Raw genomic sequence first — 56853 nt, 5'->3', positions numbered from 1 at the left:
GAACTCCCGCTTCACGGTCCGCGACAGTGCGCCCGACAGTCCGACGAGCAGGAATGACATGGCGTTCGCCATTTGGAAGGCCTGCAGGTCGAAGGTGGCCGCGCCCACCAGAGGCACGACCAGGCACGCGGCAAGGCTCAGCCCCAGGTCTCGTACCGACCGATCGGCGACACGCCATCTCGCCCGCAGCGACGCCCAGATGCCGGTGGAGAACATCAGCACGAGGGCGAGCAGGCCGATGATCCCCGCCTCGACGGTGGTGAGCAGATACTGGTTGTCGAAGACGATGAACTCGGGCGCGTACCAGGTGCCGATGCCACGCCCGAGCAGAGGGTGCCGGGATATCTCGGCCAGGGCCGTGGTGTAGTCGTTCGTCCGGTACATCAGGCTCGTGTCGTTGTCGAGATTGGTGAACAGAGCGGTGATGGCCCCGAGCAGCCCGGGGGCGGTCACCTTCACCAGCAGGGTGAACCCGGCGAGCGCGAGCAGCGCCCGGACTCGCCGGGCCGCCGACCAGCCGAAGAACAGCACCAGGCCCGACACGACCAGTCCCAGCATCGGCGACCTGGACGCGGAGAACACCATCCCGGAAGCGACCAGCGCACAGCACAGCCACCAGCGCAACACCCGGTTCCCGGACTCGGCGGCCTCGAAGGCGTAATGCAGTGCGAGCGGAAGGATCATGGCGCAGAGGACGCCGAACTCGATGGGGTGGCTGGCGGTGGAGGCCGCCCTGTTGACGCCGGCCCGTTCGTGGATCCCCTCGGCCAGGACCCGGGACTGGGTCCCCGGAATGTCCATGTACTGCGTCGGGTCGAAAGTCATCAGGTACTGCACGGCGCCGATGAGCCCGACGACCGCCCCTGCGACGACGACCGTCCTCAGCACCAGATCGAGCCGATCCCGTCCGTGCACGCCATCGCACGCGAGCAGCGCTATACCGATCATCGCGGCCGAGATGACGGCCGAGTGGTCGCTCAGTGACAGCGCCCGCGCCGGCAGATAGGACGCGGAGGAATAGGCGTAGGTCGCCAACTGCGAAACGGCGTAGATGAAGATCGCGGTGCGCACCCCGTTGTGGCCCTTGGCCGCGCCGAGCGTGTCGGTGAGATGCGCGCAGAGCCACCACATGCCCGCGAAGAGCCCGATGACCTCCGCGGGAGTGAGCGCGAACGGCAGCCCACGGAGGATCAGCCGCGCCGGGACGAGCAGCACGACCACGGCGAACACCGCCCCCAGCGTGGCGCCGTCGAATCCGCGCCGCCCCGACAGGTCCACGATCGGCGGACGTCGCCGGGTGGTCGCGGCCGGAGGGAGGGGCTTACGCACTCTCACCGCCGCGGTGCCGTACGCTCCCGGCAGCTCGATCGGGCGGCCGCTCCTCGGCACCCGGCGCACTGCGGCGTCGCAGACCGGCCGAGACGCTCTCCGCCGCGAACCCGGCCATGAGGCCGGCACACAATCCGAGCAGCGAAGCCGCGGCCACGGGACGCAACTTGCCGCGATTCTGGATGACCGCGGGCGTCGGCGGAACCACCTCGGAGATGGTGATGTACGTCGCGGGCGGAGCGTTCAGCAGCCGCTGCCGCATGGCCAGCTCGACCTTCGCCCGCTCGGCCACTTTTCGCACGATCTCCTGAGCGTCCGCCGGGTCCGTGCTCACCCCCTCGATCATCAGGAAGGGCGTGTTGACGAGCAGCTCCGGGTTGGGATGACCGTTGTTGACGGTGTATCCGGTATCACCGCCCGGCCGCACCCCCAACTCCTCGGCGGTTCTGGCCGTGGCGAGCACCCGAACCAGGATGGACGCGGTCATGTTCAATCCGCCGTCGAAGTTCAGCAGCGGGTTGAACAGCGTCTCGGGCTTCCCTGGCCTGGTCGACTGGGTGGAACCGGTCGTCGGCACGGTGAGCACCAGCGCCGCGGACGACTCGTACTGCGGCGGAATCCCGATGTAGACGAAATACGCTCCGGCGACGGTGAGCAGAAAAGCCGGGAAGGTCACATACCAGCGCCGCAGCAGAACGGCGACCGCCGCCCAGAAGTCCACGGCACCCCCTTCGCGGCCCGGCGGCCATTGGTCTCCCGAAAAGAATCGGCGGACGACCACGCGGCGTTACTCACGCGGCGGTAACATACGGTGCCGAAGTACCGAAAACGATTCGTTTCCCGGAATCATAGCGCGTCACCTGCGGAGGAATCGGAGTATGTCGGCGTGAGCGAGCTTGCGGTCATCACGCCGAGTTATGCGCCGGATCTGGAACTCTTCGCCGACCTGCACCGTTCGGTGTTGAGACACACTCCGGAAGACACCGTTCACCATGTGATCGTCCCGCCTCGAGATCGTGGCCTGTTCGCCCGATTCGAGGGCCCGCGATGCCGCGTGTGGATAGAGCCCGATTTATTGCCCCGCACATATATTCCGATACCGCTGTCCCGATTGTGGTTGAACGTCGCCAGACCGTGGCCTCCGGTAAGGGGTTGGGTCCTCCAGCAGTCCCTCAAGCTCGCCGCCGCGGCGCGGGTGGAGGCCGACGCGGTCCTCGTCGCGGATTCCGACATCGTGCTCGTCCGCCCGGTGCGCGTGCGGGACTTCATGGTCGGGGAGCGGCTCCGGCTGCATCGGATCGACCATGGAGTCCACTCCGGCATGCGACGGCACCTGCGGTGGCATGAGGCCGCCCGGCAACTGCTCGGGCGCCCGCACGTGCCCGCTCCCCCACTACACGACTACGTCAACTCGCTGACCCTGTGGGACCCGAAGGCCGTGCGAGCGCTGCAGGACCGAATCGAGACGGCGACGGGACGGCGCTGGCAGGATGCCTTCTCCTCGCACCTGCACATCTCGGAGTTCATCCTGTACGGGGTGTTCGTGGACGAACTGCTCGGCGCTCCGGCGGCTTCGGACACCGGCATCTGCCACAACTACTGGGATGCCACGCCGCTGAGCATGGCCGACGCCCTCGCCTTCGCCGACCGGCTCGGTTCGCGTGCCATCGGCATGATGATCTCCGCCAAGTCCGGCACCACGCTCGAGGTGCGACGGGCCGCGATAGCACGTTGCATGGATGTCGCCCGACGGGAATCCAGCCGCTAGGGCTAGGGCATCGGTCGGTCAGCGGACTGATCGGTTCCGGTCGCTGCGCCGGGAGGAAGCTCCGGTCCGCTACCGGACCCCGCCCAGCGGGGCCCGGCATGCGGTCCTCGCTCCCTCCCGCTCCGCTCCCTGCAACCCCCGCGACCACTACTCGACCGACGCACCCTCTGCATCGGTAACGGACACCACTGAGGAAGTCCCTGATCGGTTCCGGTCGCTGCGCCGGGAGAAAGCTCCGGTCCGCTACCGGACCCCGCCCAGCGGGGCCCGGCATGCGGTCCTCGCTCCCTCCCGCTCCGCTTCCTGCAACCCCCGCCGACCACTACTCGACCGACGCACCCTCTTCCTGACATTCCGGCACCGGGTCCGTCTGGGGGCCGGAGGCCTCGCCGGCCGCACGACGGGCCGCCCGGCGGACGGACAGCCCGTAGGCGCCGGCCAGGCCCAGGCCGATCCCCGCCATCAACACCGCGGCCGCGATCTTCCACCGTGCTCCGCTCTCGGCGTCCGGCCCGATGGAGGACACCTGACTGATCGCGATGAATGTGCTCGGCGGAGCACCGAGCGCCTTCTGGTAGTCGACCAACTGCTCGCGAATGCGTTTCTCCACCGCTACCTGGAGTTTTCGCGTCTCGGCCGCGGACGGGCCGTCGATCCCTATGCAGACGAATGGGCCGGTCGAGGTGATGCCGAGCAGATCGGGGTTGGAACGGCCATCGTCCACGGTCAGTTCCGTGGGGCTGTCCGGTCCGACTCCCAGTCGCTTCCGCTCGCCCTCGTTGCTCATCCTCAGGATGAGGATGCTGGCGACGATGCGCAGCCCGTCATTGGGCTGAAGCAGAGGATTGGAGAGTTGGACGGGTTTGGCACGATCCACTGGCGACATGCCACCCGTCGGCGGAGCGGTCAGCACCAGCGAGGTGGCGGATGTGTACCTCACCGGCACGAGAAAATAGGCCGCCAGGGCCAGGGCGAGGGACAGCAGCACGACAGGAGGACCGACGAACCGGCACCGCAGGAGTCGGAAAACGGTTCTCCAGAAATTCATGCTCACCCTTACCCAAACCCCGAACACCGCACCGACCCCGGCGAGGAGCGGCGCTCGTTCATCGAGGACTCGAACGAAGACGTTACGCCTTGACCAGGAGTTCCATCCGGATCCCAGCCAACATAGCCCCATAATCGGGCAAGGCGGACATTATATTAATAATACTAACATGAACTTAAATCGGGCGATGGTCTCGGAATCGTCAGGACCGAATGGATGATTGCGGCCGCCCCGAATCGCGGTCGATCGCCGTACGAACGACTCCCGAGCGAAAGCACATTCCAGTCGTTCAGGGATTGACGTTTTGATTTTCATCCGCTCCAATAACGACCCGTGCTCTCGCAACGATAATCCAGAGTGAATCGAACAGAGCGCTCCGTCGCCCAAGGACGGCTGGCGGGATTGGACGGCATCCGCGGGCTCGCGGCCTTGTTCGTCGTGCTGCATCACTGCCGGCTGACGTCGTTTCCCGGATTTCCGTACGACACCGGGCCGGGATGGCTGAGCTGGCTGCTCTACGGGCATTTCGCCGTCGTCATCTTCATCGTGTTGTCGGGCTTCTCCCTGGCCGTCTCCCCCGCACGCTCCGGCTGGCGGGTCGGCGGGCTGCGCCGGTTCGCGGTCCGCCGGGCGTGGCGCATCCTGCCGCCCTACTGGGGAGCGTTGGCGTTCAGCCTGGCCGTCGCGTGGACGCTGGTTCCGCAGCCGGGCGAGGGGGTGCCCACCCTCAGGTCGGTGGTGCTGTACGGCCTGCTGCTGCAGGACATCGCCGGGTCTCCCAGTCCGAACGGCGCGTTCTGGTCCATCGCGGTGGAGGCCCAGCTCTACCTGGTCTTCCCAATCATGATCTTGATGTTGCGGCGGCTGGGCGCGCCGGTGCTGCTCGGCATCGTGACGGCGCTGGTCGCGATGATCGGGCTGCTGTCGCCGACGGTGCCCGCCGTGGCCGCGCTGATGCGGCTGACGCCGCAGTTCGCCGTGCTGTTCGCCCTCGGTGTCGTCGCGGCCGGGGTGGTGACCCGGCCGGAGCGGTCCGCCCGGCCGTGGCCGGCGGTGCTCGCGGTGGCGGCGGCCGTCCCGGTGGTCGTGCTCATCGTCGTGAACGGATCGGTCTGGACCGTGGAGCACTTCTTCTGGATCGATCTGGCGATCGGGCCCGCAGCGGGTCTGGCCCTGGTCTCGGTGGCCACGCGCCGGCCGGCGGGCCTCGTCCGGATGCTCGACGCGGCCCCGATCCGCACGCTGGGGAGGTTCTCCTACAGCCTTTATCTGACCCACGCTCCGATCGTGGTCGTGCTGAGCACGATGGTGGTGGCCCCGCGGGTCGGCCCCGGCCTGGCCGGGTTCCTCGTCACGGCGGCCGTGGCCGTACCCGCGAGCCTGCTCTTCGCCTGGTTGTTCGCCGCCGTGCTTGAGCTGCCGTTCCAGCGACACCGGAGCTGGTCCGCGCTCCGCACGGCGGCGAAAGGCCGGGTGTCCCGGTGGACCGGCCGATCGGACGAGAGGGCTCCGGCCGACGCCCGGCCACCGGTCAGCGTCCGGCCACCGGCCGAGGACGGAGCACACCGGCCGTGAGCCGGACGACCTTACGGCCGCGATGTGCGATCGTCTGCCGCTGACGGCGGGCGTACCACCGGTACACCGCGCCACGGGCCCGGCGAAGCTGCGCCGCGGTGAGCCGCGCGGTGTCCAGCCAGCGCAGCATTTCGGCGCACTGGAGCGTGGTGGCGAAATGCGCCTGCCATGACGGGACGCCGAGGCGCCGGGCGATCACCGACAGCCTCTCGTGCTTCCAGTTGCGGTGACCGAGCACCTCGGGCACATGCGCCCACGGGCCGGCCAGCGCCAGCTTCGTCGCGAACACCTCGTCCTCCCGGAGCATGTTCCGCCGTGCGATGGCGGCCACCCGGTCGCGCCGGACCATGCCGTACAGGGGATCGATGAGCAGGTGACTCTCGTTGAGCAGCCGCAGCATCTCGGTGAACCGTTCCACCGGATCGTCGGAGGTCAGGCCGGTGCCGTCGTATTCGGCGGTCTCGGTCACCCCGTCCGGCCCGGTGTAGGCGATCTGGGAGGTCACGAGCACCAGCCGCTCGTCCGCCGCGAACGCCCGGACCGCCCGGGACACGCAGTGCGGGGCGAGCCGGTCGTCGTCTCCGACCCAGCGGAACAGCTCCCCGTTCGCGAGACGCATGGTGGTGATGAAGTTGGCGAGCAACCCAACGTTCTCCGCATGCCGGTGATAGCGGATCCGGCCGTCCGACCTCGCCAGTTCCCGGCACAGGTCCTCGGTGTCGTCGGTGGAGGCGTTGTCGGAGATGACGAGTTCGATGCGCTCGTAGTCCTGGGCGAGCACCGATTCGATCACATGCTCCAGCCGCCCGGCGCCGTTGCGCACCGGGAGCCCGATGGACACGAGGACGTCGCCACCCGGCATGTTCGTTCCTTTCAGATGAGCTGGACCACCCGGGCGCCCAGCTTCTTGAGCAGGCTCGCGGGCACGACGACGAGTGCGTAGACCAGCAGGCCGGCTCCGCCGGCCACCGACAACTCGACCACCGGGAGACCACCGGTCAGCGGTGCCATCGCGGTGGCGATCGCGACGACGACCAGGGTCGCGAGTACGGCACCGCCCAGTGGCCGCACCAGCCCGGGCAGCATCGGGCGCAGCCGGACACCGGACCTGTGCAGCGCCAACGCCGCGAGCGGGAGCGCGACGAGCAGCGCGACCACGGAGTGCCCGATCGCGGTGCCGCGGATTCCATCCAGATGAGTCCCCACGAGCAGCGCGGGCACCAGCACCGCGACCCAGCCCAGATTCACCCAGACCGTCCACTTGGTGGCGCCGACCGAGGTGAGGATGTCGAAGGCGAAGGACGTGAACATCCGGACCACCATCAGCACCGCGAGGAAGCGCAGCACGTCGGCCGCGGGGGCCCACTTCTGGCCGTACAGGAAGACCACCATCTGATGCGCGAGCGTGCACATGAGCACGGCCGCCGGCAGCACCGCCGCGAGCAGCAGCGGGACGGAGCGGCGCACGCCCAACTCCAGCGACTCCGGATCGTTCTCGGCCAGCCGGGAGAAACCTGCGACCGAAACGTAGCGGACGGCGGTGCCGACGAGACCGGGCACCCAACTCGACACGTTGAACGCGATCAGGTAGTAGCCGAGGGCGACCGGGCCGAGGGCGTCGCCCACGATGACGTAGTCCGCGTTGACCAGCACGGACTCGATGCCGAGGCTCCCCGCCAGGGGCAGGCCGAACCGCAGGAGCCTGCCCGCGATCTCACGGTCCATCGCGAGACGGACCGGCAACCTGGCCGACAGGAACACCAGCACCCCGGTGACCACCGAAGCGGCGACCTGCCCGACGGCGAAGCTGTACGCTCCGGCGCCGCCGGCGGCCAGCGGAATGGCCAGGGCGGCGTTCGCCACGAAGCCCACCACGATGGCCTTCGTCAGCCTGTCCTGCTCGAACCTGCGCAGCAGGGCCGCGCTGCGGACCGCGGTCACCCCGTCGACCAGGATGATCGCGGTGAGCAGGCGCACCACCGGGGTCGCCGCCTCGTTGCCCGCCAGGCGGGCGAAGGACGGCGCGATCACCCAGAAGACGCCGTAGACGGCGGCGCTGAACGAGACGGCCAGCACCGCCGCGGTCGGCGCCATGTCCTCCAGTTTCCCCCGCCACTGCACGGTCGCCGCGATGATGCCGGCGTCGTTGATGTGCATGACGAACTGGGTCGCGGCCAGCGCGATCGCGTACAGGCCGAAATCCTCCGGCGCGAGCAGGCGGGCGAGCACCAGGCCCATGGCGAATGACCCGATCTTGGTGGCCAGCGTGCCCAGCAGGCTCCACCCGAGACCCCGTCCGGCCTTACGGCCGATGGAGCCCACCATCTCCGCCTGCCCCGCCCCGCCCTCCCGCTCCGCGTCCGGCCGCTCCTGCTCCGGGGAACGATCCTGCTCCTGCTCGGGGGTACGGCTCATGCGGGCCGCGTCTCTTCGACGCGCTCAAGCCAGATCTCCCGCCAGAACGGCACGAACTCCCGAGGGCAGCTCACGTTGTAGACGCCCGCGCAGACGATGTCGTCGAGGATGATGCACGCGGTCTTCATCCGCAGCATCCGCCCGGTCTTCTCGTCGATGCATCGGTCGACTCTGGCCCGCACCCGGGCCGTCCTGCCGCAGTAGCGGCTCATCTCCTCCTCGAACCCCATCCCGCGGTTGAGCAGGTCGTCGTTGAGGGTCTTGAGGATCTCCTCCTTGGACTTGATCCGGACGAGTTCGCCCGGCCGCAGTCCGAGATCCGCGACCGGGGTCCTGGCGCCGGCGCGGCCCTTGAGCCACCCCCAGCGCGACCCGCCGCGGATCCACAGCCATCGCGGGAGGATCCGCTTGCTGGCGCTCTGGTAGCGGTTGAACACTCCGACGAGGAACGCACGCAGCACCGCGAAGACCCCGGCGTTGCCGCTGCGCACGTCCATGACGTACTGCCCCAGGTCCTTCAGCGGCAGGCAGACCGGCGCGGCGCGCAGGAGCTCCGTGGCCTGGCAGGAGAAGCGCTCCTCGCCGTCCGGGCCGGGTTCCCTCCTGCTGTTGACCTCGAGCAGGGGCAGGAGCGGCCGGGATGGCCGAGCCCCGCCGACCGCTGCGGCCTCGGCCTCCGGGGTTCCAGGCTCCACCCGTTTGAGCCAGGCCTCCTTCCAGTACAGCGAGCAGGCGGTCTGGCATCCGCCGTGTGCCGACCCGTCGCACCGCGCCCCGGCCAGATGGACGGCGCGGTCCATGCGCCGCATGCCGCTGCCGGTGATCGTGTCGCACAGCTTGTGCGCGACCTTGTGCACCCTGAACCGCTGCCCGCACATGCGCAGCATCTCCGGCATGAAGGGCAGGTTGTCCAACTCGCCCTTGTCGTCCAGGGTCGCGAGGATCTCCTCCTCGCTGCGGACCTCCACGAGCTCACCGACACGCAGGTTGAGCGCCGGGGCGGCTAATTGCGTCATCTATAGCTCCTTGAGCAGTTCCGCGTCCACGAGGGCATCCGCCGCGTCCGCCACGAGGTCGAACGGGAGCCCGGATCGTCCCGCTATCTCCAGCAAGTCGTGCTCTCCGTCGGAGAGGTTCAGCACCCAGAGCATCGCCATCTGGTCGTCTCTGGTGTCGCTGCGGCCGCCCAGCGAGCCGTACAGTCCGCGCCTGCCCAGCTGCGGCTCGCCGTAGGGGCTGAGGTTCAGGTATCGGCGGTCGCGTTCCAGCAGGTTCAGCGCCGCCCAGCAGGTTTCCAGCGTGTCCGCCATCGCCTCGGGCGACACGAAGCCGGGATCGTCGGCCGAGGTGTGATATTCGGGGTAGGCGCCGTACGGGGTCCGGGTGAGCGAGCCGACCCCCAGGTCGAATCCCGGCGAGCAGAACTGACGCTCGTCGTAGCCGTACGGCGAGAACTCCAGCACCCGATGCGGACGTCCTGACGAACGCAGCACGTACCGCATGGCCTGGTCGATCTTCGCGTCGCCGCGCCGGCTCTTCTTGTAGGTGAGCGCGCCCGCGTCCCCGGCGCAGGCGAGGGTGAACCCGTGGCTTATCCGTTCGACCCGGTCGCGGTTGCGGGCGAGCCAGGTGATCGCTCCGATGGTGCCCGGGGCGAACAGAAACCGATAGGTGTACCGCGGATTCGTCCGCGCCAGCTTCCGGACGAGCCCGATCGCGACCGCGATGCCGGCCAGGTTGTCGTTCGCCAGCGAGGGATGGCACACGTGGCAGGAGACGAGCACCTCGTCGGTCTCGCGTCCCGGCAGGACGCACTCGCCGTACGTCAGGTGACCGTCCTCGAGCGTCGAGTCGATGCGCACCTCGTACGGCCCGGGCCCGAGCGACTCCAGCGTCTCGTGCCGGAGGCAGAACCCCCAGGTCTCCGCGTAGTAGCCGGTCCGGTACGGGATCAGGCCGGGCTGCTCGGGCAGCGTGTGCAGGTGCGGGCGGAGCTCTTCGATGGTCATCGTGGCGGACACCGGCACGCTGTACCCGACCACGTGCAGGTTGGACTCGGCGAAGTCGACCACCCGCCTGCCCGTGGCGTCCTTGATGTAGGCGTCGCGGATGTTCCACTCCTTCGGCACGACCCAGTCGAGAACCCGGGTCCCCGTCGGCACCTCGTGGATCTCCAGCGGGATCAGCTCGCCGAGGATCTCCAGGGTGCGGCGCACACCGTCACCGGTGATGCTCCGGCACAGCGGGTAGAGCCGCTCCACCAGGGCGTGCATCTCCCACCCGGTCACGGCCGCAGGCTCTCGTCGAGGGTCCCCGCCGCGCGTCTGCCGGACAGCCGGGCCAGGCGGGTGAACCTCGTGTCGAAGTCCTCCCTGGTGAGCCCGTACCGGCGGTAGGCGGCCACCAGCTCGCTCGCGCCGTCCGCCACGGACCAGGCGCAGCCGTAACCGGGCAGCGCCGCCCGAATCCGGGAGAAGTCCACCCGGTAGGACCTCGGATCCGCCCCGGTCTCCCCGGTGATCAGCAGCTCGGCGCCCGGGACCGCCCTGACCACCTCGGCGGCGATCTGCGCGACGGTCACGTTGTTGCGCTCGGTCCCCACGTTGAACGCCCTGAGGTGCACGGCCCCGCGCGGGGCGATCAGCGCCAGCCGGAACGCGGCCGCGATGTCCCGGGCGTGCACGAGAGGCCGCCAGGGCGTGCCGTCGGACAGCACCTTCACCACGCCGCTGAGCACGGCGTGGCCGACCAGGTTGTTCAGCACGATGTCCGCACGCAGCCGCGGGGAGAACCCGAACGCGGTGGCGTTGCGCAGGAACACCGGGCTGAAGTCTTCGTCGGCCAGCTCGACCAGGTCCTCCTCGACCCGGACCTTCGAGACGGCGTACGGCGTCACCGGCCGCAGCGGGGCGTCCTCCGTCACCAGATCGTCGCCCCCGGCGGCGCCGTACACCGAGCAGGTCGACGCGTAGAGGAACCGGCCCACCCCGGCGTCCCTGGCCAGCCTGGCCAGCCGTACCGAGGCCCGGTGGTTGATGTCGTAGGTCAGCTCGGGGGCCAGCGAGCCCAGTGGGTCGTTGGACAGCGCGGCGAGGTGGATCACCGCGTCGAACCCGGCCAGGTGCTCGGGACGCACGTCCCGCAGGTCCAGCTCGTACGCCTTGGGATCGGCCGGAGCCGGACCGAGCACGCAGTCGGCGAAAAGCCCGGAATCGAGCCCGACGACGTCGTGGCCGGTCTCCGCCAGCGCCGAGGCCAGCACCGTACCCAGATAGCCCTGGTGCCCGGTCAGCAGAACGCGCAACGAAATCTCCCCTAGAACAGACTGTGGACACCGGCGCTGACGCCGATGGCGAGCTTGGCCGCGTGGAACGCCTCCGCGTAGCGGCTCTGACACTGCACTCCGCGTACCCTCGCCAGTCCGCGGAACGTCTCCTCGTCGAACCAGCCACGTGCGCGCTGCGAGGGGTAGTGCGCGTGCAGCAGGTCGGTCTTCTCCCGCACCGTCTCCTCCGTGAGCGGCACGAAGACGGCGGGCTGCGCCAGGTCGGACTCCCACTTGAGGATCTCGTAGCCCAGCGTCAGGTGATCGCGGAAGACCGTGGGCACCAGGCGGGCCAGGCCGCGATGGTCCTGATGCGCGTCGTGCGGCGCGGGGGCGAACACCAGGTCGGGGTCGCACCGCCGCCGCAGGTCCTCCAGGGCCGCCTTGGCCCGCTCCCAGTGGCCGGGCAGCCGGCCGTCCGGCAGGTCGAGCACGGTCAGATCGAGCTCCGCCTTGGGACAGAAGGCGGGCAGCGCCGCCCGCTCCTCGGCCTCCCGTCCGGTGCCGCCGCCGGACAGCACGAGCGCGGTGACCCGCAGCCCTGGGCGGGCCCGGCAGAGCTCGAGCAGCGTCCCGCCCGCCCCGATCGGCAGATCGTCGCAGTGCGCGGCGAGGAGCAGGATCTCCCGGCAGTGCTCCGGCACCAGCGTCAACATGACGCCGCCTCCCACAGCGCCCACGGCCGTTCGCCCCTGGCCCAGGCCTGATCCAGCTCCAGCCGCTGGTTGACCGTGTCGGTGGGACGCCAGTAGCCCCGGTAGGGGTAGGCCAGCAGCCTGCCGCGCTTGGCCAGTTCGGCGCAGCCGTGCGCGACCAGGTCGCCGCCCTCCGGAATGTGCTCGAAGATCTCCTGGCGGAGCACGAAGAAGCCGCCGTTCACCCACAGCGGCATCTGGCTGATCGGGGTGATCCCGCCGACCAGCCCGCCTTCCGCCAGGTCCACGCAGTGGAAGGTGTTGCCCGGCGGCACCACCAGCATCGAAGCTCCGGCGTCGGCCGCGGAGAACCGGTCGATGACGTCGGACAGCGGCACGTCGCACAGCACGTCGGCGTAGTGGGCCAGGAACATCTCCGCACCGTCGAGGTGCGGCCGCACCCGGCGCAGCCGTTCGCCTATGGGGGTGTCGAGCCCGGTGTCGGCGAACGTGATCGACCAGTCGGAGATGTCGGTGGACAGCGGCTCGACACGGCCGCCGTTCAGTACGAAGTCGTTGGAGTCGGTCTCCTGGTAGTTGAGGAAGAACTCCTTGATCGAGTTGGCTCCGTACCCCAGGCACAGCAGGAAGTCCTTGTGCCCGAAGTGCGCGTAGTAGCGCATGACGTGCCAGAGCAGCGGCCGGGGGCCGACGAGCTGCATCGGCTTCGGCAGGTCACCGCCGGGCAGCTCGCTGCGCATCCGCGTGCCGCGCCCCCCGCAGAACAGCACGACCTTCACACGACCTCCAGGTGGGGGATGGGGAAGACCAACCGGCCGCCCCACTCACGGACGTAGGAGAGCTGCTCGGTCAGCTCCTCGCGCAGGTTCCAGGGGAGGACCAGGACGTAGTCGGGCCGGTCGGCGGCCAGCCGCTCCGGCGGCAGGATCGGAATCCGGGTTCCGGGGGTGAACCTGCCGTGCTTGTAGGGGTTGCGGTCCACGGTGTACGGCAGCAGGTCGGGCCGGATGCCGCAGTGGTTGAGCAGCGTGTTCCCCTTGCCCGGCGCGCCGTACCCCGCGACGGTCCGGCCCGCTTCCGCCACCTCGATGAGGAACCGCAGCAGGTCACGCCGGACCCGGGCGACGCGCAGGGCGAAGTCCTCGTAGCCGGACGCCTCGTGCAGCCCCGCGGCCTTCTCCCTGGCCAGCACCTCCGAGACGCGCTCACCCGGTTCGCCGCCGGGGCTCGCCCACAGCCGGATCGAGCCGCCGTGTGTGGGCAGCAGCTCCACGTCCACCAGCGTGAGGCCGCCGCTCGCCAGCGCCCGCTGCGCCGAGGCGACCGTGTAGTACTGGAAATGCTCGTGGTAGATCGTGTCGTACTGGTTGAGCTCGATGAGCGAGAGCAGGTGCTGCACCTCGATGGAGACCAGGCCGTCGTCGGCGACCAGTGCGCGCAGGCCCTCGGTGAACCCGATCACGTCGGGGATGTGGGCGTAGACGTTGTTGGCCACGACGAGATCGGCGGGCCCGTGCTCGGCGCGTACGGCCGCGCCGACCTCCGGGGTGAGGAACTCGGTGATCGTGGGCACGCCCCGGTCCCTGGCGACCTGCCCGACGTTCGCCGACGGCTCGATGCCCAGGCAGCGCACCCCGCGGTCGACGACGTGCCGCAGCAGGTAGCCGTCGTTGCTGGCCACCTCCACCACGAAAGAGCCCGGTCGCAGATCCCGGTCGGCGACGAACCTCCGCGCGTGCTCCACCCAGGACGTCGAGTAGGAGGAGAAGTACGCGTACTCGGTGAAGGTCTCCTCCGGGGTGATCAACGGCGGGATCTGCGCCAGCCGGCAGTCGGTGCACACGCGCAGGTGCAGCGGGTAGGTGGGCTCCGGATCATCGAGCTGATCGGCCGTCAGGAAGCGCTCGCACGGGGGCGTGGCGCCGAGGTCGACGACCCCCATCAGGTCGGTCGAGCCGCACAGCCGGCAGGTTGCCATCATTTCGCTCCTTCGCCGCCGCCGGCGGCACAATCGTCAGGACCAGGAGAAACCCGCAAGATCGGGATCAGCCGTCTCGGCTGTGTCATGCTTCGGTCATGGATCGCCTGAGCATCGACGGAGCCTGGTGCCACACCCCTCGCATCCATGGCGACTCGCGGGGCGCGTTCCTCGAGGCGTACCGCGCGGCCGACCTGCGTGCCGCGGCCGGCCGCGGACTGGAGGTCGCCCAGGTCAACTGCTCGGTCTCCAGGCGGGGCACCCTGCGCGGCGTCCACTTCGCCGACGTCCCTCCCGGACAGGCCAAGTACGTCACCTGCGTCGCGGGGTCGATCCTCGACGTCGTGGTGGACATCCGGGTCGGCTCGCCGACGTTCGGCCGATGGGAGGCGGTCACCCTGGACGACGAGTCCAGGCGGGGCCTGTTCATCGCCGAGGGGCTCGGCCACGCCTTCCTCGCGCTCAGCGAGCAGGCGACCATCGTCTACCTGTGCTCGCAGCCGTACGCGCCCACCCGGGAGCACGGCGTCCACCCGCTCGACCCGGACATCGGCATCGACTGGCCGTCGCCGGTCGAGGAGCTGACCCTGTCGGACAAGGACGCCGCCGCCCCGACGTTGAAGGAGGCGCTGGCCGCCGGTCTGCTGCCCGACAACCGGGACTGCCTCGACTGGTACGCCGCCGCTCACCGAGCCCCCGCTCGCTGAACCGCCGCTCACCGAACCCCCGCTCACCGAGCCCCCGCCCGCTCCGCCGTGAGCACGGGCCAGGCGGCGTGCAGCGCGTCCCGCCAGTGCCGCATGGGGGCCAGCCCGGCCCGCGCCCAGCCGCCGTGTGCGAGAACGCTGTCGGCCGGGCGGGCGGCGGGCCGGGGGAACTCCGCCGAGGCGACCGGCCGCACCCGGTCGGGATCGGCGCCGAGCAGGGTGAAGATCTCCCGGGCCAGGCCGCACCAGGTGGTGCTCCCGGAGTTCGTGCCGTGATAGATCCCCGCGGGCGCGCCCGATTCGACCAGCGCGACGATCCGCCGGGCCAGGTCGGCCGCCCAGGTGGGCTGCCCGCGCTGGTCGTCGACCACGTCGACCGTCTCCCGTTCAGCGGCCAGCCGGATGATCGTACGGACGAAGTTCCGCCCGGCTGCGCCGTACAACCAGGCGGCGCGCACCACGTAGCCGTCCGCCGGAAGGATCTCGGTGACCATGCGCTCCCCGGCGAGCTTCGTACGGCCGTAGGCGTTGACCGGTTCCGTCGGCTCGGCGTCCTCCGCGTACGGCTCCCGGCTCCGGCCGTCGAACACGTAATCGGTGGACGGCTGCACCAGCCGCGCCCCGGCCGCCTCGCACTCCCGCGCGAGCACGCCAACGGCGTCGCCGTTGACGGCGCGGGCCTCCTCCTCGCGGGTCTCCGCGTCGTCCACCGCGGTCCAGGCTGCGCAGTTGACCACCACGCCGGGCCGGATGTCGCGCACCGCGGCGCGGACCGCCGCCGAGTCGCGCAGGTCGAGCCGGGCCCGGTCGAGCGGCACGACGTCGCGTCCATGCTCCCGCAGCACGGCCACGAGGTCGGTGCCGAGCATGCCGCCGGCCCCGGTGACCAGCCATCTCGTCATCACGCACCCGCCCTGAGCGGTCGCCACCAGTCGGCGTTGCCCGCGTACCAGGCGATGGTGTCGGCGAGGCCGTCGTCGAACGCGACCGCCGGGCGGTGGCCGAGCCGTCGCAGCCTCGTGTCGTCGAGCGAGTAGCGGCGGTCGTGGCCCCGGCGGTCGGCCACGTGCTCGACCATGTCCCAGTCAGCGCCGAGCGCGTCGAGCAGCCGCCGGGTCAGCTCCAGATTGGTCAGCTCCGCCGTGCCGGCGATGTGGTAGACCTCGCCGGGCTTTCCCGCCTCGGCGACGAGCCGGATCGCCCGGCAGTGATCGTCGACGTGGATCCAGTCTCTGACGTTGCCGCCGTCCCCATATAACGGGACCTTCCGGCCCTCCAGCAGGTTGGTGACGAACAGCGGGATCACCTTCTCCGGATGCTGGTAGGGCCCGTAGTTGTTGCCGCAGCGGGTGATCGACACCGGCAGCCCGTACGTGACCGCGTAGGCGAGGGCGATCATGTCCCCGCCCGCCTTGGCGGCCGAGTACGGCGACCGCGGCCGGAGCGAGGCGGACTCGTCCCAGGACCCGATGTCGATCGACCCGTAGACCTCGTCGGTGGAGACGTGGACGACCCTGGGCACGCCCGCGTCGAGACAGGCCTGCATGAGCGTCTGGGTGCCGAGCACGTTGGTGCGTACGAACGAGTCGGGGCCCTCGATCGACCTGTCGACGTGGGACTCGGCGGCGAAGTTGACGACCAGGTCGTGACCGGCCACCACGTTCGCCATCAGCGCGGCGTCGCAGATGTCGCCGTGGACGAAGTCGTACGCCCCGGAGACCGGTTCGAGGTTGGCGAGATTGCCGGCGTACGTCAGCGCGTCCAGCACCGTGATCTTGTCATCGGTCTCGGCGACGGCCGTACGCACATAGTGGGAGCCGATGAAACCGGCGCCACCGGTGACGAGCACTCTCATGAGGAGATCTGGACCTTACTGTGATCGCCGAGCACCAGCCGGTGTGCTCGCGGGGTGTTGGGGGCGGGGGTGACCTCGACGTCGTGACCGATCAGCGAGGCCTCGATCCTGCGGACGCCGTCGATGGAGGCACGGGCGAGGACGATCGAATACTCGATCTCGCTGCCGGTTATCCGGCAGTCTCCGGCGATCGAGGTGAACGGGCCGATGTAGGAGTCGCTGATCAGGGTCCCCGCGCCGACGACGACGGGACCGACGATGCGGGAGCGCCGCACCGTCGCGCCGGGCTCGACCGCGACCCGGCCGATCAGCTCGGAGTCGTGCACGTCGCCGTCCGACCGCGTCTCCAGGGACTCGAGCACCAGCCGGTTGACCTCCAGCATGTCGGCGACGTTGCCGGTGTCCTTCCAGTAGCCGGAGATCAGCGTGGGCTCGACGGCCCGGCCCGAGTCGATGAGCCACTGGATGGCATCGGTGATCTCCAATTCGCCGCGCCACGACGGTTTCAGCTCGGCCACGGCCTCGTGGATCTCGGGGCCGAAGAGGTAGACGCCGGCCAGCGCCAGATCGCTCTTGGGCGTGCGGGGCTTCTCCTCCAGGCCGACGACCCGCCCCCGGCCGTCCAGCTCGGCGACCCCGAACTGGCTCGGATCGGAGACCCTGGTCAGCAGGATCTGCGCGCTCGGCCGCCGCGATCGGAAGCGTTCGACCAGCCCGTCGATCCCGCCGACGATGAAGTTGTCGCCGAGATACATCACGAAGTCGTCGTCGCCCAGATAGTCGCGGGCGATCAGTACGGCGTGCGCCAGCCCGAGCGGCGCCTCCTGACGGAGGTAGGTGACCCGGAGCCCGAACGCGGAACCGTCGCCGACGGCGGCCTCGATCTCGGCGTGGGTGTCCCCCACGACGATGCCGACCTCGCTGACGCCCGCGGACGCGATCGACTCCAGCCCGTAGAACAGGACCGGTTTGTTGGCCACCGGGACGAGCTGCTTGGCCCGGGTGTGGGTGATGGGCCGCAGACGGGTGCCGGAGCCGCCCGCGAGCACGAGCGCCTTCATCTGGGCTGTGTTCGGCTGCGCCGCCTTCATCTGGGCTGCCTTGATCCTGGCGGCCGTCATCTCAGTAGGCCCCTTCCCCGCGGGTGACCGCCGACCAGGTCTTCCACAGCAGCTGCAGGTCCAACATGAGCGACCAGTTCTCCACGTAGCGCAGGTCCAGCCGGACCGACTCCTCCCACGTCAGGTCCGATCTCCCGCTCACCTGCCACAGCCCGGTCATCCCCGGTTTGACCACCAGGCGGCGGCGCACGTCGGCGCCGTACCGCTCGACCTCGACGGGCAGCGGCGGACGCGGGCCGACCAGCGACATCTCGCCGCGCAGCACGTTGAGCAGCTGTGGCAGCTCGTCCAGGGAGTAGCGGCGTAGCAGGACGCCCACCCGGGTGATCCTTGGATCGTTCCTAATCTTGAACAGCACGCCGTCGGACTCGTTTCTGTCGAAGAGCGTCTGCTTGAGCCGCTCGGCGTCCGTGACCATGGTGCGGAACTTCAGCATGTGGAACTCCCGGCCGTGGCGGCCGACCCGTCGCTGGCGGAACAGGGCCGGGCCCGGACTGGTGGTCCGGATGGCGACGGCGATGGCGAGCATCGGCACGGCCACGACCACCAGCACGAACGCCGCCACGATCTTGTCGAACGCGCTCTTGACGACCTGGCGGATGCCGTCGATGTCGGGGTGCTCGACATGCAGCAGCGGCATGCCGGCCACCAGGCGGACCCCGATCCGCGGCCCGGCGACGTCCATGAGCGCCGAGGCCACGAACAGATCGGTGCCCCTCGGCTCGATCCCCCAGGCGAGTCGCCGCAGGGCCGCACCGTCCAGCTCCGGGCAGGCGAGCACGGCGACGGCGTCGGCCTCGACCTTGTCGACGACGGCGGGGACATCGCCGAAGTCCCCCAGCACGGGCACCCCGCCCACCTCACTCCGCCGCATCCGGACGTCGCCGGACGGCAGACACGCGGCGACCACGCGCATGCCGTGGTACGGCTGCCGCTGGAACTGCGCGACCAGATCGAGAACGGATGCGCGGTGTCCCACGGCCACCACCCGGCGCAGGCGCTCGCCTCGGGCCCGCAGCCGGTGCAGCCGCCTGCGCATCCGGTGACGGAACACCAGGGTGATCAGGGTCGCGAGCGGCATCATGGCCATCACGTAACTTCTCGCCACGGTGGCCTGGGTCGCGTAGGCCCCGATCGCGGTCGCGGCGATCAGGCCCATTCCTCCCTGCGTGACGACGCGGAACTCCTCCGTGCCCTCGTCCCGGGTCCTACGGCCATATGCGCCCACGAGCGCCATGACCCCCGGCCACATGATGGTGAGGGCCAGCCCGAGCAGGAAGTCCTCGATCGGGATGAACAGCCCGAGGCCGACCCGGGTCAGCACGACGGTCGCCAGCGCGACGAAGGCGCAGGCCAGGTCGCCGGTCACCAGCAGCCGGGTGTGACGTGCCGCCGGCGCGCGCTGAGACCGGCGCGCGCGAATGGTGTCGGGGACGACAGCAGGATCGGGCGATCCCAGTCGCATTTCCATTTACCACGCCCCTCGCCGCCGGACCTTCCGCGAGATTGACGCCTCTATTGCCCCTCAGGTTGACCCAAGTCTCGTTCACATTGGAGCCGGCGCTTCAAGCAGATACTAAGGAACAACCCATGAGTATGGAATGTGGCCAAGCGTCCAGAATCGGCCGTGGGGTGATCGTCCGAAACTCGTGAAAGAGGTCCGATTCAAGAATTCCCCGACGACGGCAATCCGCGTGGGCCAATGGATTAGGGCCGTGGCGAGAAGAACCACCACGGCTCCCGAACACCGTCCATCTCCGCCTCGGACTCCCCTGCGACAGACGTACGGCCAGATGGCGGGCATGGCCCTCCAAGGCCGGCGGGCGGGAGAGGCGAGCGGAGCTTCCCGGACCACGGTCGCCGCCGACGTCCCGGTCAAGCGGACCGCGCTTCCCAGCGAAGCGAGCCACAAAGGCGACATAAAACCATCATGTCGGCTTCGTCGCTTTTATTACATGACTGGCTTTCGGACAGGCGGATACCGGGAAGCGAGCACACCGAATCGCAGCGAAAGCGAGTCTCATTCACATCTTGACAGAAACCTTGACAGCACTCGAATTATCGCCTCTGAATCGGAAGTACGGGCCGATCGGGGACGGTCAGTCGTATTCGAGATCGGGAAGCGGGGCGGGAGGCTCTGGACTACGCCATACCACGACATATCCGTCATGGGCGCTCTCGACGGCAGTGCTCAGCCGATCAAGGTCAAAATCCGGCAGATACCGCAACCGGGCCAGGAAGCTCGCATCGGTCGCCGACCTGGGGACGACACAGCCTTCGCCCTCGCCGTCCAGGAGGACTATGAAAACGTCGCCGTCGGCGGGCACGTGCCCGCCGACCCTGACCTCGACAACGTCTTCCCACGCGAGGGCCTCGACACTGCCGTCCGCGTAGTGGCGGGTCACACCTTCTTCGGTGACGTACACATAGGAATCCGGCACTGCGTTGCCGTGCATGGGCGCGATTGTGACGACTTGAAGCCGCCCCGCGCAAGCGAACCGACACAAGGTCGTGTCCCAAGGAGGCCCGAGATGCCATCGGTCCGGCCAGGACCGGCCACGGAGCGGCCGTACGGCCGCCGTACGGCGGTCGCCCGCCGGCACGCGGCGGTCAGGTCCGAATAAATGGACGTTAAGCCATAGACCACAGCAAACCGGGACGTTGCGCGAACCGTCCCCCAAATGTTAAGAAGCTTCCCTGGTAGTGCGACTCCCGGATTGCTAGTGTTTCGCCACTATTAACCGAGGGGTCACGGACGGACAGGGTTTATGGCTGGCCGGAAACGTTCCATTCGCTTCAAGATCACGGCAATCCTGCTCGTGCCGGCCATTGCTCTGGTGATGATGTGGGGGATCGGCGCCTCCTTCACGATCCGGCAGGGCGTCGAGCTGCTCCGGATCCAGACCGTTTTCACCAACGTCGTACAGCCCATGGGCGGCGTGCTGCTGCAGCTGCAGCGCGAGCGCCTGCTGACCGCCGCCTGCCTCAACTCTCCGGTCGCGCTCAAGAGCGAGCTCGACCGGGAACGCAAGGTGACAGACGAGGCGGTGGCGGAGCTCGCCCGCTCATCGGCGAGCGTCAAGGACGACACGCCTCCCGCGATGTGGAACCGGGTCCAGGACCTCATCAACCGGACGCGCAAGCTCGACGGGCTGCGCGACCGGGTCGACCGGCACACGATTCACAGCCTCGACGCCATCGAGGAGTACAGCGCGGTGGCCGAGGTCGGGTTCTCGGCCTACGACTACCTGATGATCTCCGCGGACATCGACATGATCGAGCAGACCAAGGCCGTCGTCCTGGTCGTACGCAGCCATGAGATGGTGAGCCAGCAGTCGGCGCTGCTCACCGGCGTCCAGGTGGCCAGCCGCATGACGCAGGACGACCGCGACGCCTTCGCCGCGATGGTCAGCAAACGGCGGATGCTCTACAACCTCGGCACCGGCCAGCTCGACGCCGAGCTGCTCCAGCCTTTCACGGAGCTGAACACCTCCTCCCTCTACACCTCGTTCGTGTCCATGGAGGATCAGATCCTGAGCCGGGTCAAGCCCGGCAAGCCGCTGCCGTCGAGTGCGCTCACCTGGCCGACGATCACCGAGGGGGTGTCCAAGAAGTTCGAGGATCTCACCCTCTCGGTCGGCATGACCCTCTCCGCCCGGGCGGCACCGCGTGCTCAGGGCATCCTCCTCAGCATCGCCCTCATCGGCATCGTGGGACTCATCGTGATCCTCGGCACCGCGTTCGCCTCCTTCCGGTTCGCCAGGAGGATCACCGGCGAGCTCACGGGGCTCCAGCGAGCCGCCGTCGAGCTCGCCGACCTGCGGCTTCCGCGCATCATCAACCGCCTCAGGCGCGGCGAGGACGTCGACGTGGCGGCCGAGACCCCGCCCATGCTCAAGACCGCCGAGACCATGGAGGTCGAGAACGTCGGCCAGGCGTTCACCTCGGTGCAGCTCACCGCGATCGAATCCGCGGTTCAGGAGGCCGCGCTGCGCCAGGGCGTCAACAAGGTGTTTCTCAACCTGGCACGCCGTAGCCAGTCGCTGCTGCAGCGCCAGCTCGGCATGCTCGACAGCCTGGAGCGGGAGGTCACCGACCACGAAGTCCTGGAGAAGCTGTTCGGGATCGACCACCTGACCACCCGCATGCGGCGGCACGCCGAGGGCCTGATCATCCTTTCGGGCGCGGCCCCCGGACGCGGCTGGCGTGACCCGGTCAACCTCTTCGACGTGGCCCGCGCCGCCGTGGAGGAGGTCGAGGACTACCTGCGGGTCGACGTCATCGTGCCGCACGGCCCCGCCCTGGTCGGCAGCGCGGTCACCGACGTCATCCACCTCCTGGCCGAGCTGATCGAGAACGCGGCGATCTTCTCGCCGCCGCACACGCGGGTCCAGGTACGCGGCGAGATGGTCGCCCGGGGCTTCGCGCTGGAGATCGAGGACCGCGGCCTCGGCATCGCGCCCGAGGAGATGGCCCGGATCAACGAGCTGCTCGCCAACGCGCCCGAGTTCGACCTCGCCGACAGCGACCGGCTCGGCCTGTTCGTCGTCGCGCGCCTTGCCCAGCGCCACAACGTGCGCGTCTCGCTGCGGCCCTCACCGTACGGCGGGACGAGCGCGGTCGTGCTCCTTCCGCAGGAGCTGGTCGTGACGGCCGAGGTCCCGGATCTGTCGGTCGAGGCGATCGCCGTATCGCATCCCGCCCCCGCGCTCGCGCTCACCCCGCCGGCCGTGGACGCGACCGTCGATCGGGCAGAGCGGGGCGAAGGCGGTGAACCGGGCAACAGGACCGGCAACAGGACCGGCGACAGGTCAAGCGACAGGACCGGCGACAGGTCCGGCGACCGGGACGAGTTGCCAAGGCGGGTGCGGCAGGCCAACCTTGCACCACAACTGCGTGAAGAGCGGGCGGACTTGTTCTCCTCATTCCAGGCGGGCTGGCAGCGCGCTCAGGAGGAGTCGTGACGGAACAGGAATTCGGTCCGCTGCTGCGGCCATACACCCTCACCCGGGGCCGGACCCGCCCGACGGGGCCCGACTTCGACATGATGATGATCATTCGGACCACCCCCTCGGCCTATGGCCGTACCGCCGGGCTGGCCCCCGAGCATCTACGGATCCTCAACCTGTGCCGGTCACCGTCCTCTGTCGCCGACATCGCCGGGGAGCTGAACCTGTCGCTGAACGTCGTCCGGATCCTCCTCAGCGACCTGCGCGACCAGGGTCTGATCACGGCCCGCCCGCAGGCGACCGTCGCGCAACTGCCGCAGGAGCACATCCTCCGCGAGGTGATCCAGGGCCTGCAGGCGCTGTGACGGCAGCCTCAACCGGCCGCGCCGCCGTGACGTACCGGGTGAGATCAGGACGGACACTCTTCGAGCAGCCGTCCGACCTGCGCGCGAGCCGGCGCGATGAGCTCGTCCGCGTATCGGTCCAGCATGGCGGTGCACGCCGTCACGTCGGCGGCCTCGGCCGGGGGCAGATCGAGGAACACGTCCTCGCCGTCCAGCACGATCTCACCCCGCACCGCGAATCCCCCATCGGTCCCGACCGCGACCGACAACTCGAAGACGATCTCGTGTCCCGGGAGCGTGAGCTCCAGGCCAAGCCGTACGGCCCGGCCCGCCAGGTCCGAGATCGGCGACCAGCGGACGTGGGGGAAGTTGGCATCGGAGAGCGACCGTCCGGTCTCGCTGAACCGCGCCGCCGTACGCATCAGCGCCCTCAGGAGATCGGCGGCACCCCTGCTGTTGGCGTCCACTCCGGCAGGTTAGATCATCCGAAGTTCGCGATCACCCGAAATTTGGTTGTTCAGCCTGATTTCTCCCCACCGAAGTCGGCGGCGCTCAGTTGAACGCGTAGCACTCCACCTCCGCGCGGCGTTGGGTCATCCCGTCCTGTACGGACTTGCGGACGCAGGCCTGCTCGCGCTCGCTCAGCTTCAGCTCCCCGCAGACGGTGACGCCGGAATAGGTTCGGCAGTCGAGTGTGGGATCGGGTCTGCCCACGCAGTATCGGTCCGCGACGTCCGCCCGGCACTGCTCGCGCGCCTCCTTCGTATCCGCGTAGCGGCACTGGTCGCGGAGGGTCTTGTACTGTGCCTCGCTCACCTGTCGCCGCGCCTTCGCCGGCCGCTGCGATTCCGTACCGACCTGCGCGCCCGGCCTCGGCTCCGGCGGCCCCCCGGCCCGCGATCCGGCTTGCGAATGAACGTGGCCCGTGGCGGCGGCGGTCGTGCCCAGCATGGCCAGCGTGGCGAACACGGCGACTGCGAAGATCTTCTTCATGGCATTCCCCCTCCTGGGAACGTACCCGCCGAAACGGAATACCGACCTCCGTACGGCCTCCGGCGGATCCGCCAGAACAACACGTGTGGCAAATCCTGATCACGCGTCCCGGCAGGACGTCAGCGGATGGTCAAAGGATCGTCAGCGCGGCGGACGACGCTTCGCCGCATGAAGCACATCAAGGTCCTCATCTCCGGCGCGAGCATCGCCGGCCCCGCGCTGGCCCTGTGGCTGCGGCGCTGCGGCCACGACGTCACGATCGTTGAGAAGGCGCCCGTGCTCAGGCCCGGCGGCCAGGCGGTCGACTTCAAAGGCGCGGCCCACCTCACCGTGCTCGAGCGCATGGGAATCCTCGAGGAGGTACGGCGCCGCCAGACCGGCGGGACCGACGTGGACATCGTCGACGCGAACGGCCGGCGAGTGGCGGTCATACCCGGCGAGTTCACCGGCGGCGACGTCGAGATCCGCCGCGGCGACCTGTCCGCACTGCTGTACGAAAGGACCGCGGCCGACTGCGAGTACGTCTTCGGCGACTCCATCACCTCGCTCACCGAGACGCCTGACGGCGTGCACGTCACCTTCGAGCGGGGCGCGCCGCGCGTCTTCGACCTCGTGGTGGGCGCGGACGGCATCCACTCCAACGTGCGGCGGCTGGCCTTCGGGCCCGAGTCCCGATATGTGCGCTATCTCGGCTACCACTACGCCCTCGCCGAACTCGACCTCGACCTTGGTTTCGGCGGCGGCGGTGTCATGTACAACGAGCCGGGCAGGGCGGTCTCGATCGGCGGACCCGCCGCATCGGCGTTCTTCGTCTTCGCCTCCGAACAGATCGACTACGACCGGTACGACATCGAGCAGCAGAAGCGCATCCTGGTCGACGCCTATCGGGACGCCCACTGGAAGCTCCCGGAGATCATCGCGCGGGTGCCGTACGCGCGCGACCTCTATCTCGACTCGATCAGCCGGGTCGAGATCGACCACTACGCGAAAGGCCGGGTGGTGCTGCTCGGCGATGCCGCCTGCGGCAACACGCTCGCCGGTTTCGGCACCGGCCTCGCCGTCGTGGGCGCGTACGTGCTGGCCGGGGAGTTGATGGCGGCCGGTGGCGACCACCGGGCGGCGTTCCGTAAGTACGAGGAGGCTTTCCGCGGCTACGCCGTCAAGGTGACCAAGAACGGCAACGCCGGCGCCTTCCTCGCCCCGATCACCCGGAGAAGGATCAGGATGCGGAACCGGATGTTCCAGCACAGGTTCCTGCTCCGGATGATGCTGAAGCTGACGGACAGGTTCGCCACGGACATCGAACTCGAGGACTATCCGTACCCGGTCCCGAGGTGAGGGCGGAGAGTTCCGTTCAGCCGACGGACGGAACACTCGTCGACCTCGTCCGTCGACCTCGTCCGTCGTCGCCCCACATGCCGGTACGGCGAGCCGTGCCCGGCGAAGACCGGTGACATCCTCGCGAAACACACGCCGACGGTGTGAATCAGGCGATCCGCGGCGCTCTGCGGCGATCCACGGCGATCCACGGCGATGCGCTGTCGAGCATTGCGGACATTCAGGGTAATTTGCATTTACTTCTCGTAATTCTATTGAATTAGTCGACGGAAAAGCTTGCCATTACCGGTGTCGTCGTGAGACTATTCAAATGGATTTTCGAATGCTCTGGGCTCGCCGGGAGGAGGGTTCTGTGGAGCAGTCCGTGGAGCAAGGGGGGCTCGTGGATCTCGTGACGCCGGGACAATTCAGGCGGATGAGGGCGCTGGGCCTGGCAGAGCTGAGGCCGATCGACCCGTCAGATCCGATCATGCTCCTGGAGCTGTCCATCTCTAATGCGACGTCTCCCCATGGTCATTCCTCTGTTGTGTCCCCTGTTCCCTCCCTGCTGAGCGAGGAGGAGTGGGCCTGGATACAGGAGGAGGCATCGGCCGAGACAGGGGCACAGGCAGAGGCAGGGGTGCAGTCTCGTGTGAAGGGCCGTGCGGAGGCCCGTGTGAAGGACCGCACGGAGGGCCGTGCGGAGGGCCGTACGGGGATTCGCTCCGCCGGTGGTCCACGTGCTCGCCGGCCCCGACCCCGGCCACACCGGCTGCACCGGCCCACCGGCTACGCCGACTGCCCCGCCGACCGTGCCGGCCGTGCCGGTCCGGCCTCCTTGCGCGGCGATCCCCGAACCGTCGACCCTGCGGCCGCCTGTACGTACGGTTTCCCGTACGGCTCGGCTACGGCGTGCAGAGAGACCGGGAGTGTGCATCGGCCGCCGAACCGTGCGAGCCCGGCGAGCCGGCTGAGCCAAGTGAGCCAGGTGATCCAGATAAGCCAGGTGAGCCAGGTGAGCCAGGTGAACCGGGCGGGCCGGGCACCCCCGGGAGGTCGAGCACGCTCGGCGAATCCGACGGGTTCCGTCCAACCGGGCAGGACCGCCGGGCCGCCTGTCCCCGCGTGTCAGATGTGACTCCCTGGCAGCGCGGGAGAGCCGCTCTTTCCGCTGAGGGGCGACCCCCACACGTCAGCGAAAACGGTGGAGGGCTCCCCCGGCCCGTGCGGAGTCTCGTTGTCTACGTCGCTACCTCGCTGGAAGGAGGGAAGGGGACTCTACGAGTGCGGCGCAGTTCGAGTACGAGCGAACGCAGCCACGGTTGGGCGAACGAGGGCTCCTCAACCATCTGCCGGGCGATCCTGGTCCGTACGGCGGACGTGCCACCCCGCTCGACGAGGGCGACGGCCTCCGCCAGCGCGTCAAGGGTCTTGTCGTCGTGCCGGGGCATGGTGACCGCCTCGTCGGCCCAGCGGGTGCGTCGGAACGACGGCGTGAGCTTGTGCTGGTGATCGCCAAGATAGCTCCAGGCGTACGGGTGGATCGAGACGTTTGTGATGTTCCTTCGGGGCAGGTCGGCCGTCCACGCCGCGTCCTGCCACCAGCGCCAGGTCTTCGGACTGGTCTTCCGGCGTGCGGTGATGCCGAGGAAGCGCAGCTTGAGCCGGATGACGTCCCAGGACTCGCGCTCTTCGTCGATCCACTCGCGGAGGAAGCCGTAAAGGTGGGTGAAGGTGTATCCGGCGTAGACGAGGTCGGCCAACACGAGCGGCCTCCTGCGGCGGGCCAGCCGCCGAGGGCTGAGGCCCATGGCCTCCAGGTTAGCTCGCATCTGCCGGACCTCATGAGCGAGCAGTGGCTGTTCGAGTCGGTAGGAGAACGGCAGCAGGCGCACCCGATCGGGTCGCGAGGTGGCCGACAACGCGCCCGACAACAGATCGAAGACGCTGTCGGCCGAGCGCCCGACGAAATGCACGTCGCCGTCGCCACTGCGGGCCAGCACCTTAGCGCCGCATTCGATCAGCATGTCCAGGTACGGCAGCGTGGGCTCGGCGCGCCCCTCCAGCAGAGTGCCGAGTTGGTCACGGCGGACCAGATCCCATCGGAACGGCAGGTTCGGTGTCGCCATCCCCAACATGATGGCGGTTCGCGGACCGTCGATGCCTCTCCTTTTGCGGGTTCTCAACAGTTGGCGGCACCGACGACACCGACGACGCCGACCGGTGATAGACGATCACGGCTTGGCGTCAGCACGCGGAGTGAAGGAGGGATCCATGTCGGCGGAGCGGGTCAACGCGGCCCGTGGCGGTGACGCCGAAGCATTCGCGCTCTTGGTCGAGCCGCTGCGCGGAGAGTTACACGCCCACTGTTATCGCATGCTGGGCTCGGTGCACGACGCTGAGGACGCACTGCAGGAGACGTTGGTGCGGGCCTGGCAGGGGTTGGGGCGGTTCGAAGACCGTGGCGGGTCGCTGCGCGCGTGGCTGTACATGATCGCCACCAACCGGTGCCTGACCATGCTGGAGCGGCGGCGCCGCCGGGAGCTGCCGACCGACCTGAGCCCGGGTTCGACGCCGGTGGCAGAGGCCGCCTGGGTCGAGCCGTACCCGGAGACCCGGCTGGGCTGGGTGCGGGATCTGGATCCCGAGACTCGGATCCTGGCGAGAGAGGGCGTGGAGCTGGCCTTCGTCGCGGCATTGCAACACCTGCCCGTCCGGCAGCGAGCCGTACTGCTGCTGCGGCAGGCGCTCGGGTTCACCGCGCAGGAGACGGCCGCGTTCCTGGACACCTCCGTCGCCGCGGTCAACAGCGCACTGCAGCGGGCGCGCGCGCTGCTCGACGGACTGCTGCCCGAAACCACGCAGCAGGCCACGCTGCATGCACTGGGTGACCGGGCCGTACGCGATCTCGCCCGACGCTACGCCGACGCGTGGGAGAGCGGGGATGTGGCGGCGATAGTGGCGATGCTCACCGAGGAGGTCCGATACTCCATGCCGCCGCTGACCGTCTGGTACCAGGGGCGGGCCGCGGTCCGCGCGTTCCTCCTCGACGGACCGCTGCGACAGCGGCGGTGGCGTTTCGTGCCGGCGACGGTGAACGGGCAGCCGGCGTTCGGCACCTACCTGTGGGACGACGAGCAGGGGGTTCACCGCCCGGCGGGCCTCGACGTTCTGCGCCTGTGCGGACCGCGGATCGCCGAGGTGGTGTCGTTCCTCACGGCGGACCTGCCCGCCTTCGGCCTGCCGTCGCAGGTTTCCTGAACGATGCGGTCAGCGCGATGAGTCGGCGTTCTGCGGCGGGTTATAGATGCGACCGCCAACGATCAGGAGGCATCCGATGTTCCCCGACCACACTCTCGCCGACCACGAGGAGACCACCCCGGCCGCCGGTGGCCGGACCCCGGCCGCGGCCGACGACGAAACCGCGATCAGGGAGCTGATCGAGCGCTGGGTGCGCGCCGTCGACGCCGGTGACCTGTCCGAGACCGTCGCCGACCACGCCGATGACGTCGTGATGTTCGACGTGCCGCCACCGGCCGAGGGCGTACGCGGCCTCGACGCCTATCGAGCCGCCTGGCCCGAGTTTCTGCAGTGGCAGGCGCAGGGCGCCCGCTTCGAGCTCACTTCGTTGGAGGTGACCGCCGGGGAGGACGTCGCCTTCGCCCATGCCCTGTTGCGCTGCGGCACGTCCGAGGAGTTGGCGCGCGACCCGCGAAACCGCCTCCGGCTCACCTTCGGGCTGCGCCGTCAGGACGGACGGTGGGTCATCGCCCACGAGCACCACTCCTTCCCCACCGTCGAGGGGGACTCCGACTCGGGGTCGGCGGAGGTGCGGGCACTGCACGGGCGCTGGTTCCTCGACACCGCTGCCGGAGACCTCGACGCCCTCATGGCACCCATCGCCGATGACGTCGTCTCCTACGAACACGAACAACCGCTGCAGTACGTCGGTGCCGACTCGGTACGACAGGTGTGCCGGCGTGGCCTGGAAGCCTCAAGCGAGAGGGTGACCTGGGACGTACCGGACCTGAAGATCGTCGCCCGGGGAGATCTCGCCGTCGGATGGGGCCTCAACCGAGTCCGCATCGAGCGGTCGGACGGCAGCGCCGTCGAGCACTGGTCCCGCGGCACCCGCGTGTTTCAGCGGATCGATGGCTCGTGGCAGATGATCCACCAGCACGTCTCCTACCCGTACGACCCGGAGAGCGGCATCGCCCGCACGGACCTGCGGCCATGACATCAGGGACCGTGCACGGGCAGTGGCGTCGACATCCGGCTCGGCCAGCTGAACTTCAGCGTGCTCACCGCCTGTGTCCTCACGCTGGTGCGGCTGGGCCGTACGGCCGGAAACTGCCCGTACGGACTGGTCCGGCCCGGCTCACCACGCGTTAGTGTCGGTGCCGTGATGAACCCTGGAGTCGCGGATGGTTGACGAGATCACCGTCCCTCCGGTCCTCGCCGGAGCCCGCTTCGAACGCGGTCAGCTCGTCGAGCGACCCGAGGGGGTCACGGCGTGAGCATCGCAGTCCAGGCCATCGGCACCGAGCGACTGGACCTGCTGCCGCTCCACCTCGACCACGCCGAGGAGATGGCCGTGGTGCTCTCCGATCCCGCTCTTCATACCTTCATCGGCGGCTCCCCGGACACCCCGCAAGCCCTGCGCTCGCGCTACCGGCGCATGACCGCGGGCTCTCCCGATCCGGCCGTCTCCTGGCTGAACTGGGTGATCCGGCTCCGTGATGAAGCCTGTCTGACGGGCACGGTCCAGGCGACGGTCGGCCCCTCCGGCCACGGCCTCATTGCCGAGATCGCCTGGGTGGTGGGGACGCCATGGCAGGGAAGAGGCATCGCCACCGAAGCGGCCCGAGGACTCGTCGACTGGCTCAGCGACCAACCGGTGCAGGCCGTCATCGCCCACATTCACCCCGGCCATCAGGCATCCATCGCCGTCGCCGTCGCCGCCGGACTCGCACCCACCAACGAGTGGCACGACGGCGAGATGCGATGGCGCCGGACCATCGGACGATAACTCCACCGACCACAGGTATTGCCTGATCGCTCCCCGGCTCTCTCCGGTCGTCCAGCACGCACCCCGCCTCGTCTACGGTCGCCCGCAAATCTCACAATGCGGTCCCTAGAACGCCGGTCGGGTAACCGATATCCGGGGGTGGGGAGCGGAGCGGGAGGGGGCGAGGACCGCACGCGAAACCCGCGGCCGGCGGGTTTCGCAGCGGACCGGAGCTTCCTCCCGGCGCATCCCGGGCCCCGCGGAAATTCCGAGCCTGCGAGGAATTTTCGTGGGTGGAGGGACCGAAGCCGCCGAACACCGGTGACATTACGTGACCGATGCTCCGGGGAGCCGGATTTCCCTCGCGGCAGGTACCAGGTGGACATCTACCGGCTCAGTTCTGGCCACGGGCGCGATAAACGACCCGATATTAAGGTCGCGGTCGATTGCTGCACCGATTCGTCCACGCCGCATCACGTCGCAGCCGGTTAGCGATCAGATCACGAAGCGGCCAATCGACCTCACACTGACTAGCCTCACCGATATGCCCTTTGCCTCGATTCCCAGCCCTTCCGAAGGGGTCTGGCATCTCGGATTCATCCCGATCCGGGCCTACGCATTGTGCTTCATCCTCGCGATCGTCTTCGGCATCTGGCTTAGTGAGCACCGCTGGCGCGCCCGCGGCGGCGAGAAGGGCACGATCAGCGACATCGCGGTCCCCGCAGTGATCTTCGGGCTGATCGGCGCTCGCCTCTACCACGTCATCACCGACTGGCAGACCTACTTCGGCCCGCGCGCGATCAAGGAGCCCTACCGGGCGCTGTTCATCTGGGAAGGTGGGCTCAGCATCTGGGGCGCGGTCGCCCTGGGAGGCGTGGGCGTGTGGCTGGCCTGCCGCCGCCGGGGGCTGCCTTTGGGCGCCGTGGCCGATGCGATCGCGCCCAGCATCGCGTTCGGGCAGGCGATCGCCCGCTGGGGCAACTGGTTCAACCAGGAGCTGTACGGCAGTCCGACCACGTTGCCGTGGGGCCTGGAGATCGACCAGGCGCACGGCGGCGAGCCGGGGGTGCTCTATCACCCGACGTTCCTGTACGAGTCGCTGTGGGACGCGGCGCTCGGTCTCGGACTGATCCTGGCCGGCAGGCGGTTCACGCTGCACCACGGCCGGCTGTTCGCCCTCTACGTGGCCGGCTACACGTTCGGGCGGTTCTGGATCGAGGGGCTGCGGATCGATCCGGTGGGCGGGGTGGACCACGCGGTGACGCTCCTGGGGCTGCGGATCAACCAGTGGACCTCGATCGCGCTGCTCATCGGCGCGCTGATCTATTTCTGGGTGACTCGTAACAAGGACACCGAACAGATCATGGTTCCGGCCTCACGACACAAGGCCTCGCACGAGGAGAACGGCGAGCAGGCCTCCATCGAGAGCACCTGACGCGACCGAGATCTCACCGAAGACCGCCTTGTTCACTCGGCGGTGCGCGATTCCCACCGGATGAAAAGCAGCGTTCTCACACGAGACATGCCGACGTTGTGAAGCCGTGCTCAGACCCACTGGGCAGGAGACGCCGGTGGCTGACGAGCTGCCTTTCGCTCAGAGCCGCCAGGCAGAAGGACGCACAGGTTCACGGGCGGCGGTCACCGGTCACGCAGATAGCGCCAGCCCAGCGCCCCGTACCAGATCATGATCGGCAGGTGGAGGGCGTACCCGAGCTGTTCCAGCGCCACCGTCGGCCCGTCGGTCCCGGTCGTCCACGGAAGCGCGACCGCGGCCAAACCTGAGGTCGCGGCTACCGCACCGGCGATGCGGAGCCCGGTCGGCATCGGGACGCCGACCGCTGCGGCGGCGGTGGCGGCGGCCCACAGCAGCCCGGCCAGGTTTACCGCCCACTTGGCGGTGAGCAGTACCGCCCAGGCCACGGTGGCGACCGCCGGGGCAGCGGGGTCAGCGGCCAACTGAGTCAGCGCCAGGTTCCCAGCGTCATGAAGCAGGCCTGCCAGCCCGGCGGCGGCCAGCAGTCCGCCGGCCAGCGTCACCAGGTGCGATCCGGGTGCCTGGCCAGAGCGAGCGGACATCACGAGCCCGGCCGCGGTCAGCGCCAGCCAGCCCAGCACGTCGAGGGCCAGCTCGGTCAGATGTAGCCCGAACTGCTCACCCACCGCGGCCAGCACAGCATCGGGGTCGGTCGAATTCAGGGTCAACCCCGATGGCACCACTATGGCCGCACCGGCGATCATAGCCACCAACGAGGTCACCAGCAGGACACCGATAAGCCGGGTCCGAGGGTTCGAATCGGTCATGGACGGTGACGGTAGGACCTTGCCGCAGGGACAAAGTCAACACGCCGGGGAGAGGAGCCAGGGTGTGGCGGATCGGACAACTGGCGCGTATGGTCGGCGTATCCGAACGGACCCTACGCCATTACGACAAGATCGGACTGCTGCCTCCCGCAGCGGTGGACCGGTCCACCGGCTATCGTCGGTACGGCGTGGCCGAGCTGTCACGATTGGAACGCATCCGCGGCTTGCAGCGACTCGGCCTGCCGTTACGCCAGATCGCCGATCTGCTGGACGCTCCTGAGGCACAGCTGCGACAGGCCCTGGCCGAGATCGTGACGAGTATCAAGCATGACATCGCCGCCCTTGCCACCGCCGCGGCTCGCGCCGAGGACCGCCTTGCCACGCCGATGTCAATCCTGCCCCAGGAAACCACATTGGGCTCTCGCCGCCTACGCGTACGCCGTCTGCACCTCGATCATCCATCCGAGCTCGCCGCCCTGTGCCCGGCGCCGCCGGCGATCCTGCTGACCTGGCTGCGCGGGCAGCCGACCGGCGGGTTCACGGCGGCGGTGACCACCGATCGCGACGGCGAGCGACTCACCCTGCCCGCTCGCGCCGTCGTGCGAGCCGTCGTTCCGCCTTCCACAGACGTGGTCCGCGCCGGGCAGGACCTGTTCGGCTGGTTGCACCGCCAACACTTGGCCATCACCGGCCCTACCGTGGAAGAACACCTCGTCGACGCCGACGGCGCCCACGCCGTCGTCCTTGAAGTATCCGTACACCCCCAACGACACACCCCCTCGGTCTGACCGCTCCGCACACGCCTCCCGCTCGCCGAACGGGGCCCGATGAACACCGCTCCGAGCACGATTCCGAACAATGGCACGATGCTGTGAACGACGGCCGCGAGAACACGCCGGACCGTCCGGCCCGCAGGCCGTACAGCGCCTGCCGCACACCGCGGGCCGGGACACCGAAGCCGTCCGCGACGACGCGGGTCAGCCGGAGAAAAAGCTCGCGCAGTTCGCGAGCGGATTCCCGGCGGGAACGGGAGATCCGTCTCACGCCCCCGGGAAACCGGGAACTGAACAATCGCTCCAGCGGGGCGGCCGTTATGGCCCCGCACAGTCGGAGCCCCTCAAGAGGTAGATCATGACCCACGTCTCTCCCGTTCCATCCGATCCTTCCCCGCTGCACGGCCTGGCCCGGCCCCTGCTGGTGTTCACCGGCCTCGTGCTTCTGGTCGCGACGCCGTTCGAGATCCTGAGCGTGTTCGACAGCCGGCCGTTCGCCGAGGCCGCCACCGGAACCATCCACGCCGTCGCGGCCTGGCTGCTCATGCTCGGCTTCGCAGGGCTACTTCTCACCGTCCCCGCGCTCATCACCCACACAGGACCCACCGGGCGGCGCCTCGGCCGTACCCCTGTTCTCCTCGCGATGGCCGGGGCAGCCGGGGGGATCGTGTCCCAGTGGTACATCGGCGCCGTCATCCCCTGGTTGGCCGCCTCGGGAAGTCCCTCACTGGCCGGCGAAATGGGCGGAGTCGAGCTGTACGGGACGATGGCACTGCTGGTGGTGGGCCTCCTCGCGCTGGGAATCAGCGGCCTGCGTTCGCGGGTCCTCCCCCGGCCCGCCGCGATCATGCTGATCGTCGCGGCGCTCGCCACCATCTTCCCGTTCGTTCTCGTACCGCTCGCCGGCACCGCCCTGCTGTGGAGCGGAGCCACCGGACCACGCCGCCCGGCGCAGCCGGCCTCCGAGGCGAACATGTCCATGGCCGCCTGAGTACACCCGCCGGCCGGTCGCGGTTAACCTGTCGCGGCCGGCCGTTGCCGGTGACGCAGTCATCCGGAGGTCCAGATGATCCGCAGGCGCGCGGCGCTCGCCGCGCTCGTGGCGCAGTCCTGTCTGCTCGTGTGGCTGTTCCTGTCCCTGTGGCTCCTCCCCGGCGACGATGCTCTGCACGACCGTGCTGTCGTCGGCCTCTACGCCGTCGCCCTCGGACTGCTCGGCGGCACCGGGATCACACTCGCCCGTCGGCGGCACCATCCACTCGCCCCGGTGCTGATCGCGACAGGGATCGGCGGCATCGCCTTCTATGCCGTGTCCGCCTCGGTGGTGCACGGGCGCCACCACCTTCTGGGACCGGCCGGCCCGGTCCTCTTCTGGCTGCCGACCTGGCTGTGGCTCACCATCCCGGTCGGTGTCGTCGCGCTGCTGCTGCGCTTTCCGACCGGCACTCCGCTCGGACCGTGGTGGCGGCGCGGCGAGCGGGTCCTCACCGCGCTCGCCGCCTGCCTCGCACTGCTCGTCGCGTTCCTGCCCGGCGGAGACGGCACCGTCGACGGCACGCCCAACCCCTTCGGGGTATCGGCCCTGCAGCCGCTCTTCCCGCTGCTCACCCCGTTGTTCGCCCTGATCCCGGCCGCCTTCCTGCTCGGTGCCGTCGCCCTCGCCGTCCGCTACACCCGCAGTGGCCAGGTCGAGCGCCAGCAGATCCGCTGGGTGGCCGCCGCCGCGCTGGTCATCGCCCCGGTCACGGCCGCCACCGCGCTGCTCGACGTGTTCTGGATCGCGGAGGCACTCGCGCTCTGCCTGCTGCCGGGCGCCATCGCGGTTGCCGTACTGCGGTACCGGTTATGGGATCTCGGACTGGTACTCCGGCGGACCCTGCTCTACACGTTGCTCACCGCCATCCTGCTCACCGCCTACATCGGACTCGTGCTGTGTCTCGACGCGGCCCTGCCCACCCCTGATCTGCTACCAGAAGTCCTGGTCACCGGCGTGATCGCGGTCGTCGCGCTCCCACTGCGGGAAATCCTGCAGGGCGCTCTCGACCGGATGCTCTTCGGCAACCGCCGTGATCCGCACCAGGTCGTGCGCACGCTCGGCAGGCTGCTCGAGTCGACCCGGGAACCGCTGCTCACGAGGGTGGTGGACGAACTCGCCATGTCGCTTCGCCTGCCGTACGTCGCCGTCGAACTGCCCGACGGCTCCCTCGCGGCGACGGCCGGAGCGCCGACGGCCGAAGCGGACAGTGCCCGGATTCCGCTGCACGTGTCAGGCGAGACCGTCGGCGATCTGGTGGCCGCCCGGCGACATCCGGACGAGCCGCTGTCCCCGGCGGACCGCCGCCTGCTCACGGATCTCGCCGGACACCTGGGCGTCGTGGTCCGCGCCGCCGGGCTCGACGCGGCCCTGCGGCGCAGTCACGAACGCCTCACCCACATCCGGGTCGAGGAGCGCGGCCGGCTCCAACGCGACCTGCATGACGGGCTCGGCCCCCTGCTCGGCGCCGTCGGAATGCGGATCGCCGCAGCACGCAACCTGCTGGCGCACCCCGCAGGCGGGCAGGTCGAGCGTGCCGACGAGGTGCTCACCGCGGCCGCCGCCGATCTGGACGAGGCGCTCAGCGAAGTACAGCGCATCGTCACGGATCTGCGGCCCACGGCGCTGGTCGAGCGAGGGCTGGTCGCGGCGCTCCGCGATCAGGTCGACGGCTGGGCCGGTCGGCTCACCGTGACCATGGACGCGCCAGAAAGGTTGCCGACGATGGATCCCGTCACCGAGACCGCCGCCTACCGGATCGTCATGGAGGCACTGCGCAACGCCGAACGGCACAGCGGTGGCAGCACGGCACAGGTACGGATCTCCGCATCCGGCGGCGAACTGACCGTGGAGGTCGGCGACAACGGCGCGGGCCCGTCCTCCGAACCAGTGCGATCCGGTGCGGTGGGGCTGCGCTCGATGCGCGAACGGGCCGAGGCCCTCGGCGGAGTCCTCCAGGTCGAGCCGGGTGCCGACGGTGGCATGCTGGTGCGGTGCGTACTGCCGGGGCCGCGGGGATGACCGTACGGGTGCTGCTCGCCGACGACCATCCCGTCTTCCTCGAAGGGCTGCGCATCATGCTCGAGACGGTCGAGGGCATCGAGGTCGTGGGCGTCGCCTCCGACGGTGCCGAACTTCTGGAGCAGGCGGCGCTGGTCGAGGCCGACGTGGTCGTCGTCGACCTGGACATGCCGGTGCTGGACGGCGCGGCCGCAGCGGCGGAACTGATCGAACGGCAGCCCGGTGTGGCGGTGGTGGCGCTGACCATGCACGCGGAGGAGGACGCGGTGTTGCGTGCGCTGCGGGCCGGCGTGCGCGGCTATCTGCTGAAGTCTTCGGGACCGATGGCGATCGCCCGGGCGCTCGCCGTCGTCGCGGAGGGTGGTGTCGTGCTGAGCGACACGGTCGGCGCGATGGTGGCGAGGGCCGCGCTGAGGACGACCACCGTCGGTCCGTTCGCCCAGCTCTCCACGCGCGAAACCGAGATACTCGACCACGTCGCCCGCGGCCGTGCCAACGCCGAGATCGCCCGCGAACTGTTCCTGTCGGTGAAGACCGTGCAGAACCACGTCAGCGCGATTTTGGGCAAGCTCGGCGTGGCCTCCCGGGCCGAGGCCATCGCACGCGCCCGCGACGCCGGTCTCGGCACCGGACAGGCTTCAGGCGGTGCCCTGTAGACCCACGTTCTTGCGACAGGGTGCACATGGACGCCGCCGAAAAGGCGAACCCGCCAGACATCCGTCGCTCTGGCCTGAAGTGCCGGGAGGGCACGGCTCATTTCCGCCTACGTCGATGCCGCTCCCAGCACGTGGTCCGGGCTGCGGGCTATCGGCGCTTTCCCAGCGCGAGCAGCCCCAGGAGAAGCGCATCGACGGCGAGAACGGGCAGGACCATCTCGTCGTACCACACGATCTTGATCAGGCTGAACACCATCTGCGCGATCACGAACACGAAGGCGGCGGTGCGCAGTCCGGGGTTCGCTCCGACGCGGACGGCGACCCACAGGTAGCCAATGCCGACCATGTACGACCACGCAGCGAGCGCCCAGTCGATCAGAGTCGTGACGCCCCCGTCCTCCGGCGCGGCGAAGAAGGTGAAATAGGACGTGGCGGCGAGCACGAACAGCCCGAGTAGCAGGAGCAGGACTCGTCCGGCCCACCAGGCGATCACTGAGGCCTGACCGGGGCGAGGCGGGGCGGTGGTGTCGTGAGACATGGGAAAGCTCCTCAGGGACCGTGAACGACGCCGCAGACGCTACGCCCGAGCTGGGCGTTTGCCATCGCACCGCGGGCGGCTTTTCAATCAGCCCTGGGGCTGATGATCAGATTTGCCCACTTCTCATCCTGTTAGTCTTGATCCATGTCGCTGTGGTCTGCGCCGCGTGCCCTGACCAGGAGTCCTCAGGGCATTGACGCCATCCTTGCGGCCCTGTTCTGCGGCGCCTCCCTCGCGCAGGTGGTCGTCGCACCCATTGCGAGCCTTCCCGTGTCCGTGCTCGTCGCCGTCGGCTCCACGGTGCCGCTGGCATGGCGACGCCGACATCCGGTCATCGCCGCACTCGCCGGCTCCCTCATATGGCTCGTCCCCACCCATGGCTTCCTGTTCCTGGGTTACGTGATCGCCGTCCTGCTCTACTACTCCGTCGGGACACAGGTCGCCGCGCTTGGAGCCACCGTCGCGACAGCCGTGACCGGCTCGGTCACGGGCGCCGTGGCGACATTGCTCGGACCGGAGCCCTTCGGTGCGGTCTTCGGCGCGGTGCTCGCGGTCGCCGCGCCCACGGCCATCGGGCGTCTGGTCGCCCACCAGCGAGCGCAGACCACACGCATGAAGGAACTCGCCGAAGACCTGCGACGTGAGAGGGCGGGGGCCGAACGGGTCGCGGTGGCCGAGGAGCGGGCCCGCATCGCCCGGGAGCTGCACGACGTCATAGGACATGACGTCAGCGTCATCGCTCTGCAGGCGGATGCAGCGGAGGCGGCCATCGAAAAGGCACCGCAGCTCGCGAAGGCACCGATCGCCGCCATCCGCGAATCCGCGGGCGAGGCACTGAGTGAGATGCGGCGGGTGCTCGGTGCGCTTCGCCAGGACGGCGACGAGCATGGGCCGCATCCGCAGCCCGGGGTGCAGGACTTGACCAGGTTGGTCGACCGGGCGCGCGCGTCCGGCATGCAGGTGGACATGGTGGTGAGCGGCACCCCCCGTCCCACACCGTCGAGCGTCCAGCTCGCCGCCTACCGTCTGGGCCAGGAGGCGCTGACCAACGCGCGTAAGCACGCACCCGGCGCGCCCGTGCTGCTCGAAGTCCTCTGGGGGAAAGAAACCCTGAGGCTGCGGGTGACCGATAGCGGTCCTGGGCCGGTGCCCCAGGCACATACCGGCTACGGCCTGATCGGGATACGCGAGCGGACGCGCCTGCTCGGAGGTGACCTGCGCACAGGGCAGGCGCCGGGCGGGGGCTTCGAGCTGATGGCCGAGCTGCCACTCGACCCGCTGGCGGTGACATGACCTCCGTCGTCATCGTCGATGACCAGACGCTGGTCCGTGATGGGCTACGACTCATTCTCGAGCTGGCGGACATCGAGATCCTGGGTGAGGCGGCCGATGGCGCCGCGGCGGTCGAGCTCGTCCGGCGGACGCGGCCGGACGTCGTTCTGATGGACCTCCGCATGCCGAGCCTCGACGGGATCGAGGCGACCCGGCGCATCGCCGCGATGGACGTGCCGACCCGTGTCCTGGTGCTGACGACCTTCGGCCTCGACCAGTACGTCTATGAGGCGCTACGGGCCGGTGCCGCCGGCTTCCTGCTCAAGGACGCAGGGCGTGAGCGGCTCGTGGAGGCGGTGCGTACGACTGCGGCGGGAGAGACCCCGCTGGCGCCGGCGGTGCTCGAACGGATCGTGAATCACTACGTGCGGCGCCCCCCGCCCGGCCTGGTCAAGCCACCGCGGCTCGAAGCGCTCAGCAACCGCGAGATCCAAGTGCTCAGGCTCGTCGCCGCAGGCCGCTCCAATCCCGAGATCGCACAAGAGCTGTTCATCTCGCTTGCGACGGTCAAAAGCCACGTGCGGCACATCCTGTCGAAGCTTGGACTGCGCGACCGCGTACAGGCCGTGGTCGCCGCCTACGAAGCCGGACTCACCACGGCAGGGGACGACGCCGGATCCACGCCGTAAAGCCCTCGCCATGGGAAGGCTCCATCAGCCTGTCCGAGCGAGGCGAGGATCATTTCCGGGGCTATGGCCGCGTCGGGCTTCGCCTGCGGTCAGACCGACGGGGCAGGTCACGCCGGATCGCGCAGCGGCACCTTCGGCGTCTCACTCAGAGCCGCCGAGGCCGCAGTAGCCGTTTGGCACCTGCAAAGGTATTGCCGGTGGCAGACGTCGCCTCCAGGCGATGAATCTGCCGCACCAGCCGGCGGGCCCCTCCCGGGGCGCGGCACTGGTGGGCACCAGCACCGCCGTTCGGGAAATATCCGTTATCCGCACAGGGCGGAGGTACGGTGTCTCCCGAACGACACGCGGGCTGGAGGGCAGATGGAGTCCGGGGCGCGGCCTCAGAACGAGTCGTGGTCCCGCCGGTCGGGCTCTCGCTCACCGAGTTGAAAGACTTCGTAGGGCCAGCGCACCGAGCACGAGCAGCAGGAGCCCGGCCGAGGCCCACGCGGCCCAGTCGCCCAGGGCGATGTAGAGGGTGGCCGAACCCTGCCGAGGCAGGGTGGCCGTGACCGTGGTCATGCCCGTCCTGTCGCTGTAGCGCTCGGTCACGATCCGGCCGCGGTCGTCGCTGACCGTCAGCCATCCCTGGCGTGCGGCACGGGCCACCGCCAGGCCGTTCTCCACACCGCGCACCACCGCCATGCGGCTGTGCAGCCACGCGTCCTCATCGAAGTCCCAGGCGGGCGCGAGCAGGGCGGCGGCGCCGGCCTTGCCGTACTCCCTGACCAGGCCGGGAAAGTCGAGGTCCTTGCAGATGATGAGGCCGAGCCGGTCGCCGTCCAGGAAGGCCAAGCCGGTGCCGGGCCGGAACTCGCGCTCCACCCCGGGGATCATGTGGTGCTTGTCGTAGCGCACCCCGGAGGGGTAGGCGACCGCGCTGTTGGTCTCCATGGCGATCCCCGCGATCACCTCCACGCCCGGGCGGGCGAACGGCAGGTCGGCGGTCTTGAAAACCTTCTCGGGCAGCACCACGATCTCCGCGCCGCGATCCACCGCGGCGTCAACGGCCTCGCCGTACCGGCGGACGAGATCATCGGAGCTGTCGGTCGCGACCAACGCCACCTTCCGTCCCCCGGTGTCGGCGGGCGTCGCGAGCCGTACGAAACCATGGCCGAGCGTGAGCGCGACCAGCACGCCCGAGACCGCCGCCGCGCGTGGCCGCAGGACCGCGATCGAGGCGGGCACGAACAGCAGGAGGAAGGTGATGCCCCAGACCCCGGTGACCGAGGCGGTCTGCAGCACGAGCAGGAAGTCGGCCTGCGTGTACGCCAGGCTCCACCAAGCGCCATGCGGTCCGGCGAGGTTCATGACCCACTCAACGGTGACCCAGACGGCCGGTACGGCCGCCGCCGCCAGGAGCGGCCTGCCGCGCACGAGCAGGGTGCGGAAGAGCAGCACGCCCAGGCCGTAGCAGAGCGCGGGGCCGGCGATGAGGGCGGCGGCCAGCGCGGGCGGCATCTCGAGGGTCCGGGTGAAATATGGCCACATCTGCGCCTGGCCGGCGAGCCAGACGAGCGTCCCGGCGGCGAAAGCCGTACCTCTGCCCGCCCGGCGAGCCAGGAACAGGATGGGCAGCGGCGCGAGCCAGGTGAGCCACCAGAGAGGGTGAAGACCGGTGCCGAAGTGCATCAGGACAGCTGAGGCGAGGATGAGGAGGATGCGTTCCATGCCGACGATCGTGCTTCCCCGCACCCTGCCGGCGCGTCAGTCGCGGGTGCGATCTCCGTTGTCACTCTCACCGGCGACCACCAGCCCGGACTCGTAGGCGAGCACCACGGCCTGGACCCGGTCTCGCAGGTCCAGCTTGGTGAGCATGCGGCTGACGTGCGTCTTGACCGTGTGCTCGGTGACCACGAGCGCGGCGGCGATCTCCGCGTTCGACAGGCCGCGCGCGACCAGTTTCAGCGTCTCGCGCTCGCGTTCGGTCAGTGCGTCCAGTCTGGCCGCCAACCGTGGGGCGACGCCGTGGGCGGGCCTGCGCACCAGGTCCTCGAGCAGTCTCCTGGTCGCCGCCGGGGCGAGCAGCGCCTCACCCGAGGCGATGGTACGCACGGCGTGGGCGAGTTCGTCGCGCCGGATGTCTTTCAGCAGGAAACCGCTCGCCCCCGCCCGGACCGCGTCGTAGACGTACTCGTCGAGGTCGAACATGGTCAGCACGAGCACCTTGGCGGCGGTGGTGACGCAGATCTCCCTGGTCGCCTCGATGCCGTTCTTGCCCGGCATGCGCACGTCCATCAGGACCACGTCCGGCTGGAGCCGCCTGGCCTCGGCGATCGCCTCCTCGCCGTCGGCGGCCTCGCCGACCACCTCCATGTCCGGCTGCGCGTCCAGGATCAGCCCGAACCCCGCCCGGAAGAGGTCCTGGTCGTCGGCGATGAGCACCCGTAACACGCGGGCTATTCAAGCGGAAATTCAGCTGTCACCACGAATCCCCCGTTCCGTCCCGCCCCGGCCCTAAGCGTCCCACCACATGCCGCTGCCCGTTCCCGCATCCCGACCAACCCGTACCCACCGCCCTCACCCGGCCCCCGCCCGTCGTCGGCGATCTCCACCGTCAGGCTCTCCCGCCAGGTCAGAGTGAGGCGTACGGCACGCATACCGGCGTGCTTGCGCACATTGGTAAGCGCCTCCTGAACGATGCGGTAGACGGCGGCCTCAACGCTTTCTGTGACCGGGCGCGGGGTACCGACGGTCGTGCTCGCCACATCGAGACCGCTGCGCTCGATCAGCGCGGGGAGGTTGGCCAGACGCGGCTGAAACAGCGACTCGCGCAGGCGCTCGCCGGCATGGCCCCACTCCGGTCCGCCACCTTCGCCCGGGGTCCGCAGCGCGGCGAGCACCCCCCTGAGCTCGGCCAGCGCACCCCTTCCCGTGTCGGCGATGGCATCGAAAACCGCCTCGGCCCTGTCCGGGTCGCTGCGGAGCACCACCGGTCCGGCTTCGGCCTGAACCACCATCAGGCCAACGGAATGGGTGACGATGTCATGCATGTCGCGCGCAATCCGGGTGCGCTCCTCGGCCGCCGCCGCGATGTGCTCCTGCTCCCGCCGCCGCGCCCGCTCGGCCAGCTCGGCAGCTCGCGAGCGACTTGCCCTGACACTGGTGCCCAGGGCGTAGGCGGCCACGAAGGCAGTCCCCACCAGTCGGAAGGTCTCGTCGTTCTCTCCCGGCAGCACCAGCGAGAAACCCACAGCCGCCACGATCACCGGAATCGCCGCCAGCCTCTTCCGGGTGGGACTCAGGTCGGCAATCGTGTAGACGGCCAGCAGCGGCCCGAAGGGCAGGAACGGCTTCTCCCACGTCACCATCACCGTCATCGCCGTCCCGACCACCACCGCTACCACCATCGGCGCCCGCCTACGCCACCACACCGGCACCGACGCCAGCAGCCCCAGCCCGATGATCCACCACGGTTTGGGATCGGGCAGCAGAAGCGGCCCAACCGTAGCCAGGACCACGACCACGGCAAGCGCCCCGTCAACCGCCCTACCGACCCGGCCCGCTGCGAACATCCGCCCATTATCAGGATCTACCGGCCCGCTTGCCCTCACTCTTCAGAGTGATGCTGGTGGTAGACCTTGGCTTTAGTCCCCGATATCCCCGGCGGGATGCCCGTTCCGGGCTGAAAATCGGGAGTGGTCGCCCGCCGGCGTCGTTTTCTCCTTGGCCCGGTTGAGGTCGTGCTTTAGTCGGACGCCGGGAGCCACGCCATGGGCCCTCCACGACAAGGGGGCCGAGACGGCCGGGACCGCCGATCACCAAGCCGTACGGACCCGGGAACGGCGCGGCCTGCCTGACCCTGGCGAGCAGGAGACGGTCACGGTAGGGCATGGCGCTTCGCTGGAAGCGGCTACCGGCACGGCGAACACCTGTGGGCCGAGGTGATCCGGCAGGCCGTAATCGAAATAAACGCAACAGCGCTACGTGTTCACTTAGACACGCTTCGCAGGCGCGCATGGCAACTTAAGGGAAGTGATCGCGGGCTGACCAGCGCTCACAGGCCGTGGCGCAAGCCCGCGCCGCACGCTGATGGTCGTGTTCACCATGGTCTCGGCTCGGCCCATCAGCGCTAATACGACTTGCCGCAAGCTCTTGGGGTGCGAAGGATTGGGTCATGGATCGCCAGTTGATCAGTCATCTCGCCCATCAGGACCACCCCATCGCCGCGCCGGTCTCCGGCCCCCATATGACCCGGCTGCTGCGCCGGGCTCGGCTGCCTGAGGGAGCGAGGATCCTCGATCTCGGTTGCGGCGAGGCGGCTTGTTGTTCCAGTTGCCCTTCTTGTGGCCCTGCTCTACGTAGGCGAGGAGCAGCCGCCCCACTTCTTCCTCCAGGGTCGTTTCTCGTGCTGCTCACGCACCCGGCCAGGTCGTAGTCGATGAGCAACATCGGCCGCCCGTAGATCTCTACCGTGATCAAGTCATCGGGATAGGGCAGGCCGCCTTGCTCAGCGAACAACACCGAGACCTCGTCGAAGACCGCCTCGTTCACTCGCCAACGGGCGCGATGCCCACCGCGCAGGTGACGCCGGTGCTGCTGAGGCCGCAATACCCATTTGGCACTTTAAAAAGGTATTGCTGGTGATAGCGGTTCTCTTCGGGAAATAATTCGCTGGTAGCGTGGCCTGGAGCGGAAGTCAGCCCAGAGGTCGACCGCCTGTTGCAAGTCGAGGGCGGCGACGTCCTCGCGAGACATACCGACGGTGTAGAACTGGCCAGCGTCTGCAAGGACGTCGAGCATCGGGATGTGAAGACCCCCTCCGGGCGTCACTGGATCCCCACCACATTGCACCGCCGGTGATGATCGCGTTGATGGGGTCGCTGATCTGCTCGGCGGGGATCCACTGCCGCGAGCCGATCAGCGCGGCTTGCAACCGGGGCTCGAACCTGGCGAACTCCGACGCCGTGCGCTCAACAGTTCTTCGAGGTTCCGCTGCACCCGCGCTGCCTCGACGATGAGTGCAGCAGCCGCTCCCGGTCGTGTAATTTTCACACACATGATCATGAGTGGCTGCTCTCGTTGTGCCGCATTCCTGGCACAAGATCGATCAGAGTGGGGCACATTATCCCAGCTCACCCTGCAAATGGCGGCTGCCGTATTAGCCATGTGCTCCATCATGAGGACAACGGTCGCCAGATTTTTGTGGCCAATTAGTCAATACCGCCCTGTATCGATTCGGGCTAAATCAATGATGATCGATCACCTGACCGTCCCGCATAAGGAGAAGCATGCAAAAAGTCACTTGGCCCCGCCGGCTCGGCCTCGTCTCAGCGGTGGTGGCGGTCGGCCTGACCACCTCGCCCGTGGCCGCGCACGCCGACGGCTATGACACTCCACGCAGCGCCACCGCTATGGGGGCAGGCGACACCGCAGCGGCCGGGTACGCGGCGGCCGAACAGCGAGCCCGGCAGGCCGTCCTCGCGGTCGGCCACGACTGCACCCCTGGGACGTATAACACGTATCCGACCTTTATTTCTCCGGGTGGCGGCACATGGGTCTACCGGTCCACCCACGACGCGATGTGCGTCGACTGATCAAGGTTCAGCAGATCGGCCCCTGCCAGGGTTGCCCGCCATGGTGGAGCCCAGCGCCAGCAGGCCCAGAACGCTAAATCAACCCAGATTGAGCCCCTGGCTCAGCGCCGTGGTCATTTGCACCCTGCGAGTCATCCCGCCCATGTCACCTCCTCTCGCTGCAGCCTGGCGTACAAGACCCGACGAAGGAGCTTGCAGATCGCTTGGGGTCCCCCTCATGGTGGACCAGTCACGGCGGTGGCCGCCGCTTCATGAAGTTCGGCAAGCACGTCCGGTACAAGGTCGCCGACGTGGAAGCGTGGGAGCACGAGCACTACGTGGAGCAGGCGAACTGACGACAGCGCAGGCGCTATCGTCATCCCCACCAGGACAGAAGGGCCCGGCACCGATCACGGTGCCGGGCACTTCTGTTCCGGTTCTGTTCCGGTTGACGTTGCTCAGCAAGTACGAACAACGACCACCAACCACGAGGTTTTTCCGGTTCAGCGCCCGTTTCTGGCAAGATCGCCACTTAGACACCCGAGGTCCAAGGGTTTCTGACACGCGTACGCCACCAAGCACGCGTGCCCTTGTGGCGTGGGATCCAGATTGGGCCCACGCTGGGAGTTCTCTGCATGCGCTGGCAGATCAACTCCGAAGAGTCCCTCTACACCGACCCGTGGCTCGACATCCGGGTCGCGGATGTCGAGTGCCCGACGGCAGGCATCTGGACCACCGGCTGATCCGCACCGCGCCCGGCCCGGAGCCGTGGTCACCGACGAACGGCGCCGGGTGTTACTCATCTGGCGGCACCGCCTCATCACCGATTCCTGGGGATGGGAGATTCCCATTGGAAGAATCGAAGACGGAGAGGAGCCTGCGGGCGCCGCAGCGCGCTAAGTCGAGGAGGAGACCGGCCGGCGGCCCGGGCCGATGTGCCCATTGGTGAAAGTCCAGCCGACCAACGGCATGTTCACCACATCTTCCACGCCGACAGCGCCACCTACATCGGCCCGCCCACAGAGGAGGGTTGGGAGGCCGAACGCGTCGAATAGGCGCCGCTGAGCGGCATCCCCCGGCTTGTCGGCAAGGGTGAACTCGTGAGCGGCACCAGCATGGCCGCGCTACTCTACACCCTCACCGAGATAGAGGCCGGCCGAGGTCCGGACAGAGCCGACAAGGCAGGCGATCAACGGATCAGGGCCGGGCAGCAGGACGGCTCACGCCCAGGAGCCGAGCACGAGCCGTACAGCGAGATCTGTGAAGCTACTCCTCGGTCGGGACCAGGCCCGTCTGGCAGGCGGCCCACTCGGACGGGTCACCTAGCTTGACGCCGGTGCCGCCGATGCCGCAGTAGCCGTTGGGCACCTTAAAGAGATATTACTGGTAGTAGCAGTCCGTTTCAGGCAATAAATCGCACTGGGACCTCGCGGCACTTGCTCCTGCCCTCGGCGGCGGGACTGGCTGTGTCACAGACGCTCGGCGGGCGCAGTGGCCTCAGACATCGGTGTCCTTTGGGTGACGGGGCGAGGCATAGACAAGCCACACCGTACGGGCGGTGTCATCGATCACGTAGCGCACGCGCCCGCCGTTGGTGACCTCGAACTCCCATTGCTCCAGGTCCTGTCCGTTGTGACGATGAGTCGCAAGGTCGCCACGCAGGCGATGCCGGCGCTCGTGATCGGTGCGTGAGCGTGGATCTCCTCGCAGCGTCTCCAAGCATCGGCGTGTATTGGCCAGGGCATGACGGCATAGTTCCTCCCAGCCCTTCACCGCATCGCTCGTACCGAACCGTACGTCCCATTCATCGCCGGGAGGCGGAACCGTGACCCGGTCTCCCCGCTTCGGACTCATACCGAAACCTCAACCGGTCCGAAGTCTCCGCTCGTCGCCTCACGCGCCTGGGCGTAGTGCGCGGGGTCGGCCTTGATTCGGGCAGTGGCCCGCCAGCCGGCGATGACTTCCTGAGTAGTGGCGTCGACATCCAACTCGGCCGCGTCAGAGAGCGCCTCGACCAATTCAAGAGTGAAGGACCGCACCTCATCAGAGGTGAGGTGACGGACCCAGGGAAAGACCTCAGGCATGGCAATCACCAGCGCGCGGGCGGTCGGATCATGCCTCATGAGAGCGAGAAACAGACGGGAAGCAGTAGCCAGCGTCTGATCGCGTCGTTCCTCACGGTCAGCCGCAGTCAGGTAGAAGTCCTGGGCATCCCGGTGAGTCACACGTACGCGACCAAGTCGCGCGGCGCGCTCGGCGACGGCCCGGGGATTCCTCGACAGGTCCGAGAAGGTGACGGCGTCGGCATTGCTGATGCTCACACCACCAGTCTAATTCAGAACACATTCTGATAGCGGTCGAACGTCGCCCGCCTCGTACGTCGCGTCGCGAGATGGCCGCGCCACCCAGGCCCACACCTCGAGACCAGCGAACGCACCGAGGCACCCCGGCCGACACCGGAGCAGCCCAGGCGGCCAAGGGCGTCACTTCAGGCAATAATTCGCGGCCAGCGTGGGTTGGACCGGAAGTCAGCCCAAAGATCGACCGCCTGCCGCAAGTCGAGGGCGGCGACGTCCTCGCGAAACATACCGACGGTGTAGATCAAGCGGTCCGCGAGCCAATCCGGCACCGGGTCCGTGGGAGGGGGTCGATCGACCCGCAAGTGATCGGTCAGGACGCCCAAGCGTTCGATGATCTGGCCGAGCTGGACGGCTTCGGGACTGGCGACGCCCCGGCAGCGTGGGGCTACATTCCTCGCGCCCGCTGGTGGGCATCAAGAGGAGTGACGTTCTCTGGCAGTTCGTCATCGTCTGCTCGCTCGGCCATCCTCTCAAAGATCGCGCGGGCATCTCTGCCGATGTGGTCACTCTCCGACGACTCCAAGGAGAGGATCTTCTGCGCCAGGAAGGCGGCGCCTTGGAGGTGCTTCTTCACCACATCCGGTCGCCGCTCGTAGATCTTGCTGATCCAGATGTTGTTCCAGTTGCCCTTCTTGTGGCCCTGCTCTACGTAGGCGAGGAGCAGCCGCCCCACCTCTTCCTCCGCGGTCACTTCTCGTGCGGGGACCTGGCGGTCACGGAGAGTCTCCTCGACCCTCCTCACCGCCCCTTCTATCCGCGCGATCGCCTGCTGCACCTCGGTGACCTGACGCTTGATTTCCTCGGCCACCGTCCGCGTTTCATGAGAGGCATCTCGGGCCGCCTCTGCGGCATGCCCTGCCCAACTGGAAAGCGAGCGGTGGCCAAGAATGCCATATCAGCGTCGCCCAGGCAGCCGAGGAGGCGTGAGGACCAGGTCGGCGATTCGGATCAGGCGCGCAACAAAGGTACGCCTCTCCTCTCCGCGCAGGCGTGGCAGAAGCGCCCGCAGATCACGGGCGCACGCCCTCACGATACGGAGTTGATCCGCTTCCAGCACTCCCCGCTGACTTCCTACATAGCTGGTCAGAGGGCCTGCCAAACAGTACTCGAGGTATGCGACCGGCTGACCGTAGATCTCGACCCCGCGCAGGTCATCAGGGAAGGGCAGCCCCAGGTGCTCTGCCCACAATACCGAGACCTCGTCGAAGACCGCCTTGTTCATTCGCCAACGGGCGCGATGCCCACCGGGCAGGTGACGCCGGTGCTGCTGAGGCCGCAATACCCATTTGGCACTTTAAAAAGGTATTGCTGGTGGTAGACCTTTGCTTCAAGCAATAATTCTTGCGGAGGTCGCCTTGCCTGAGCCATCCCCCATCCCCGTCGTCTCCTACGCTCGCATCTCCGCCGACATCAGGCGGGACGAACACGGAGTCCAGGACCAGCACAAGCTCAACCGGGAGACCGCTGCCCGGTACGGCTGGACCGTCGTCCACGAGTTCACGGACAACGACAAGTCCGCTGCGAAGGCTGACGTCGTCCGCGACGACTTCGAGGCCATGCTGAAGGTGCTCCGAGCGGGCGAGCTTCCGGACGGCACGGAGGTGCGAGGCGTCGTCATCGTGGCGGAAGATCGCCTCGCTCGACGTCCGGGCGACTACGAGCGCTTCGTGGAAGCGATCACCTATCAGGACGGCCGCGTCTTCGCCGATGCGAGAGGCCAGAAGGACCTCTACAGCGAAGACACCGAGAGCATGGGTCTGTTCGGCGCGGTCATCTCCAAGATGGAGGTGCGGAAGATGCAACGCCGCATGCGCCGCTCTCACCGAGCTCGGGCCGAGCAGGGGCTACCCGTTGGCGGAACGCGTCCCTTCGGCTGGCTGCCCGATCGACTGACCCTCGACCCGAAAGAGGCACCTCTCGTACGTCAGGCGATCCTCGACCTTGTCGCCGGCCGCTCGCTCCATTCGATCACGAACGAGTGGCAGCGGGAGGGGGTGAAGACCTCCCTGGGCAACGTATGGACCCCCAGCTCTCTCAAGGTCACGGTCACCAACCCTCGGGTCTGCGGCTGGCGCGAGATCAAAGGCGAGCTCGTACGGGACTCCGAGGGCAACCCGGTGGTCGGGCAGTGGCAGCCGATCGTGACGCCGGAACAGTGGATGGCGGTCAAGTCCATCTTCGACGGCCGCAAGGGTCACTTCGTCTACCGGGACGGCCGAATCGGTCCGATCCTCGCGCGAGACTTCAAGGAGCCCCGCCACCTGCTTACCGGAATTCTCCGGTGCGGCAGAACCCAACCCGACGGCACTCTGTGCAATTTCTCTCTCCGAGTCACACACCAGAAGGACTGCGTACAGCACATCTATATCTGTCCCGCCAAGACGGTAGGGGGCTGCGGAAGCCTTGGCCGACGCGGGGACATGGTGGACCTGTACGTCTCGGAAGCGGTCCTCGCGAAGCTCGAAGAGGCACACCTGGCACCATCCGCTGAGCCCACAGAATGGCCGGGTCAGCAAGAATACGAGGACGCGAAGGCCCGGTTGGAAGAGCTGCGCACACGGTGGACGGCAGGGAATATCAGCAATGAGCTGTTCTTCTCGGCGGCTCCCGAACTGGAGAAGCGGATTGCCCGCCTCCGCACCGATGCCCAGAGCTTTGCTGCAACGGCTCAACGACGCCAAGCCCGATCGGCTACCGATGTGGCCGAGATCCGGCGGCGGTGGTTCCTGCCGGAGAACGAGGGCGGCTTGCCACTATCTGTGAAGCGGTCCTACATTCGGGAGGCGCTACACGCGGTGATCATCTACCCCAGCGGCAAGGGGCGCAGGCGTTTCGACCCCAACCTCCTCGAACTGGTCTGGCGCGAGGACTGAGCACAAGGACGTCCAAGACGTCCCGGACGTCTCGCGTACAGCGGTGCTCCCTCTCGCCTTACCTCCGGGCGACAACCTTCTTACCGGCAAACTCAACCCACCGGATGTCTACGGACGCCACTGGACGCCAGCGGACGCCATAGGACGCAGATAAGGACATGGCGCGGATTGCCACCAAGGAACTGACAGGTACGCATACGCGTCCTTCTGGGGTAGAACAGAACTGCAAGAAGTCACCGTCACCCTGACGGAATTGACATAGGCGAGAAGCTACGCGACCCATTTTCCGGCATGCATGAGAATCCGGGCGGCAAACTAAACAATCAACGCCGTACCCGCTGGAGGGACCCGGCCCAGCGGCAGGCGTCACGCCCTTTCATTTTCTGGTCGCACACTCCCAAGTTCTCTCGCTGACGTGCCTGTGTTCGGCCGTCCGGCTGCTGGCTCACGGTGCGCGGCGTCCGCTTCCGGATGCGCGGCGGTGGCTCCACCCACGAGGAAAGGAGCGCATCTGACCACGCCGACCCCCATGTCTGCCCGGGAGTGGGGCAGACGCAAAGCCGCCGAGTCCCCCCGCTGGTCTGCCGACAAGTGGCACCGGGTGGCCGCCATCCTCGGTGCCGAGCTGGCCGACGAATCCGCCCTTGCCGAGTCCGCCGATGAGGAGAGCGGGAGAGATGCCGCGTGAGCGAACTGCCTCCCCTCTCCCCCGATGTCCTCGCCGCCGCCCAACGCGCCGCCATGCCGGACTTTGCCCGGTGGCAGGAGATGGTGCGCGCCACGGGCGGCTGTGCTCAACCGATCCGGCTGCAAGGACACCGGATCACCTTCGATTCTGGGTTGGAGGTGCTGGACGTCTACCGGACGGCCGACGAGCCGACCGGGTACCTGCTGACCGCGTGCGGCAACCGGCGCTCGTCGCGGTGCCCGGCCTGCTCGGAGGTTTACCGGGACGACACGTATCACCTGATCCTGTCCGGTCTGCGCGGCGGGAAGGGCGTCCCCGAGGACGTGAGCGCTCATCCGCGCGTGTTCGCCACGTTCACGGCTCCCTCATTCGGGGCCGTCCACGCGCGCCGGATGAAGGGTGACAACGTGCTGCCGTGCCGTCCTCGGCGAAACAACCCGGTATGCGATCACGGCAGGCGGGAAGGCTGCGGGGTCCGGCACAGTGACGATGATCCCCAGGTGGGGCAGCCGATCTGCGTGGACTGCTACGACTACGCCGGGGCCGTGCTGTGGAACGCGCACGCTGGCGAGCTGTGGCGACGCTTCGCCCAAGCTCTGCCCGCAACCTTCGCTCGGCACCTCGGCGTAACACGGGCTGAGCTGCGGCGGCGACTGCGGCTGTCGTACGCCAAGGTGGCCGAGTACCAGACGCGGGGCTTAGTCCACTTCCATGCCGTGATCCGCCTCGACGGGCCGGACGGGCCGTCCGATCGTCCGCCGGACTGGGCGACCGTGCCCGTGCTCCAGGCGGCCATTCGGGAAACCGCGGCCGGGGTCTCGGTTCCCATGCCGGACGATGACCCGTCCTTCGTCGGCCGGTGGGGCACGCAACTCGGCATCGACCCCATCTACGTCGCGACCTCGCTGGAAGGACTCGCGGATCAGCGGGTAGCGGCCTACATCGCGAAGTACGCGACGAAGGGGGCCGAGTCAGCCGGGACCGTGGACCGGCCGATCCGGGAGGTCGCCGACGTGGCGCACCTCGACGTGACCGAGCATGCCCGGCGCATGATCTACACCTGCTTCGCGCTCGGCGACGATCCGGCCTATCGGCTGGTGCCGTTGAGGCGGTGGGCGCACATGCTCGGCTACCGGGGGCACTTCTCGACCAAGAGCCGCCGCTACTCCACCACCCTCGGCGCGTTGCGGCAGGTGCGGGCCGACCATCAGGCCGAGCGGGCGCGGGAACGGCGGGGCCTGCCCGATTCTGACGAGCGGGAGACGGTCACGGTCGGCGAGTGGCGCTATGCCGGGAGCGGCTACCGGCACGGCGAGCATCTGTGGGCAGAGGTGATCCGGCAAGGCATCGCCACCGCGCGCCAGATCGCCCGGGAGGGGGAGCGGCAAGAGCCCGCCTGACCGCCTGAGAGTACGTGCGGGAGTGGTGCGGCCGGCGCAATGCCGTAGGCACCCGAAGGGCCGCGAAGCGGTTGGGCCGGCGGCACCACGACAGAGAGCTATTGCCCTCGACTCGTTGGCATCTACGCTTGGAGCGCCTTCCATCGTCTCGCTGACAACCGATTGAAGGCGGAAGGCCCCCGATGTGTTCGGGGGCCTTCACTCGTCTTCGGTGTCTCTCCGGGGCGGACCACCGGTTTCGGGGTCGGCGACGAAGGTTCCCTTGCCGAGAACGGTGTAGACGTCTCCTGCCTTGAGGAGTTCGTTGATGACCCGCCGCGCGGTGCCCTTGGCGATGCCGAATTCCTCGGCCATGCGGGGTTCACCAGGGATGGGGTGCCCCACCTGGTACTCGCCCGTCCTGATACGCCGCCGTACCTCTTCGAGGACGGCTTCCCATTTGAGCTGGTCAGGCCGGAACTCGATCACGGCCTCAAGAGTAGGAACGAAAGCGTTCCATGTCGTTACCAGAGGTACCTAGAGGTACCTATAAGAAAGACTAGGAAGGACTGGGTAGGTTGGCGTACGCTCAACCCGTCAGCGAGACAGATGGGAGAGACATGCGCCAGATCACGATCAGCAACCGGACCGTCAACCAGCAGGCGGGCATCCTCGCCGCCCTCGCCGATCTGCTCCGATCCAAGAGCGTCCGTACCCGACTGATCCGCCGCATCACCTTGCGGATGGAAGGGTTCCCGGTCCACGAGAACGCGGGCTCGGAACTGGACGTTTACGGCCTCGACGGCCAAGTCGCGACGGTCAGCATCGATCAGGAGGGCAAGCCGCATCGCTTCTTGATCAAGCTGCCCGCGTCCGGGACCATCGTTCCGCTGTCGGAGGTGCGTCAGCCCCAGTCCGCCGTGTCCTGGATCGCCGGTTGGGCCAACGGCGGAGCACGGTGAGGCAGACGATGGCGGACCTCATCGCGGACCCTAACGAGTGCCTGAGCCCTCACTGGGCACACCCTCGAAAAGATCACGTGAAACTCGTTTGGCACGAGCCGTTCGAGGGCGTCACACGGGTGCGGGCTCTCGCCTGGACATGCGACTGCCGGGCAGTCGTCTACGAACTACTCCAGGCCGGTGGACGGGCGTTCATCCGCAAGACGATCCAGGCCGAACCGACACCAAAGGTCGAGGAGACACACCGCTGGTCGATCGAGGAGGCGCGCAGAGTGTGGCTTGCCCTGCTGTGCGGTGAGATGCGGTAGACGGTCCAACGGTTGCGCGGCCTCGCTCACTCGGGCGGGGCCGCGCCCGTGTCTACGACCCGCGCCACTCCTCCCCCACCCCCGATAGCTGCCGACATCAGTGGCCCGACCGAGGTGTCAATGCCGTCTTCTCGTGTCCGTCCACCAACGACGTACACCGCAACCCCACGCGCAACCCGCACAGACGACATTGACACCGACCAAGGGCCACGAACAATCGAGCAGCGGGGGCGGGGAGTTGTGATACGCAGCCTTGGTAAAAGGAAGCGGGGAGGGGAGAGCCGCTCGCAGCCTCAACCAACGGTGCCGACCTCTCCGGACCTGCAAGGTAATTCTCTGGAGCAATCGCGACAGGCATGGGATCATTGATCTCCTCGACAGGAGGCAGCTGTGGATCCAGAAGAGTCGCACTTACTTTTCATGATGACCAAGCATGTGAATGGGAAAATCATGCGAGGCGAGATCTCTAGCCGAGAGGAGGCGGAAGAAGAACTAGTAAATTCCCACACCGAGATATTACAAAATGCCCCAACCACGCTACCCGAATGGCACACTCTAGCCAACAAAGAGACCGACTCCATTCGGACTGACCGCAAGAAGTACGCTCACAAGGTAGAACGCAACCTACTTAAGCGATACGCCTTCGCATTCGAGGCACTAGAGAAAGCTATAGCGTCAGCCGAGCTGGCCAACAGGGCAATGAACTTCGCCTTTAAGCTCTGGCTACGTCAGGCATCTGACGAGGAGGTCTCACATAAGCTCCTTGATGTTGAGGAATCCGTTGGAGGCTACCCAGCAAAATTCCTACTCCTCATAGGCATGCATGCTCGGATGGTAGTCATATCGAGCGAGATAGCTCTTCTCTTAAAGAATGGCTTCACCGACGGATCCCTGTCACGAATGCGGACACTATACGAGCTTGTGGTGAAAGCTTTCTTCCTGTGCCACCAGGAACCCACACCCGGGGGCTACGAACTCGCTGAGCGCTACTGCGTTTCCTCGCTAGTGGAGCACTTAAAAGAAAGTGGAGAAAACGGCCTTAACGATGAGGTCGCCGACCAAGTCCTTCTCGAAGCACGGAAGAGATGGGGAGATGAATTTTTTAGGAGCGAGAACAACTGGGCCGCTCCCGGGACACGCAATCCTCAGGCCAAGCGAATTACGTTTAAAGACATCGAGGAGGCTGTGGACGGGGACCGCTTTCGACACATCTACGTGACCTGCAACGCGGCCGTCCATGCCGGCGCCGCAGCAATAATTAGCGCACTTAATGAGAATAGTACATACCTGTACAACAACCGCGCCAGCATCAACCTGGCGGCGACGTCGTACATCGGGTCAGCTGTTATCTTTTTCCTACAGATGGGCAGCGTAGAGGTGCTGCAGCGCGTGACGATCGACACGAAGGAGTGGGACTGCGCGCTGATGGCGGCGTCTTTATTTCCGGACATGGATGCAGCAGCAAAGATTTTTCACAATCAGGGAGATAAGTTCGGGGTGAGCTACTCCGGTAGACCAGAGAATGAGGATTCGGAAGGTGACGGGTAGGCGCGGGGCGGCGCGGGCCGGGACCGGCCGGAGAGCCGCATGCCCGGCCCGCTGGCCGCCCGGCGCGCTGCGAGCCGCCGCAGGCGGGTCGCCTTGACCTTGTAGTGAAGGTTCTCGCCGGAAACGGCTCTGGCCCTCGATCGGCTCCGGGTTAGCCGGGCGACCAAGGGCCAGGATCAGTCAGTTACCGCAGGTCAGGCCTCGCCGGACGTGAGGCCGATCGGGCACGCCACTCCCGTGCTGCTGAGACCGCAGTAGCCGTTTTTATTGCGGAAAAGGTACTGCTGGTGGTAATCCTCGGCGAAGTAGAACTCACGGGCGGGGGCGATCTCGGTGGTGATCTGTCCGTACCCGGCCTTGGTCAGCACCTCCTGATATGCCTCCTTCGAGGCGAGTGCGGACTTCTCCTGTCGCGGCCCGTGCGTGTAGACGGCCGACCGATACTGTGTCCCGACGTCGTTGCCCTGCCGCATGCCCTGCGTGGGGTCGTGGGCCTCCCAGAACACCTTGAGGAGTTCCTCGTACGACACCGTCGCCGGGTCGAAGACCACCCGGATGACCTCGGCGTGTCCGGTCATCCCGGTGCACACCTCTTCGTACGTCGGGTTGGGGGTGTATCCGCCCGCGTACCCGACGGCCGTCGAGACGACGCCCGCCGTCTGCCAGAACTTCCGTTCTGCGCCCCAGAAGCACCCCAGACCGAACTCCGCGATCTCTGTCCCGTCCGGGTACGGCGGAGCGAGCGGCGCGTCCAGGATCTGGTGCCGGACCGCCACCGGCATGACCTCGCTACGGCCCGGCAGCGCGTCCGCGGGGTCCACCATCGTCGTCTTGTCCCTGCCGAAGAGCCAGCCCATCGTCATAACCTCCCACCGCTCCCAACCACACCCGGCACGACCTTGTTCCTTCCCTTAGCAACCCTAAACCCGGACCCAAGTAATACTTATTTGTCGCTAATCCCGGTAAGGAGCGAAGATAGGATTCATGCCTGAAAGCCGCCGGGGTGTCCTCTACGGCATCGCCGCCTACTCCATGTGGGGACTCTTCCCCCTTTACTGGCCGCTGCTCAAGCCTGCGGGCGCCGTAGAGATCCTCTCCCACCGGGTGGTGTGGACCCTCGCCGTCGTCGTCGCGATCCTGGCCGTCCGCCGCCACTGGTCCTGGTTCCGTTCGCTGACCCGCCGACAGTTCGTCTTCCTCACCGTCGCGGCCATCACGATCTCGCTCAACTGGGGCACCTACATCTACGCGGTCAACTCCGGCCACGTCCTCGAAAGCGCACTGGGCTACTTCATCAATCCCCTGGTCAGCGTGCTCTTCGGCGTCATCGTCTTCCGTGAGCGGCTGCGCACGCTGCAGTGGGCCGCCGTGGGGCTGGGCGGATTGGCCGTCCTCGTCCTCACGCTGGACTACGGCCGCCTGCCGTGGATCGCGCTGGTCCTCGCGACCAGCTTCGGCGCGTACGGCCTGCTCAAGAAGGCCGCCCAGGTCGGCAGCGCGGAGAGCCT

The 56853-nt window shown here is 68.0% G+C and carries 56 protein-coding genes and 1 pseudogene (3 of these 57 only partly in view); 27 read left to right on the top strand and 30 right to left on the bottom strand.

Annotated features, from left to right (window positions below):
- Positions 1–2, top strand: partial view of a dTDP-4-dehydrorhamnose 3,5-epimerase family protein gene (locus AP234_RS08990; RefSeq protein WP_055479107.1) — a 2-nt sliver only. 568 nt of this gene lie to the left of the window's left edge; just 2 of its 570 coding nucleotides fall inside the window; its start codon lies beyond the left edge, outside the window; the stop codon is cut by the window's left edge — 2 of its three bases fall inside, at positions 1–2.
- Here the strand turns inward: AP234_RS08990 and AP234_RS08985 are convergent.
- A protein-coding gene (locus AP234_RS08985; protein WP_055479106.1) for an O-antigen ligase family protein crosses the window boundary here: on the bottom strand, positions 1–1329 show its 5' portion. It extends 84 nt beyond the left edge of the window; the window shows 1329 of its 1413 coding nt (coding positions 1–1329); the start codon lies at positions 1327–1329; its stop codon lies off the left edge, out of view. The two genes, AP234_RS08990 and AP234_RS08985, sit on opposite strands and share 86 nt — an antisense overlap.
- Entirely contained in the window at positions 1322–2050 is a 729-nt protein-coding gene (locus tag AP234_RS08980) for a hypothetical protein (RefSeq protein WP_055479105.1), read from the bottom strand. Before AP234_RS08980 ends, AP234_RS08985 begins: the two co-directional genes overlap by 8 nt.
- A 90-nt stretch (positions 2051–2140) precedes the next feature.
- Here AP234_RS08980 and AP234_RS36035 point away from each other — a divergent pair, with 90 nt between their 5' ends.
- Positions 2141–3097 (top strand): DUF6492 family protein, encoded by a 957-nt coding sequence (locus AP234_RS36035; protein ID WP_431998318.1) that lies wholly within the window; start codon positions 2141–2143, stop codon positions 3095–3097.
- Positions 3098–3419: 322 nt separating this feature from the next.
- Here AP234_RS36035 and AP234_RS08970 read toward each other — a convergent pair whose 3' ends face one another.
- Positions 3420–4085: a hypothetical protein gene (locus AP234_RS08970; RefSeq protein ID WP_152990315.1), complete on the bottom strand. Its 666-nt coding sequence runs from the start codon at positions 4083–4085 to the stop codon at positions 3420–3422.
- 417 nt (positions 4086–4502) lie between these two features.
- On the opposite strand from AP234_RS08970, the gene AP234_RS08965 reads away from it, so the two are divergent.
- Entirely contained in the window at positions 4503–5720 is a 1218-nt protein-coding gene (locus AP234_RS08965) for an acyltransferase family protein (protein ID WP_055479102.1), read from the top strand.
- Here the strand turns inward: AP234_RS08965 and AP234_RS08960 are convergent.
- Genes AP234_RS08960 through AP234_RS08925 form a run of 8 tightly spaced genes read right to left on the bottom strand, consistent with a single transcriptional unit; the run spans position 5677 to position 14097 of the window.
- Complete coding sequence (locus AP234_RS08960; RefSeq protein ID WP_055479101.1) at positions 5677–6582, bottom strand: glycosyltransferase family 2 protein; 906 nt, start codon at positions 6580–6582, stop codon at positions 5677–5679. The two genes, AP234_RS08965 and AP234_RS08960, sit on opposite strands and share 44 nt — an antisense overlap.
- A gap of 11 nt (positions 6583–6593) precedes the next feature.
- Positions 6594–8135 carry an oligosaccharide flippase family protein gene (locus AP234_RS08955; RefSeq protein ID WP_235558046.1) on the bottom strand — a complete coding sequence of 514 codons (1542 nt, stop codon included), beginning with the start codon at positions 8133–8135 and terminating at the stop codon, positions 6594–6596.
- Complete coding sequence (locus AP234_RS08950; protein WP_055479100.1) at positions 8132–9151, bottom strand: hypothetical protein; 1020 nt, start codon at positions 9149–9151, stop codon at positions 8132–8134. Before AP234_RS08950 ends, AP234_RS08955 begins: the two co-directional genes overlap by 4 nt.
- Positions 9152–10423 carry a DUF4910 domain-containing protein gene (locus AP234_RS08945; protein ID WP_235558045.1) on the bottom strand — a complete coding sequence of 424 codons (1272 nt, stop codon included), beginning with the start codon at positions 10421–10423 and terminating at the stop codon, positions 9152–9154. It lies immediately after the preceding gene.
- Positions 10420–11439, bottom strand: a complete 1020-nt coding sequence (locus tag AP234_RS08940; RefSeq protein WP_055479099.1) for an NAD-dependent epimerase/dehydratase family protein — start codon at positions 11437–11439, stop codon at positions 10420–10422. Before AP234_RS08940 ends, AP234_RS08945 begins: the two co-directional genes overlap by 4 nt.
- 11 nt (positions 11440–11450) lie before the next feature.
- Positions 11451–12116 (bottom strand): PIG-L deacetylase family protein, encoded by a 666-nt coding sequence (locus tag AP234_RS08935; RefSeq protein WP_055479098.1) that lies wholly within the window; start codon positions 12114–12116, stop codon positions 11451–11453.
- Positions 12110–12895: a hypothetical protein gene (locus AP234_RS08930; protein ID WP_055479097.1), complete on the bottom strand. Its 786-nt coding sequence runs from the start codon at positions 12893–12895 to the stop codon at positions 12110–12112. Before AP234_RS08930 ends, AP234_RS08935 begins: the two co-directional genes overlap by 7 nt.
- A complete protein-coding gene (locus tag AP234_RS08925; protein ID WP_235558044.1) occupies positions 12892–14097 on the bottom strand; it encodes a methyltransferase domain-containing protein in 1206 nt (401 codons plus the stop codon). Before AP234_RS08925 ends, AP234_RS08930 begins: the two co-directional genes overlap by 4 nt.
- Before the next feature lie 95 nt (positions 14098–14192).
- On the opposite strand from AP234_RS08925, the gene rfbC reads away from it, so the two are divergent.
- A complete protein-coding gene (gene rfbC / locus AP234_RS08920; RefSeq protein WP_055479096.1) occupies positions 14193–14801 on the top strand; it encodes a dTDP-4-dehydrorhamnose 3,5-epimerase in 609 nt (202 codons plus the stop codon).
- Between the two features lie 23 nt (positions 14802–14824).
- Here rfbC and rfbD read toward each other — a convergent pair whose 3' ends face one another.
- The 5 genes from rfbD to AP234_RS08895 form a co-directional block, all read right to left on the bottom strand.
- On the bottom strand, positions 14825–15703 hold the full coding sequence (gene rfbD, locus AP234_RS08915) for a dTDP-4-dehydrorhamnose reductase (RefSeq protein ID WP_055479330.1): 879 nt from the start codon (positions 15701–15703) through the stop codon (positions 14825–14827).
- Positions 15703–16656, bottom strand: a complete 954-nt coding sequence (gene rfbB, locus AP234_RS08910; RefSeq protein ID WP_055479095.1) for a dTDP-glucose 4,6-dehydratase — start codon at positions 16654–16656, stop codon at positions 15703–15705. Before rfbB ends, rfbD begins: the two co-directional genes overlap by 1 nt.
- The gene (locus AP234_RS08905; RefSeq protein WP_055479329.1) at positions 16653–17717 is read right to left on the bottom strand and encodes a glucose-1-phosphate thymidylyltransferase; all 1065 of its coding nucleotides are present in this window, start codon (positions 17715–17717) and stop codon (positions 16653–16655) included. The genes rfbB and AP234_RS08905 overlap by 4 nt, the downstream gene beginning before the upstream one ends.
- A 61-nt stretch (positions 17718–17778) precedes the next feature.
- Positions 17779–19242, bottom strand: a complete 1464-nt coding sequence (locus tag AP234_RS08900; protein ID WP_055479094.1) for a sugar transferase — start codon at positions 19240–19242, stop codon at positions 17779–17781.
- 634 nt (positions 19243–19876) lie between these two features.
- Positions 19877–20233, bottom strand: a complete 357-nt coding sequence (locus tag AP234_RS08895) for a hypothetical protein (protein WP_055479093.1) — start codon at positions 20231–20233, stop codon at positions 19877–19879.
- A 363-nt stretch (positions 20234–20596) separates the two neighbouring features.
- Here AP234_RS08895 and AP234_RS08890 point away from each other — a divergent pair, with 363 nt between their 5' ends.
- Together AP234_RS08890 and AP234_RS08885 are read left to right on the top strand one after the other, a co-directional pair.
- Positions 20597–22741, top strand: a complete 2145-nt coding sequence (locus tag AP234_RS08890; RefSeq protein ID WP_160330395.1) for a nitrate- and nitrite sensing domain-containing protein — start codon at positions 20597–20599, stop codon at positions 22739–22741.
- On the top strand, positions 22738–23091 hold the full coding sequence (locus AP234_RS08885; RefSeq protein ID WP_055479091.1) for a DUF742 domain-containing protein: 354 nt from the start codon (positions 22738–22740) through the stop codon (positions 23089–23091). Before AP234_RS08890 ends, AP234_RS08885 begins: the two co-directional genes overlap by 4 nt.
- A 44-nt stretch (positions 23092–23135) precedes the next feature.
- On the opposite strand, the gene AP234_RS08880 is transcribed toward AP234_RS08885, so the two are convergent.
- Complete coding sequence (locus tag AP234_RS08880; RefSeq protein ID WP_055479090.1) at positions 23136–23537, bottom strand: hypothetical protein; 402 nt, start codon at positions 23535–23537, stop codon at positions 23136–23138.
- A gap of 85 nt (positions 23538–23622) precedes the next feature.
- Positions 23623–24063, bottom strand: coding sequence for a hypothetical protein (locus tag AP234_RS38460; protein WP_235558043.1), 441 nt, complete (start codon positions 24061–24063; stop codon positions 23623–23625).
- A 168-nt stretch (positions 24064–24231) separates the two neighbouring features.
- Here AP234_RS38460 and AP234_RS08870 point away from each other — a divergent pair, with 168 nt between their 5' ends.
- The gene (locus tag AP234_RS08870) at positions 24232–25401 is read left to right on the top strand and encodes an FAD-dependent monooxygenase (protein ID WP_055479089.1); all 1170 of its coding nucleotides are present in this window, start codon (positions 24232–24234) and stop codon (positions 25399–25401) included.
- A gap of 1220 nt (positions 25402–26621) precedes the next feature.
- On the opposite strand, the gene AP234_RS37855 is transcribed toward AP234_RS08870, so the two are convergent.
- The gene (locus tag AP234_RS37855; protein ID WP_200926297.1) at positions 26622–27509 is read right to left on the bottom strand and encodes a hypothetical protein; all 888 of its coding nucleotides are present in this window, start codon (positions 27507–27509) and stop codon (positions 26622–26624) included.
- A 145-nt stretch (positions 27510–27654) separates the two neighbouring features.
- Here AP234_RS37855 and AP234_RS08860 point away from each other — a divergent pair, with 145 nt between their 5' ends.
- The 4 genes from AP234_RS08860 (at position 27655) to lgt (ending at position 31823) form a co-directional block, all read left to right on the top strand.
- Positions 27655–28641 (top strand): sigma-70 family RNA polymerase sigma factor, encoded by a 987-nt coding sequence (locus AP234_RS08860; RefSeq protein WP_055479088.1) that lies wholly within the window; start codon positions 27655–27657, stop codon positions 28639–28641.
- 76 nt (positions 28642–28717) lie between these two features.
- Positions 28718–29617, top strand: coding sequence for a YybH family protein (locus tag AP234_RS08855; protein ID WP_083501920.1), 900 nt, complete (start codon positions 28718–28720; stop codon positions 29615–29617).
- 276 nt (positions 29618–29893) lie between these two features.
- On the top strand, positions 29894–30409 hold the full coding sequence (locus AP234_RS08850) for a GNAT family N-acetyltransferase (protein WP_055479087.1): 516 nt from the start codon (positions 29894–29896) through the stop codon (positions 30407–30409).
- Between the two features lie 523 nt (positions 30410–30932).
- A complete protein-coding gene (lgt, locus tag AP234_RS08845; protein ID WP_055479086.1) occupies positions 30933–31823 on the top strand; it encodes a prolipoprotein diacylglyceryl transferase in 891 nt (296 codons plus the stop codon).
- A gap of 203 nt (positions 31824–32026) precedes the next feature.
- On the opposite strand, the gene AP234_RS08840 is transcribed toward lgt, so the two are convergent.
- Positions 32027–32689 carry a hypothetical protein gene (locus tag AP234_RS08840; RefSeq protein ID WP_055479085.1) on the bottom strand — a complete coding sequence of 221 codons (663 nt, stop codon included), beginning with the start codon at positions 32687–32689 and terminating at the stop codon, positions 32027–32029.
- A gap of 62 nt (positions 32690–32751) precedes the next feature.
- Between AP234_RS08840 and AP234_RS08835 the strand changes: the two genes are divergently transcribed.
- The 4 genes from AP234_RS08835 (at position 32752) to AP234_RS08820 (ending at position 37173) form a co-directional block, all read left to right on the top strand.
- Entirely contained in the window at positions 32752–33477 is a 726-nt protein-coding gene (locus AP234_RS08835) for a MerR family transcriptional regulator (RefSeq protein ID WP_152990312.1), read from the top strand.
- Between the two features lie 343 nt (positions 33478–33820).
- Complete coding sequence (locus AP234_RS08830; RefSeq protein WP_055479083.1) at positions 33821–34453, top strand: hypothetical protein; 633 nt, start codon at positions 33821–33823, stop codon at positions 34451–34453.
- Between the two features lie 75 nt (positions 34454–34528).
- A complete protein-coding gene (locus AP234_RS08825; protein ID WP_055479082.1) occupies positions 34529–36517 on the top strand; it encodes a histidine kinase in 1989 nt (662 codons plus the stop codon).
- Positions 36490–37173: a response regulator gene (locus AP234_RS08820; RefSeq protein ID WP_235558042.1), complete on the top strand. Its 684-nt coding sequence runs from the start codon at positions 36490–36492 to the stop codon at positions 37171–37173. Before AP234_RS08825 ends, AP234_RS08820 begins: the two co-directional genes overlap by 28 nt.
- Before the next feature lie 148 nt (positions 37174–37321).
- Here the strand turns inward: AP234_RS08820 and AP234_RS08815 are convergent, their stop codons facing one another.
- Positions 37322–37711, bottom strand: coding sequence for a hypothetical protein (locus tag AP234_RS08815; RefSeq protein WP_055479080.1), 390 nt, complete (start codon positions 37709–37711; stop codon positions 37322–37324).
- A 144-nt stretch (positions 37712–37855) separates the two neighbouring features.
- Here AP234_RS08815 and AP234_RS08810 point away from each other — a divergent pair, with 144 nt between their 5' ends.
- Together AP234_RS08810 and AP234_RS08805 are read left to right on the top strand one after the other, a co-directional pair.
- Positions 37856–39004 carry a sensor histidine kinase gene (locus tag AP234_RS08810; protein ID WP_083501919.1) on the top strand — a complete coding sequence of 383 codons (1149 nt, stop codon included), beginning with the start codon at positions 37856–37858 and terminating at the stop codon, positions 39002–39004.
- Positions 39001–39672: a response regulator gene (locus tag AP234_RS08805; protein WP_055479078.1), complete on the top strand. Its 672-nt coding sequence runs from the start codon at positions 39001–39003 to the stop codon at positions 39670–39672. Before AP234_RS08810 ends, AP234_RS08805 begins: the two co-directional genes overlap by 4 nt.
- 417 nt (positions 39673–40089) lie before the next feature.
- Here AP234_RS08805 and AP234_RS08800 read toward each other — a convergent pair whose 3' ends face one another.
- Genes AP234_RS08800 through AP234_RS08790 form a run of 3 tightly spaced genes read right to left on the bottom strand, consistent with a single transcriptional unit; the run spans position 40090 to position 43226 of the window.
- Positions 40090–41382, bottom strand: coding sequence for a nitrilase-related carbon-nitrogen hydrolase (locus AP234_RS08800; protein WP_063842846.1), 1293 nt, complete (start codon positions 41380–41382; stop codon positions 40090–40092).
- Between the two features lie 36 nt (positions 41383–41418).
- Positions 41419–42105, bottom strand: coding sequence for a response regulator transcription factor (locus tag AP234_RS08795; protein WP_062414164.1), 687 nt, complete (start codon positions 42103–42105; stop codon positions 41419–41421).
- A gap of 5 nt (positions 42106–42110) precedes the next feature.
- Complete coding sequence (locus AP234_RS08790; RefSeq protein ID WP_055479075.1) at positions 42111–43226, bottom strand: histidine kinase; 1116 nt, start codon at positions 43224–43226, stop codon at positions 42111–42113.
- A 1716-nt stretch (positions 43227–44942) separates the two neighbouring features.
- Here AP234_RS08790 and AP234_RS08785 point away from each other — a divergent pair.
- The 3 genes and pseudogenes from AP234_RS08785 to AP234_RS34765 all read left to right on the top strand — a co-directional run.
- Positions 44943–45248 (top strand): hypothetical protein, encoded by a 306-nt coding sequence (locus AP234_RS08785; RefSeq protein WP_055479074.1) that lies wholly within the window; start codon positions 44943–44945, stop codon positions 45246–45248.
- Positions 45249–45451: 203 nt separating this feature from the next.
- Positions 45452–45583 carry a hypothetical protein gene (locus tag AP234_RS39140; protein ID WP_268778028.1) on the top strand — a complete coding sequence of 44 codons (132 nt, stop codon included), beginning with the start codon at positions 45452–45454 and terminating at the stop codon, positions 45581–45583.
- A gap of 279 nt (positions 45584–45862) precedes the next feature.
- Positions 45863–46360: pseudogene (locus AP234_RS34765) on the top strand (NUDIX hydrolase); the annotation flags it as partial.
- 364 nt (positions 46361–46724) lie between these two features.
- Here AP234_RS34765 and AP234_RS38455 read toward each other — a convergent pair.
- The 4 genes from AP234_RS38455 to AP234_RS08765 all read right to left on the bottom strand — a co-directional run bounded on the left by AP234_RS38455 (position 46725) and on the right by AP234_RS08765 (position 48395).
- The gene (locus AP234_RS38455; RefSeq protein WP_235558041.1) at positions 46725–46946 is read right to left on the bottom strand and encodes a hypothetical protein; all 222 of its coding nucleotides are present in this window, start codon (positions 46944–46946) and stop codon (positions 46725–46727) included.
- A gap of 131 nt (positions 46947–47077) precedes the next feature.
- Positions 47078–47548, bottom strand: a complete 471-nt coding sequence (locus tag AP234_RS08775; RefSeq protein ID WP_055479073.1) for a hypothetical protein — start codon at positions 47546–47548, stop codon at positions 47078–47080.
- Positions 47549–47715: 167 nt separating this feature from the next.
- A complete protein-coding gene (locus AP234_RS08770) occupies positions 47716–47910 on the bottom strand; it encodes a hypothetical protein (RefSeq protein ID WP_200926296.1) in 195 nt (64 codons plus the stop codon).
- A gap of 62 nt (positions 47911–47972) precedes the next feature.
- A complete protein-coding gene (locus AP234_RS08765) occupies positions 47973–48395 on the bottom strand; it encodes a hypothetical protein (protein ID WP_055479072.1) in 423 nt (140 codons plus the stop codon).
- A 514-nt stretch (positions 48396–48909) separates the two neighbouring features.
- Here AP234_RS08765 and AP234_RS08760 point away from each other — a divergent pair.
- From AP234_RS08760 to AP234_RS08755, 3 genes are all read left to right on the top strand, one after another.
- The gene (locus tag AP234_RS08760; protein WP_083501917.1) at positions 48910–50460 is read left to right on the top strand and encodes a recombinase family protein; all 1551 of its coding nucleotides are present in this window, start codon (positions 48910–48912) and stop codon (positions 50458–50460) included.
- Between the two features lie 529 nt (positions 50461–50989).
- Positions 50990–51148: a hypothetical protein gene (locus tag AP234_RS37100; protein WP_160330393.1), complete on the top strand. Its 159-nt coding sequence runs from the start codon at positions 50990–50992 to the stop codon at positions 51146–51148.
- Entirely contained in the window at positions 51145–52548 is a 1404-nt protein-coding gene (locus AP234_RS08755; RefSeq protein ID WP_235558040.1) for a replication initiator, read from the top strand. The genes AP234_RS37100 and AP234_RS08755 overlap by 4 nt, the downstream gene beginning before the upstream one ends.
- A 198-nt stretch (positions 52549–52746) precedes the next feature.
- Here AP234_RS08755 and AP234_RS08750 read toward each other — a convergent pair whose 3' ends face one another.
- Positions 52747–53016 carry a GntR family transcriptional regulator gene (locus tag AP234_RS08750; protein ID WP_055479070.1) on the bottom strand — a complete coding sequence of 90 codons (270 nt, stop codon included), beginning with the start codon at positions 53014–53016 and terminating at the stop codon, positions 52747–52749.
- Positions 53017–53147: 131 nt separating this feature from the next.
- On the opposite strand from AP234_RS08750, the gene AP234_RS08745 reads away from it, so the two are divergent.
- From AP234_RS08745 to AP234_RS36005, 3 genes are all read left to right on the top strand, one after another.
- Positions 53148–53489 (top strand): hypothetical protein, encoded by a 342-nt coding sequence (locus tag AP234_RS08745; RefSeq protein WP_055479069.1) that lies wholly within the window; start codon positions 53148–53150, stop codon positions 53487–53489.
- 77 nt (positions 53490–53566) lie between these two features.
- Positions 53567–53797 (top strand): hypothetical protein, encoded by a 231-nt coding sequence (locus AP234_RS08740; protein WP_055479068.1) that lies wholly within the window; start codon positions 53567–53569, stop codon positions 53795–53797.
- A gap of 390 nt (positions 53798–54187) precedes the next feature.
- On the top strand, positions 54188–55345 hold the full coding sequence (locus AP234_RS36005; protein WP_152990309.1) for a DUF5677 domain-containing protein: 1158 nt from the start codon (positions 54188–54190) through the stop codon (positions 55343–55345).
- 194 nt (positions 55346–55539) lie between these two features.
- Here AP234_RS36005 and msrA read toward each other — a convergent pair whose 3' ends face one another.
- A complete protein-coding gene (msrA, locus tag AP234_RS08735; RefSeq protein ID WP_055479324.1) occupies positions 55540–56202 on the bottom strand; it encodes a peptide-methionine (S)-S-oxide reductase MsrA in 663 nt (220 codons plus the stop codon).
- Positions 56203–56329: 127 nt separating this feature from the next.
- Between msrA and rarD the strand changes: the two genes are divergently transcribed.
- Positions 56330–56853 carry the 5' portion of an EamA family transporter RarD gene (rarD, locus tag AP234_RS08730; protein ID WP_055479067.1) on the top strand. It continues 388 nt past the right edge of the window, so only the first 524 of its 912 coding nucleotides appear in the window; the start codon lies at positions 56330–56332; its stop codon lies beyond the right edge, outside the window.

Source organism: Sphaerimonospora mesophila, from assembly GCF_001417795.1.
GTDB lineage: Bacteria > Actinomycetota > Actinomycetes > Streptosporangiales > Streptosporangiaceae > Sphaerimonospora > Sphaerimonospora mesophila.
This window is presented reverse-complemented; position numbering and strand designations above follow the sequence as displayed.

Bases quoted from the DNA above. Each gene is read 5' to 3' on its own strand.
- AP234_RS38460 (WP_235558043.1), bottom strand. From the start codon at position 24,063: ATGAAGAAGATCTTCGCAGTCGCCGTGTTCGCCACGCTGGCCATGCTG.
- AP234_RS08860 (WP_055479088.1), top strand. From the start codon at position 27,655: ATGTCGGCGGAGCGGGTCAACGCGGCCCGTGGCGGTGACGCCGAAGCA.
- AP234_RS37855 (WP_200926297.1), bottom strand. From the start codon at position 27,509: ATGGCGACACCGAACCTGCCGTTCCGATGGGATCTGGTCCGCCGTGAC.
- rfbB (WP_055479095.1), bottom strand. From the start codon at position 16,656: ATGAGAGTGCTCGTCACCGGTGGCGCCGGTTTCATCGGCTCCCACTAT.
- AP234_RS08825 (WP_055479082.1), top strand. From the start codon at position 34,529: ATGATCCGCAGGCGCGCGGCGCTCGCCGCGCTCGTGGCGCAGTCCTGT.
- AP234_RS37100 (WP_160330393.1), top strand. From the start codon at position 50,990: ATGTCTGCCCGGGAGTGGGGCAGACGCAAAGCCGCCGAGTCCCCCCGC.
- AP234_RS08900 (WP_055479094.1), bottom strand. From the start codon at position 19,242: ATGCGACTGGGATCGCCCGATCCTGCTGTCGTCCCCGACACCATTCGC.
- AP234_RS08955 (WP_235558046.1), bottom strand. From the start codon at position 8,135: ATGAGCCGTACCCCCGAGCAGGAGCAGGATCGTTCCCCGGAGCAGGAG.
- AP234_RS08815 (WP_055479080.1), bottom strand. From the start codon at position 37,711: ATGTCTCACGACACCACCGCCCCGCCTCGCCCCGGTCAGGCCTCAGTG.
- AP234_RS08745 (WP_055479069.1), top strand. From the start codon at position 53,148: ATGCGCCAGATCACGATCAGCAACCGGACCGTCAACCAGCAGGCGGGC.
- rfbC (WP_055479096.1), top strand. From the start codon at position 14,193: ATGGATCGCCTGAGCATCGACGGAGCCTGGTGCCACACCCCTCGCATC.
- AP234_RS08895 (WP_055479093.1), bottom strand. From the start codon at position 20,233: ATGCACGGCAACGCAGTGCCGGATTCCTATGTGTACGTCACCGAAGAA.
- AP234_RS08960 (WP_055479101.1), bottom strand. From the start codon at position 6,582: ATGCCGGGTGGCGACGTCCTCGTGTCCATCGGGCTCCCGGTGCGCAAC.
- AP234_RS08855 (WP_083501920.1), top strand. From the start codon at position 28,718: ATGTTCCCCGACCACACTCTCGCCGACCACGAGGAGACCACCCCGGCC.
- AP234_RS08810 (WP_083501919.1), top strand. From the start codon at position 37,856: ATGTCGCTGTGGTCTGCGCCGCGTGCCCTGACCAGGAGTCCTCAGGGC.
- AP234_RS08925 (WP_235558044.1), bottom strand. From the start codon at position 14,097: ATGATGGCAACCTGCCGGCTGTGCGGCTCGACCGACCTGATGGGGGTC.
- AP234_RS08790 (WP_055479075.1), bottom strand. From the start codon at position 43,226: ATGTTCGCAGCGGGCCGGGTCGGTAGGGCGGTTGACGGGGCGCTTGCC.
- AP234_RS08805 (WP_055479078.1), top strand. From the start codon at position 39,001: ATGACCTCCGTCGTCATCGTCGATGACCAGACGCTGGTCCGTGATGGG.
- AP234_RS08935 (WP_055479098.1), bottom strand. From the start codon at position 12,116: ATGTTGACGCTGGTGCCGGAGCACTGCCGGGAGATCCTGCTCCTCGCC.
- AP234_RS08785 (WP_055479074.1), top strand. From the start codon at position 44,943: ATGCAAAAAGTCACTTGGCCCCGCCGGCTCGGCCTCGTCTCAGCGGTG.
- AP234_RS08840 (WP_055479085.1), bottom strand. From the start codon at position 32,689: ATGACCGATTCGAACCCTCGGACCCGGCTTATCGGTGTCCTGCTGGTG.
- msrA (WP_055479324.1), bottom strand. From the start codon at position 56,202: ATGGGCTGGCTCTTCGGCAGGGACAAGACGACGATGGTGGACCCCGCG.
- AP234_RS08830 (WP_055479083.1), top strand. From the start codon at position 33,821: ATGACCCACGTCTCTCCCGTTCCATCCGATCCTTCCCCGCTGCACGGC.
- rfbD (WP_055479330.1), bottom strand. From the start codon at position 15,703: ATGACGAGATGGCTGGTCACCGGGGCCGGCGGCATGCTCGGCACCGAC.
- AP234_RS08800 (WP_063842846.1), bottom strand. From the start codon at position 41,382: ATGGAACGCATCCTCCTCATCCTCGCCTCAGCTGTCCTGATGCACTTC.
- AP234_RS08905 (WP_055479329.1), bottom strand. From the start codon at position 17,717: ATGAAGGCGCTCGTGCTCGCGGGCGGCTCCGGCACCCGTCTGCGGCCC.
- lgt (WP_055479086.1), top strand. From the start codon at position 30,933: ATGCCCTTTGCCTCGATTCCCAGCCCTTCCGAAGGGGTCTGGCATCTC.
- AP234_RS08870 (WP_055479089.1), top strand. From the start codon at position 24,232: ATGAAGCACATCAAGGTCCTCATCTCCGGCGCGAGCATCGCCGGCCCC.
- AP234_RS08950 (WP_055479100.1), bottom strand. From the start codon at position 9,151: ATGACGCAATTAGCCGCCCCGGCGCTCAACCTGCGTGTCGGTGAGCTC.